General features: G+C 35.2%; 55 protein-coding genes and 1 tRNA gene (1 of these 56 running past the window's edge). 21 read left to right on the top strand and 35 right to left on the bottom strand.

Going from position 1 to position 57,671, the window contains the following annotated elements; all coding sequences use genetic code 11:
- Both NBX25_RS17850 and NBX25_RS17845 read left to right on the top strand, forming a co-directional pair.
- A protein-coding gene (locus NBX25_RS17850) for a phosphohydrolase (RefSeq protein WP_123855698.1) crosses the window boundary here: on the top strand, window positions 1-293 show its 3' portion. 154 nt of this gene lie to the left of the window's left edge; the window shows 293 of its 447 coding nt (coding positions 155-447); the start codon falls outside the window, past its left edge; its stop codon occupies window positions 291-293.
- Window positions 294-308: 15 nt separating this feature from the next.
- Complete coding sequence (locus NBX25_RS17845; RefSeq protein WP_250254691.1) at window positions 309-2,360, top strand: M48 family metallopeptidase; 2,052 nt, start codon at window positions 309-311, stop codon at window positions 2,358-2,360.
- On the opposite strand, the gene NBX25_RS17840 is transcribed toward NBX25_RS17845, so the two are convergent.
- Complete coding sequence (locus tag NBX25_RS17840; RefSeq protein ID WP_250254689.1) at window positions 2,357-3,073, bottom strand: DUF2490 domain-containing protein; 717 nt, start codon at window positions 3,071-3,073, stop codon at window positions 2,357-2,359. The two genes, NBX25_RS17845 and NBX25_RS17840, sit on opposite strands and share 4 nt — an antisense overlap.
- A gap of 71 nt (window positions 3,074-3,144) precedes the next feature.
- Complete coding sequence (locus tag NBX25_RS17835) at window positions 3,145-4,956, bottom strand: TonB-dependent receptor plug domain-containing protein (protein WP_250254687.1); 1,812 nt, start codon at window positions 4,954-4,956, stop codon at window positions 3,145-3,147.
- A gap of 639 nt (window positions 4,957-5,595) precedes the next feature.
- On the opposite strand from NBX25_RS17835, the gene uvrA reads away from it, so the two are divergent.
- Complete coding sequence (uvrA, locus tag NBX25_RS17830) at window positions 5,596-8,388, top strand: excinuclease ABC subunit UvrA (RefSeq protein WP_250254776.1); 2,793 nt, start codon at window positions 5,596-5,598, stop codon at window positions 8,386-8,388.
- 54 nt (window positions 8,389-8,442) lie between these two features.
- Here the strand turns inward: uvrA and NBX25_RS17825 are convergent, their stop codons facing one another.
- Window positions 8,443-9,078 (bottom strand): NAD(P)-dependent oxidoreductase, encoded by a 636-nt coding sequence (locus NBX25_RS17825; RefSeq protein ID WP_250254686.1) that lies wholly within the window; start codon window positions 9,076-9,078, stop codon window positions 8,443-8,445.
- A 316-nt stretch (window positions 9,079-9,394) separates the two neighbouring features.
- Here NBX25_RS17825 and NBX25_RS17820 point away from each other — a divergent pair, with 316 nt between their 5' ends.
- From NBX25_RS17820 to NBX25_RS17800, 5 genes are all read left to right on the top strand, one after another.
- The gene (locus NBX25_RS17820; protein ID WP_250254685.1) at window positions 9,395-9,628 is read left to right on the top strand and encodes a hypothetical protein; all 234 of its coding nucleotides are present in this window, start codon (window positions 9,395-9,397) and stop codon (window positions 9,626-9,628) included.
- A 137-nt stretch (window positions 9,629-9,765) separates the two neighbouring features.
- Window positions 9,766-10,539 carry an alpha/beta hydrolase family protein gene (locus NBX25_RS17815; RefSeq protein WP_250254684.1) on the top strand — a complete coding sequence of 258 codons (774 nt, stop codon included), beginning with the start codon at window positions 9,766-9,768 and terminating at the stop codon, window positions 10,537-10,539.
- 445 nt (window positions 10,540-10,984) lie between these two features.
- Window positions 10,985-11,059 (top strand) — tRNA-Arg (locus tag NBX25_RS17810).
- A gap of 249 nt (window positions 11,060-11,308) precedes the next feature.
- Complete coding sequence (locus NBX25_RS17805) at window positions 11,309-11,758, top strand: MarR family winged helix-turn-helix transcriptional regulator (RefSeq protein WP_250254683.1); 450 nt, start codon at window positions 11,309-11,311, stop codon at window positions 11,756-11,758.
- A 21-nt stretch (window positions 11,759-11,779) separates the two neighbouring features.
- Window positions 11,780-12,628, top strand: coding sequence for a universal stress protein (locus tag NBX25_RS17800; RefSeq protein ID WP_250254681.1), 849 nt, complete (start codon window positions 11,780-11,782; stop codon window positions 12,626-12,628).
- Between the two features lie 205 nt (window positions 12,629-12,833).
- On the opposite strand, the gene NBX25_RS17795 is transcribed toward NBX25_RS17800, so the two are convergent.
- The 3 genes from NBX25_RS17795 to NBX25_RS17785 all read right to left on the bottom strand — a co-directional run bounded on the left by NBX25_RS17795 (window position 12,834) and on the right by NBX25_RS17785 (window position 15,909).
- Complete coding sequence (locus NBX25_RS17795; RefSeq protein WP_250254680.1) at window positions 12,834-13,514, bottom strand: MarR family winged helix-turn-helix transcriptional regulator; 681 nt, start codon at window positions 13,512-13,514, stop codon at window positions 12,834-12,836.
- Between the two features lie 64 nt (window positions 13,515-13,578).
- Window positions 13,579-14,607, bottom strand: a complete 1,029-nt coding sequence (hemH, locus tag NBX25_RS17790) for a ferrochelatase (RefSeq protein WP_250254678.1) — start codon at window positions 14,605-14,607, stop codon at window positions 13,579-13,581.
- Between the two features lie 18 nt (window positions 14,608-14,625).
- A complete protein-coding gene (locus tag NBX25_RS17785) occupies window positions 14,626-15,909 on the bottom strand; it encodes a cryptochrome/photolyase family protein (protein ID WP_250254675.1) in 1,284 nt (427 codons plus the stop codon).
- Between the two features lie 227 nt (window positions 15,910-16,136).
- On the opposite strand from NBX25_RS17785, the gene NBX25_RS17780 reads away from it, so the two are divergent.
- Both NBX25_RS17780 and NBX25_RS17775 read left to right on the top strand, forming a co-directional pair.
- Entirely contained in the window at window positions 16,137-17,192 is a 1,056-nt protein-coding gene (locus NBX25_RS17780; protein WP_123907776.1) for a phage tail-like protein, read from the top strand.
- Between the two features lie 162 nt (window positions 17,193-17,354).
- On the top strand, window positions 17,355-17,588 hold the full coding sequence (locus NBX25_RS17775; protein ID WP_250254673.1) for a hypothetical protein: 234 nt from the start codon (window positions 17,355-17,357) through the stop codon (window positions 17,586-17,588).
- A 1-nt stretch (window position 17,589) separates the two neighbouring features.
- Here NBX25_RS17775 and NBX25_RS17770 read toward each other — a convergent pair whose 3' ends face one another.
- Window positions 17,590-18,420, bottom strand: a complete 831-nt coding sequence (locus tag NBX25_RS17770) for an AraC family transcriptional regulator (protein ID WP_250254671.1) — start codon at window positions 18,418-18,420, stop codon at window positions 17,590-17,592.
- 86 nt (window positions 18,421-18,506) lie between these two features.
- On the opposite strand from NBX25_RS17770, the gene NBX25_RS17765 reads away from it, so the two are divergent.
- Together NBX25_RS17765 and NBX25_RS17760 are read left to right on the top strand one after the other, a co-directional pair.
- Entirely contained in the window at window positions 18,507-19,463 is a 957-nt protein-coding gene (locus NBX25_RS17765) for an alpha/beta hydrolase (protein WP_250254670.1), read from the top strand.
- Window positions 19,460-20,041, top strand: coding sequence for an NAD(P)H-dependent oxidoreductase (locus NBX25_RS17760; RefSeq protein ID WP_250254668.1), 582 nt, complete (start codon window positions 19,460-19,462; stop codon window positions 20,039-20,041). Before NBX25_RS17765 ends, NBX25_RS17760 begins: the two co-directional genes overlap by 4 nt.
- 4 nt (window positions 20,042-20,045) lie before the next feature.
- Here the strand turns inward: NBX25_RS17760 and NBX25_RS17755 are convergent, their stop codons facing one another.
- The 4 genes from NBX25_RS17755 to NBX25_RS17740 all read right to left on the bottom strand — a co-directional run bounded on the left by NBX25_RS17755 (window position 20,046) and on the right by NBX25_RS17740 (window position 23,416).
- Window positions 20,046-21,002, bottom strand: coding sequence for a hypothetical protein (locus NBX25_RS17755; RefSeq protein ID WP_250254666.1), 957 nt, complete (start codon window positions 21,000-21,002; stop codon window positions 20,046-20,048).
- 177 nt (window positions 21,003-21,179) lie between these two features.
- The gene (locus tag NBX25_RS17750) at window positions 21,180-21,944 is read right to left on the bottom strand and encodes a hypothetical protein (protein WP_250254664.1); all 765 of its coding nucleotides are present in this window, start codon (window positions 21,942-21,944) and stop codon (window positions 21,180-21,182) included.
- Window positions 21,941-22,435 carry a MarR family winged helix-turn-helix transcriptional regulator gene (locus NBX25_RS17745; protein ID WP_250254660.1) on the bottom strand — a complete coding sequence of 165 codons (495 nt, stop codon included), beginning with the start codon at window positions 22,433-22,435 and terminating at the stop codon, window positions 21,941-21,943. The genes NBX25_RS17750 and NBX25_RS17745 overlap by 4 nt, the downstream gene beginning before the upstream one ends.
- Window positions 22,436-22,570: 135 nt before the next feature.
- The gene (locus NBX25_RS17740) at window positions 22,571-23,416 is read right to left on the bottom strand and encodes an AraC family transcriptional regulator (protein ID WP_250254658.1); all 846 of its coding nucleotides are present in this window, start codon (window positions 23,414-23,416) and stop codon (window positions 22,571-22,573) included.
- A 74-nt stretch (window positions 23,417-23,490) separates the two neighbouring features.
- Here NBX25_RS17740 and NBX25_RS17735 point away from each other — a divergent pair, with 74 nt between their 5' ends.
- Together NBX25_RS17735 and NBX25_RS17730 are read left to right on the top strand one after the other, a co-directional pair.
- Window positions 23,491-24,870 (top strand): MFS transporter, encoded by a 1,380-nt coding sequence (locus NBX25_RS17735; protein WP_250254656.1) that lies wholly within the window; start codon window positions 23,491-23,493, stop codon window positions 24,868-24,870.
- A gap of 40 nt (window positions 24,871-24,910) precedes the next feature.
- Window positions 24,911-25,300, top strand: coding sequence for a hypothetical protein (locus NBX25_RS17730; RefSeq protein WP_250254654.1), 390 nt, complete (start codon window positions 24,911-24,913; stop codon window positions 25,298-25,300).
- A 50-nt stretch (window positions 25,301-25,350) separates the two neighbouring features.
- Here the strand turns inward: NBX25_RS17730 and NBX25_RS17725 are convergent, their stop codons facing one another.
- Window positions 25,351-26,511, bottom strand: a complete 1,161-nt coding sequence (locus tag NBX25_RS17725) for an MFS transporter (RefSeq protein WP_250254652.1) — start codon at window positions 26,509-26,511, stop codon at window positions 25,351-25,353.
- Window positions 26,512-26,705: 194 nt separating this feature from the next.
- Between NBX25_RS17725 and NBX25_RS17720 the strand changes: the two genes are divergently transcribed.
- The 3 genes from NBX25_RS17720 to NBX25_RS17710 all read left to right on the top strand — a co-directional run bounded on the left by NBX25_RS17720 (window position 26,706) and on the right by NBX25_RS17710 (window position 28,556).
- Entirely contained in the window at window positions 26,706-27,551 is an 846-nt protein-coding gene (locus NBX25_RS17720; RefSeq protein WP_250254644.1) for a helix-turn-helix domain-containing protein, read from the top strand.
- Between the two features lie 91 nt (window positions 27,552-27,642).
- Window positions 27,643-28,077, top strand: a complete 435-nt coding sequence (locus NBX25_RS17715; RefSeq protein WP_250254642.1) for a type VI secretion system amidase effector protein Tae4 — start codon at window positions 27,643-27,645, stop codon at window positions 28,075-28,077.
- Between the two features lie 17 nt (window positions 28,078-28,094).
- On the top strand, window positions 28,095-28,556 hold the full coding sequence (locus NBX25_RS17710; protein WP_250254640.1) for a hypothetical protein: 462 nt from the start codon (window positions 28,095-28,097) through the stop codon (window positions 28,554-28,556).
- A gap of 284 nt (window positions 28,557-28,840) precedes the next feature.
- On the opposite strand, the gene NBX25_RS17705 is transcribed toward NBX25_RS17710, so the two are convergent.
- From NBX25_RS17705 to NBX25_RS17695, 3 genes are all read right to left on the bottom strand, one after another.
- Window positions 28,841-29,848 (bottom strand): T9SS type A sorting domain-containing protein, encoded by a 1,008-nt coding sequence (locus NBX25_RS17705; RefSeq protein ID WP_250254638.1) that lies wholly within the window; start codon window positions 29,846-29,848, stop codon window positions 28,841-28,843.
- A 159-nt stretch (window positions 29,849-30,007) separates the two neighbouring features.
- Window positions 30,008-30,922, bottom strand: coding sequence for a helix-turn-helix domain-containing protein (locus NBX25_RS17700; RefSeq protein WP_250254636.1), 915 nt, complete (start codon window positions 30,920-30,922; stop codon window positions 30,008-30,010).
- A gap of 51 nt (window positions 30,923-30,973) precedes the next feature.
- Window positions 30,974-31,771: an SDR family oxidoreductase gene (locus tag NBX25_RS17695; RefSeq protein WP_250254634.1), complete on the bottom strand. Its 798-nt coding sequence runs from the start codon at window positions 31,769-31,771 to the stop codon at window positions 30,974-30,976.
- Between the two features lie 212 nt (window positions 31,772-31,983).
- Here NBX25_RS17695 and NBX25_RS17690 point away from each other — a divergent pair, with 212 nt between their 5' ends.
- Window positions 31,984-35,322: a DEAD/DEAH box helicase gene (locus NBX25_RS17690; RefSeq protein ID WP_250254632.1), complete on the top strand. Its 3,339-nt coding sequence runs from the start codon at window positions 31,984-31,986 to the stop codon at window positions 35,320-35,322.
- A gap of 196 nt (window positions 35,323-35,518) precedes the next feature.
- On the opposite strand, the gene NBX25_RS17685 is transcribed toward NBX25_RS17690, so the two are convergent.
- The 7 genes from NBX25_RS17685 to NBX25_RS17655 all read right to left on the bottom strand — a co-directional run bounded on the left by NBX25_RS17685 (window position 35,519) and on the right by NBX25_RS17655 (window position 41,800).
- Window positions 35,519-36,823, bottom strand: coding sequence for a T9SS type A sorting domain-containing protein (locus NBX25_RS17685; RefSeq protein WP_250254630.1), 1,305 nt, complete (start codon window positions 36,821-36,823; stop codon window positions 35,519-35,521).
- A gap of 160 nt (window positions 36,824-36,983) precedes the next feature.
- Window positions 36,984-37,316 (bottom strand): hypothetical protein, encoded by a 333-nt coding sequence (locus tag NBX25_RS17680; protein ID WP_250254629.1) that lies wholly within the window; start codon window positions 37,314-37,316, stop codon window positions 36,984-36,986.
- Window positions 37,317-37,838: 522 nt separating this feature from the next.
- Complete coding sequence (locus tag NBX25_RS17675) at window positions 37,839-39,014, bottom strand: acetyl-CoA C-acyltransferase (protein WP_250254627.1); 1,176 nt, start codon at window positions 39,012-39,014, stop codon at window positions 37,839-37,841.
- Window positions 39,015-39,241: 227 nt separating this feature from the next.
- Window positions 39,242-39,742, bottom strand: a complete 501-nt coding sequence (locus NBX25_RS17670) for an endonuclease V (RefSeq protein ID WP_123855659.1) — start codon at window positions 39,740-39,742, stop codon at window positions 39,242-39,244.
- A 60-nt stretch (window positions 39,743-39,802) separates the two neighbouring features.
- The gene (locus NBX25_RS17665; RefSeq protein ID WP_123855658.1) at window positions 39,803-40,165 is read right to left on the bottom strand and encodes a VOC family protein; all 363 of its coding nucleotides are present in this window, start codon (window positions 40,163-40,165) and stop codon (window positions 39,803-39,805) included.
- Entirely contained in the window at window positions 40,162-40,608 is a 447-nt protein-coding gene (locus tag NBX25_RS17660; protein WP_250254625.1) for a GNAT family N-acetyltransferase, read from the bottom strand. The genes NBX25_RS17665 and NBX25_RS17660 overlap by 4 nt, the downstream gene beginning before the upstream one ends.
- Before the next feature lie 151 nt (window positions 40,609-40,759).
- Window positions 40,760-41,800: a M28 family metallopeptidase gene (locus NBX25_RS17655; protein ID WP_250254623.1), complete on the bottom strand. Its 1,041-nt coding sequence runs from the start codon at window positions 41,798-41,800 to the stop codon at window positions 40,760-40,762.
- 219 nt (window positions 41,801-42,019) lie between these two features.
- Here NBX25_RS17655 and NBX25_RS17650 point away from each other — a divergent pair, with 219 nt between their 5' ends.
- A complete protein-coding gene (locus NBX25_RS17650) occupies window positions 42,020-43,159 on the top strand; it encodes an aminotransferase class I/II-fold pyridoxal phosphate-dependent enzyme (protein WP_250254621.1) in 1,140 nt (379 codons plus the stop codon).
- A gap of 254 nt (window positions 43,160-43,413) precedes the next feature.
- On the opposite strand, the gene NBX25_RS17645 is transcribed toward NBX25_RS17650, so the two are convergent.
- From NBX25_RS17645 to NBX25_RS17590, 12 genes are all read right to left on the bottom strand, one after another.
- On the bottom strand, window positions 43,414-46,140 hold the full coding sequence (locus NBX25_RS17645; RefSeq protein WP_250254620.1) for a sodium-translocating pyrophosphatase: 2,727 nt from the start codon (window positions 46,138-46,140) through the stop codon (window positions 43,414-43,416).
- Between the two features lie 330 nt (window positions 46,141-46,470).
- Window positions 46,471-47,082 (bottom strand): inorganic pyrophosphatase, encoded by a 612-nt coding sequence (locus tag NBX25_RS17640; RefSeq protein WP_123907847.1) that lies wholly within the window; start codon window positions 47,080-47,082, stop codon window positions 46,471-46,473.
- Window positions 47,083-47,099: 17 nt separating this feature from the next.
- The gene (locus NBX25_RS17635) at window positions 47,100-47,612 is read right to left on the bottom strand and encodes a DUF7935 family protein (RefSeq protein ID WP_123907848.1); all 513 of its coding nucleotides are present in this window, start codon (window positions 47,610-47,612) and stop codon (window positions 47,100-47,102) included.
- A 36-nt stretch (window positions 47,613-47,648) separates the two neighbouring features.
- Window positions 47,649-48,581, bottom strand: a complete 933-nt coding sequence (locus tag NBX25_RS17630) for a phytanoyl-CoA dioxygenase family protein (protein WP_250254619.1) — start codon at window positions 48,579-48,581, stop codon at window positions 47,649-47,651.
- A 75-nt stretch (window positions 48,582-48,656) separates the two neighbouring features.
- Window positions 48,657-49,568, bottom strand: coding sequence for a hypothetical protein (locus NBX25_RS17625; protein ID WP_123907850.1), 912 nt, complete (start codon window positions 49,566-49,568; stop codon window positions 48,657-48,659).
- The gene (gene radC, locus NBX25_RS17620) at window positions 49,565-50,242 is read right to left on the bottom strand and encodes a RadC family protein (RefSeq protein WP_123855651.1); all 678 of its coding nucleotides are present in this window, start codon (window positions 50,240-50,242) and stop codon (window positions 49,565-49,567) included. The genes NBX25_RS17625 and radC overlap by 4 nt, the downstream gene beginning before the upstream one ends.
- 24 nt (window positions 50,243-50,266) lie before the next feature.
- On the bottom strand, window positions 50,267-50,845 hold the full coding sequence (locus tag NBX25_RS17615; protein ID WP_250254618.1) for a murein L,D-transpeptidase catalytic domain-containing protein: 579 nt from the start codon (window positions 50,843-50,845) through the stop codon (window positions 50,267-50,269).
- 14 nt (window positions 50,846-50,859) lie between these two features.
- Window positions 50,860-51,528 carry an ABC transporter ATP-binding protein gene (locus tag NBX25_RS17610; protein ID WP_123907853.1) on the bottom strand — a complete coding sequence of 223 codons (669 nt, stop codon included), beginning with the start codon at window positions 51,526-51,528 and terminating at the stop codon, window positions 50,860-50,862.
- Between the two features lie 100 nt (window positions 51,529-51,628).
- Window positions 51,629-52,150 (bottom strand): hypothetical protein, encoded by a 522-nt coding sequence (locus NBX25_RS17605; protein ID WP_250254617.1) that lies wholly within the window; start codon window positions 52,148-52,150, stop codon window positions 51,629-51,631.
- Window positions 52,151-52,327: 177 nt separating this feature from the next.
- Window positions 52,328-53,926 carry a dihydrolipoyl dehydrogenase family protein gene (locus tag NBX25_RS17600; RefSeq protein ID WP_250254616.1) on the bottom strand — a complete coding sequence of 533 codons (1,599 nt, stop codon included), beginning with the start codon at window positions 53,924-53,926 and terminating at the stop codon, window positions 52,328-52,330.
- A gap of 109 nt (window positions 53,927-54,035) precedes the next feature.
- A complete protein-coding gene (gene pdhA, locus NBX25_RS17595; RefSeq protein ID WP_123907856.1) occupies window positions 54,036-55,037 on the bottom strand; it encodes a pyruvate dehydrogenase (acetyl-transferring) E1 component subunit alpha in 1,002 nt (333 codons plus the stop codon).
- A 316-nt stretch (window positions 55,038-55,353) separates the two neighbouring features.
- The gene (locus NBX25_RS17590; RefSeq protein WP_250254615.1) at window positions 55,354-55,785 is read right to left on the bottom strand and encodes an NIPSNAP family protein; all 432 of its coding nucleotides are present in this window, start codon (window positions 55,783-55,785) and stop codon (window positions 55,354-55,356) included.
- Window positions 55,786-56,060: 275 nt separating this feature from the next.
- On the opposite strand from NBX25_RS17590, the gene NBX25_RS17585 reads away from it, so the two are divergent.
- Window positions 56,061-56,663, top strand: a complete 603-nt coding sequence (locus NBX25_RS17585) for a phosphatase PAP2 family protein (protein WP_250254613.1) — start codon at window positions 56,061-56,063, stop codon at window positions 56,661-56,663.
- Between the two features lie 8 nt (window positions 56,664-56,671).
- Window positions 56,672-57,160 carry a BlaI/MecI/CopY family transcriptional regulator gene (locus NBX25_RS17580; protein WP_250254611.1) on the top strand — a complete coding sequence of 163 codons (489 nt, stop codon included), beginning with the start codon at window positions 56,672-56,674 and terminating at the stop codon, window positions 57,158-57,160.
- Between the two features lie 32 nt (window positions 57,161-57,192).
- On the opposite strand, the gene rbp is transcribed toward NBX25_RS17580, so the two are convergent.
- Complete coding sequence (gene rbp / locus NBX25_RS17575; protein WP_502799781.1) at window positions 57,193-57,558, bottom strand: RNA-binding regulator; 366 nt, start codon at window positions 57,556-57,558, stop codon at window positions 57,193-57,195.
- Window positions 57,559-57,671: the final 113 nt, after the last annotated feature.

The raw sequence follows: 57,671 nt of genomic DNA, 5'->3' as shown, positions 1-57,671 counted from the left end.
ATGATGTTGTAGAAGATCATCCATTGGAATTCAGCCTTGATTATTTAAGAGCAGAAGGATTTCCCGAATACATTATTTTCGCCATCAGCTGCCTTACCAAATTCGATCCGGAAGAAGATTACGATGAATTCATTAAGAGAACAGAAAGATCCCTTCTTGCGGTTGCAGTAAAAATTAATGATCTTCGCGATAATATGGATCTTAGAAGAGTAAACCGCGAGCTTACTCCTAAAGACATTAAAAGATTTAATAAATATCTTAAAGCCTATCGTTATCTTATAGAGAAATACTAATTAAAAAACACACAAATGACTAATAACCTGCCCAAAATTTCACCTGCTTATCAATCTAAGCTGACTTCTGCTATTATATCAGTTTCAGTCTTTTTTCTGATGTATTTAATACTTATTCTAACTTCTCTCCTAATGGTTTTCCTATTAGGTTATGGTGCCATCCAGCTATTGAGTATTAAAGTTAATTATTTTACTATTTTTGGCGCAGTAGGATTATTTAGTATAGGTGTTTTTGTATTTATCTTTCTTATCCGATTTATTTTCAGAAAAAATAGTTACAGTACACGTCATCTGATAGAAGTAACACGCTCCCATCAGCCCGAACTTTTTAACATGATTGACGAAATTGTAAAGGAAACAAAAGTTCAGGCTCCCAAGAAAGTTTTTCTTTCACCGGAGGTAAATGCCAGTGTAAGCTATAATTCTATTTTCTGGAGTATGTTTCTTCCTGTAAAGAAAAACCTTACTATAGGCATGGGACTTATTAATTCAACAAGTGCCGGAGAATTGAGAACGGTTCTTGCTCATGAGTTTGGCCATTTTTCTCAAAGAAGTATGAAAGTAGGTGGTTATGTGAATCAGGCCGAAAAAATCATTTTTGAAACCGTTTACAATAATAAAGATTATGAAAATTTCATTATAGAGTTTTCAGGAGGCAATGTATTTTTTAAAATTTTCGGTCTCATCTCAGTGAGTTTTATCAATGCATTTCAATATATTCTTAAAAGTATTTCAAATTTTCTTTTTAAAAACCATGCTTCGCTTCAAAGAGAAATGGAATATCATGCCGATGCCATCTCAACGTTCATAACGAATCCTGAAGAGCAGATTTCATCGTTATTAAGATTAGAATTGAGTGATTTTGCTCTTACTTATACGCTCAATTTCTATATTGAGAACAATCAGAAATATCTTCCTAAAAATATTTATAGAAACCAGGTTTCTTTAATGAAAATTTTCAGTGAAAGAAATAATCATCCTTATGTAAACGGACTTCCACAAATAGATCTAGAAGATTTGACCCGATATAATAAATCCAGAATTGAGATTGAAGACCAATGGGCATCTCATCCCGATATTGCCAAAAGAGTAGAAAGGATCAAAAGGAACGAATCCCAAAACACAAGCAGAGATCACAGACCTGCCGGAGAAATAATAAAAGGCTATGAAAGTATATGCGAAACTTTAACTTCAAAGTATCTCACATTATTAAATATTAAAAATGTTGGAGAAGTTATTGATGACAAAACTTTTACAGCGCTTTATCTGGAAAACAATAATTATCAGCATCTGATTTCTCGTTTTAATGGATATTATGAAAGGCATAACCCTATTTTAGAAAATATTGAAGCTATTATTCCAGATTCCGGGCTTCAACATGGATATGATCTTTTCAGTGATAAAAAAGTTTCTCTTGTGTATGAAAAAGCAGGGATAGAGCAAGATCTTCAAACTTTAAAATATTTAGTTTCTCAACCAAAAGAAATAAAAACGTTCAGATATAACGGTACCTTACACAAAGCAAAAGAGGCTGGAAACATTATCCCACAACTTGAAAAAGAACTTACCCAGGTAGCTGCTGAGCTTCATACAAACGACAAATCTATTTTCCAGCATTATTATCATATATGCACTGATAAACAGCGAATGGATTTAATACGTCAATACAAAAAAATGTCAGCAATAGACAAGGAATTTGATGAATTTCAAGAAAGCCTTAATGAATTTATCGGATACTTACAGTTCATGACGATTACTTTACCTTTTGAAGAAATTCGTAAACACAGAGCAAAGCTTTTGAAGGCAGAAAAACCGTTTAAACAAAAAATCAGAAACCTTCTGGAAAATTCTGCTTACAAAGAATTCCTGACAGATGAAGAAAATAACCTTCTTCAGCAGTTTGTAAATACTGAATATATTTATTTCAATAATGACCGATATCTTCAGAATGAGGTAGATTCAGTATCCTTATTGATTGAAAAATATCAAGGTCTCTTAACTACTTATTACCTTAATACAAAACAGGATCTATTAAATTTACAGTCAGATTTAGACAGAGCCTCTTAGTCTGCCCCTGGGAAATCATATGTTTTCATCTCGTGATCTGTACCATCAATATTGATATTCAATGCCAGGTAGATGAAATGTAAATTCTTATTTCCTTTTGCTTCAAATTCACGTTGCCAAAGATATCCGCTCAAAATTCCAAAATAGTCATCAATCTGATAGCCAAAACCACCATACACCCTGTTTCTGGCAAAAGTGGGCTTCATTGGGGAAACCAGGAAGATTTCATCATAAGCATTGGCAAAAACAGTTCCTTTTTTGATCGTTTTAGAGTTTAAAGGAACACTTACATTCAGACGGTAACGATACCGCATTCTTTGGGATGTCTGATCCGTTTGTGGCTCATAAAACCAGCTTTTCTCAGCACGGAAACGGTTTTCAAACTTCACAATACCCTTTTTGATATCAATGATATCCTGAAGCCATACTCTGAATTCTTCCCTGCTTAATTTGTGGTCCTTATAATTGACATACCTTCCCAGTCCTACAAAAGGTTTATGATTCTTGGTAAGATTATACCCTAATCCCCCTTTTATTTCATAATAATCCGGGTAGGTATAATCTTCATTACCTCTTAATTGCCCTTCTCCGTAGATGAAAAATTTAGGATGAAACTTATAGGTTAGCGTTACTGCATTGAAGCTGGAAATATGTTCCTGAGCTTTGAATAAAGATAGACTAAGAAGTAGCCCTAAACCTAGAAAACGTTTCATAAAAAATTTTTGCAAATGTAATTTTTTTAACAATTTGTTAATATTAACTTTAATTAATATTGATTTAACACTTACTTCATGTTAATTGTATAAGAAAAGCCTATATGAAACCATCTTTGTGGCATTTCTACTCCAAATGCTTCCGTGTATTTTGTATTGGTAATATTATTCACTAGAACATATACCGAATAATCTTTTTTGCTAAAGCTTAATTTTTCATCCAACAGCTGATAGCTTCCCAGGTTCATCCTTTGATTGTACCTGTAAACCAATTCATTTGTGAAAGCACCTAGGAATTTTGTCTCCATTTTACCAATGAACTGATGTCTCAGATTATCCATAACGTATTTTGAAACGAATTCATTGGATTTCTGAAACTTACCATCAATATAAGTATATCCTGCCATCACCTTCAGCCAATCGTTCATTTTGTAGTTTACTTCGGCTTCTATTCCTTTGATTTTAATGTTTCCTACATTATCTGCAGCCCATGTTTTATCATTGATATCTTTTTTTACCCAATCAATAGAATTTTTTGAATCTCTTAAAAACCCGCTAATTTTGGCTAAAATCTTTTTATCCTGATATTGGTAACCTACCTCAGATGAAATACCATTTTCAGGCAACAAATTTGGGTTACCACGCTCTTGCGGACTTACATAATAAAGATCGGTAAAAGTAGGAATACGGTGTACTTTGGCAATGTTTCCATAGACTTTACTGTTAGGATTGAAATTATATCCTACATCCAATCCAGGATAGAAAAAATTACCCTCTTTAGAATAGTTTGCCCATGAGATTCCGGGACTGATGTTTAATTTTTTATCTAATAATGAGAAGTGATGTTCAAAGAAAATCTGGGAAACAAAACGGTTCGGATTTCCTAGATTACTGCTTACCAAGAACTCTTTTCTCAGCTCCACACCCACTCCTGTAGTTCCCAATCCCCATTGATAGCTGGAATTGACTTCACCTCCTACATTATTTCCAATGTGCATATTTCTGTAAAAAGAAGGGTCTTGTCTTTTGTAAAGGTACATATCCTGCCCTCTTCTCCAATATACATTAGAATTAATCTTTAATTTTCCAAAAGTCTGCTGATGGGCAACACTTACAATAGATGCCTGCATTTCTTCATACTGATCAATCGCAGTTTTGGAAGCATAAAATCCATTAGCTCCGAATTTCTTTTCAGAAAAACCGGCCTGAAGTCTCAGATCACCATTCTTAATATTCAGTTTTCCCTGATAGAATACATTTCTGATTTCATAATCCGTATTATACATATAGCCTTGAGATCCTGAAGAGTTAGCCTGCAGGGTATTGGAAAATTTTTCATTTCCCATCTGGGCATTAAAGCCTAATCTATAAGAACTATAATCTCCACCTTCTGCACTTATTTTAACCTTCTTTCCTACTCCCGGTTTGGTAATCACATTAATAACCCCGGCGTAAGCATTTTGCCCAAAACGTCTGGCAGCAGGGCCTTTGATGATCTCAATTTTTTCCACATCTTCAAGATCCACCGGAATGTTCATAGAATTGTGCCCTGTCTGTGAATCATTGATTCTGACTCCGTTCAATAATAATAAAACCTGCTCAAAGGAACTTCCACGGAAACTGATATCACTCTGAACTCCATTGGATCCTCTCCTTCTGATGTCCATCCCCGGAACCTGCTGAAGAATTTCATCAATACTTTTTGAAGGGGCATTGGCAATATCTTCTTTGGTGATTACAGTAATATTCTGATTGGCACTTTTATAAGGTGTAGAGATAAATTTCCCCTGAAATTCAATGTTTTCAATATCTGTAGTTTTTTCCTGAGCCTGTACCCAAAGCAGAGATCCAAGAAAAAAAACACTTCCTATCTTTTTGATCATAATCGTTTCCGTAGTTTCTTTTAACAAGGTTCAAAAGTAAGGGAGTTCAGGAAGACAGGCAAATGATACTTGTCATAAAAAAAGACGCGGCCTGAAATGCTGCGTCTATGTTCTTTGAGGGAGAGTTTCTATCTTTTTCTCATTAAATGTGTAACTAGATCTCTGAATAATTTTCTCATTCCTATATTACATATTTATGAATACAATTTTAAATAATTTTAAAATATAAAACAATACCCTGGCAAAAAAACGTGTTAAAAGATCAAAAACTGTTTAAAATTCAATAACAACAAAGGGCAAAAAGAAAATAATTCCACAAAAAACATTTTAAATCTTCTTTTTCTGAGTGTAATATTGTGGGATCATCATTCTCATTTTTTATTTTATATACAATTTTAGTAATAGGATAATCATGTAATTTTCGCTAAAAAATTCGTAATTTTGTGGGTCTTAATTTTACGGTGAGAAGATTCTTTTTCAACTCTATTTTGGGCAGCATTCTGCAAACATGTTGTCTCTGTCAGTTGAATAGAAAATAGTTTTGAAAGTTCAATTGATGACATCCTGGAATATTCCAGAAAACACCATTAAACTGGCAGTTTACAACACTGTACAGTTACTTTTATGAATAAACAAAATATGGCTAATACTACAGAAATAGACATAAAAAAACAGATTTTCGTTAAGAATGCCCATCTTAATAATCTGAAACATATAGACGTCCTGATCCCCAAAAACAAACTGATTGTTATTACCGGAGTATCAGGAAGTGGTAAATCATCTCTGGCTTTTGATACCATTTATGCAGAAGGACAGAGAAGGTATGTGGAAAGTTTAAGTTCTTATGCCCGTCAGTTCTTAGGAAAATTAGAAAAACCTAAAATTGATGATATTAAAGGACTTGCACCCTCCATCGCTATCCAGCAAAAAGTAATTTCATCCAATCCACGTTCTACTGTAGGAACCTCTACAGAGATCTATGATTATATGAAGCTTTTATTTGCCAGGATTGGAAAAACATTTTCTCCTGTTTCGGGGGAAGAAGTGAAAAAAGATTCGGTTTCTGATGTGGTTGACTTCATTAAGGCTTCTAAAAAAGATACTTCCTTTTTATTGACTGCTCCATTGGAATATGATGCTGATAATTTTAAGGAAACTTTAAATGTTTTAAAACTTGCCGGTTTTACAAGACTTGAAATCAACGGAAATCTGGCAGGAATTGAAGATCTTGAAAGCTTCGGATTTGCCCCGGAAAAAGGAATGAAGATCAATTTGGTAATCGACCGTTTTTCCTATGAAGAAGATGAAAGCTTTTTACAGCGATTGGCAGACTCTATTCAGATGGCTTTTTATGAAGGTCATGGCTACTGTTCTTTAAAAAATACAGACACCGAAAAGGTAAAAGAGTTCTCCAATAAATTTGAATTGGATGGAATGGAGTTTCTTGAACCCAATGTTCATTTCTTCAGCTTCAATAACCCATATGGAGCATGTCCGGCATGCGAAGGCTATGGAAAAGTAATTGGAATTGATGAAGATTTAGTGGTTCCTAATAAGACACTTTCCATCTATGAAGATGCTGTAGCCTGCTGGCGAGGAGAAACAATGAGTGAATGGAAAAAAGACTTTATCAAAAAGGCAGGAGACTTTCCTATTCATAAACCTTATCATCAATTGACCAAGGAGCAGAAAAATTTCCTTTGGAAAGGTGATGGTAAAAGTACTTTCCCATGTATTAACAATTTCTTCAAAATGCTTGAAGAAAACCTTTATAAAATCCAGTACCGTGTCATGCTTTCCCGTTACAGAGGAAAAACCCTTTGCCCAACTTGTGAAGGATTAAGATTGCGTGAAGAAACGAGCTGGGTAAAAGTAGACGGACACAACATTCAATCAATGATTGAGCTTCCGTTGGATGAACTCGTGCCATTAATTAACAGTCTAAAATTATCTGACCACGATAAAGAAGTTGCCAAACGGCTATTGTACGAAATCACAACCCGTCTGGAGTTTTTACTAAAAGTAGGGTTAGGATATTTAACCTTAAACAGAACCTCAAATACCCTTTCCGGAGGAGAAAGTCAAAGAATTAACCTGGCAACAAGCTTAGGAAGTTCTTTGGTAGGTTCCATCTATATATTGGATGAGCCTTCTATCGGATTACATTCCAAGGATACTGAAAACCTCATCGAAGTATTGAAAAATCTACGTGATTTAGGAAATACTGTCATTGTAGTGGAACACGATGAAGATGTGATGCATGCCGCCGATTATATCATTGATATTGGACCGGAGGCAGGTTATCTTGGTGGAGAGCTCGTATTTGCAGGAGATTATAAGGATCTGAAAAAGGCCAACACGCTTACCTCAGAATACCTTACAGGAAGACTCGAAATAGAAGTTCCGAAGAAACGCAGAAAAGCAAAAGAATGGATCCATATTAAAGGAGCCCGCCAGAATAACCTTAAAAATATTGATGTAGATGTTCCTTTGGAAAGTCTAACCGTTATTTCAGGTGTTTCCGGAAGTGGAAAATCTACTTTAATGAAGGAAATCCTTACCAACGACATTCAGATTCAGCTGGGAATGGGTGGTAAAAAAGGAGACTATGATTCTGTAGAGTTCCCCAAAAAGCTCATCAAAAATATTGAATTGATTGATCAGAATCCTATCGGAAAATCTTCAAGATCAAACCCGGTAACCTACCTGAAAGCGTATGATGACATCCGTGATCTTTTTGCTAAGCAGAAGGTTGCTAAAATGATGGGTTACAAACCGAAACACTTCTCTTTCAACGTAGATGGCGGAAGATGTGATGAATGTAAAGGTGAAGGAGTCATCAATGTTTCTATGCAGTTTATGGCTGATATTGAGCTTGAATGTGAAGTTTGTAAAGGAACACGATTCAAAAATGAGATCCTTGAAGTAAAATTCGATGAGAAAAATATTTCTGATATTCTTCATATGACGGTAGATGAAGCATTGGAATTCTTTAAAGATAATAATGAAGAAAAAATTGTAACCAAGCTGAGACCTTTACAGGAAGTTGGATTGGGCTATTTACAGTTGGGACAAAGCTCTTCTACCCTTTCCGGTGGTGAAGCACAACGTGTAAAACTGGCTTCATTCCTTGTGAAGGGAGTTACTACAGATAAAACTTTATTTATCTTTGATGAGCCTTCTACCGGGCTTCATTTCCATGATATCCAAAAGCTTTTGAAATCATTACAGGCACTGATTGAACTTGGACACTCAGTGATCGTTATTGAGCACCAGCCGGACATTATCAAATGTGCTGACTATATTATTGATATTGGCCCAGGAGCTGGAAAACATGGTGGAGAGGTAGTTTTTGCCGGAACCCCTGAGGACCTGGCGAAAAATAAGAAGTCTTATACTGCAAAATACATCAAGGAAAAACTTGAGAAATAAATATAGACAGAGAGCCGTTAAGCTCTCTGTTTTTTTATTATCCTAAAGGTCTATTTAAATATTATATAAAAATGGACTTTCCCTAATGTAATTAGAATCTTCAATCTGTGAAACCAAAAACTCCGCGAGATCGGCAGCACTGATATTTTCACCTTTACAATCGATCAGGCTTATTTCAGTATTACAACTTCTGTCTGTTATAGTAATCAGAGGTAAGCGTACCAAAGTCCAGTCTAGATCACTTTCTAAAAGCAGCTGGTATTCTTTCTGCTTATCTGAAGTGGTTTCAGGATAATTCTGATACATCCATTCGGTAGCCATTTTCACCCGGTCATTTTTTTGATCCGTTGAAGTATTCACGCTCAATCCAGTGGTTACGATATATCTTTTGATTCTATAATGATTCATTGTTCGGATGATATTTTTTGCAGCATCACTAAAGACAGACTTTTCTTCTTTGGGCTGCCCTAGTGTACTTATCACAATATTGCAGCCTTCGATTAATGAATGTACAGCCTCTTCATCCCTCACATCTCCTTTTACTATTTCAATCAGAGGATCTTGCATTTTGAAGTCTTCAGGCTTTCTCCATAAAAGCTTCATCGGATATCTTTTTTCAAGAAGGTTTTGTACCAGATATTTTCCGGATTTTCCGGTTCCACCAATAACGGCGATTGTATTTGTTTTCATAATGATCTTATTTTAAATATGATGGTTATGATCCAAACTATTTTAATCATGAGTAGTTTGTTTATTCATAACTAAGCTGGATTTAAATAATAAAGTATTGGGTTCAGTAATTCTGGACCTGTTATTTTCAAGCTTTAGAATAATGCTTGATATCGGATGATATTTAGAATAAGATTTTAATGAAATAAAGATACTCAATTTCCAGTTATCTCAAATAAAAATAAATTTATCTATTAATTCACAATCAATTAAATCACTTGTTTGAGTATTATATATTTCATAATTTTATGATTTAACAAATTAAAAATCAAATACTATGAAAAATTTAAAGAAATTAAAAAGGAATCATCTTGTATTGATAAGTGGCGGAGATGTTCCATATGCAGATTGTGATTTGGAAGGAAAGTGTCCTGCTGTTTCAGGTTCGTATTATTGCAGCGGAGGAATCTGCTATAGATCTTCAGGTGGAGGTAATCCTGATGATAACTGCCATGAGCCTAAACGCGACTGTATGCCATGGGAAACAGGGTGCGGTTGTGTATATTCTTAAAAATATTTATCAGATAAAATATAGAGCAGTTTTTACTGCTCTTTGTATGTTTTAAAATTTATATTCATAAAAAAGACTTCAAAACCATTCAATTATATCAGAAAAAATTCAGATTTTTGTGATTAAGCCATTCTATCATGAAATTTGGAAAAATAATATCTCCTCTACCTGTTCTCTTCCTTCTTATAAATTGTTCAGTAAAGAAAAGTATAAGTTCTGAAAATGAATATGAAGTGAAGCGGGATACACTCACTTTCTTAGACCCAAGCAGAAACCGTAAGATTCCTGTTGCTTATTATATTCCTAAAACTAAGAAAAAAATACCGAATCAGCAGGTGATTATCTTTAATCATGGATATGGTTTTAATAAAGGTGGTGATTATTTTGTATATTCTTATTTGACAGAAAAGTTGGCCTCAAAGGGGTATTTTACAGTAAGTATTCAACATGAACAAACTACAGATGCTCCCCTCCCAGTAGAAGGAAACCTACAAATCGTAAGAAGACCTTTCTGGCAAAATGGTTCCGACAATATATTATATGTATTGAATGAGCTTAAAAAAACAAATCCGGATCTGGATTATAAACACCTTACCTTGATCGGCCATTCTAATGGTGGTGATATGGTGGCTTTATTTGGAAATCAGCATCCTAATCTTGTGTATAAAATTATTGCGATGGATAATAGAAGAATGTTCCTTCCAAGAACAAGTATTCCTAAAATTTATTCATTGCGTTCCAATGATTATCCTGCTGATGAAGGAGTCTTACCTACGGAAGAAGAGCAGAAAAAATATCATATGACCATTCAGCCCACTTCCATCAACCATAGTCATATGGATAATAAAGGCAGTAATGAAGAGAAAAAAACATTGAATGATTTTGTTCTGAAATACCTGAATGAGCAGTAATAATAAGCATATCTTATAGTAATTTGTGGAATAACGTCAGACTTATCCACAACAAATTGTGGATAACTTGTTAATTTTAACATTAAATTCACATTTCGTATTAAAAATATCACTACATTTACTATGTAATAAACATCGAAGTGGAAACTTTATTTGCTTTTCTTACTACTCTTGAAATTGCAATTAAATTTGAAATAAAAATTTAAGCACAGCATTGTCGGCTGTGCTTTTTATTGTTGTCTAATTAAAAAAATGAGATGTATTATCTACTGAATCTGCCCCTAAAGGGCAGATTCTTTTATTATAAAGACTCCAACTACAAAAAGTATCACCCTCAATCTCGAAATTTAAAAAAAGAGTACAAATATTTGTGTAATCATGGTAAAAAAACTAACATATTGATTTGAAATACATACAATAATAATTTGTAATTTTATTTCCTTAAGGCCTCATAGTTCAATGGATAGAACAAAAGTTTCCTAAACTTTAGATCCAAGTTCGATTCTTGGTGGGGCTACCATGCAAGAATAAATTATTTACCTATCAATATTTTGAGAAAGCACTTCTCAGTTGTTATATAGGAACTGGGCGCATTATATGCCTGGACATTGGAAAAATACAGCTATTAATTTACAGTTACCTTTCCAAATTATAAAAAGCTGCTTATTACTATTTTACACTTAATTAGTTGAAATTAAAACTAATTTTCCGTACATTTGTTAGGGAGCATCAATCTGGAAACTGAGATTTCACCTTATTAAAAAAAGATATGTCTGAGAAACAAAATAACTTGTCCGAAATAGCCTTAGAACTAGGTTGGGCAATGACTGAAATGAAAAGTCGTTTACGGCAAAAAATTCAGGCCTGCGTTAACGAGTATGATCCGGATCTTTCCGTTGAACTGGTTGAAATTCTTGGACTTCTATCCCGTAATGATGGAATCAATCAACAAGAAATAGCCAACAAAGTAAGTAAAGATAAATCAAGCATCACCTATCTTATTAATGCCCTTGTAAAAAGAGAACTGGTAGAACGGGTTGCTTATAAAAATGACAGAAGAAACAAGAAGATCTTTCTTACTTCAAAAGGGAAAAAGCTTGTAGAAAAAGTGTATCCATGGGCACTGGAGCTGTATAAAAGAGCAGCAGGTGACCTTCATGAAGCCGAAATCAACAAAGCTCTTCTTTTAGTAAAAAAAATGACTGCTAATTTAGAATAATCAGGATTTAAAATAGATAACATGAGAACAATCCTTGTACCTATTGACTTTACACCAACTACAGAAAATGCTGTAAAAGTCGCCGCTGAGTGGGCAAAAAATTATAATTACCAAAACATTATTCTTTTAAAGATTGCCGGAGAATCTGAATTTGATTACCTGCATATTGCAGAAGGCCATTCATTCGTCAATGAAGAAAGTGTTAACAGCCTTTTAGAAAGAACAGAACTACGATTTGACCAGTTAAGTAAGATCGCTGCAGAGATTTCACCAGAGGTAAAAGTCTCCAGACTTTTAAGTGATTGGGCACTGACAAGAAGCATCAATGAGGTATTGAAAAATCAGCCGACAATCGAAATGATTATTTTGGGAAGTGATGATTCCACTTCTTCCCATGAAAGTTTTGTTTCCGATAATATTATCAGTATTGCAAGAACAAGCCCGGTTAAAACCTTGATTGTTCCTAATAGCTATCAATACAGCAGTATTAATAATATTGTGATTCCTTGTGATGTCAATGGAATTAAAAAACTTGAAAGACTGTTTCAGCACAAATCAATAATTCAGAAACAGGATGTACGTTTATCATTCCTGAATATCAATACTAAAGAAAAAACTGACCTCAATGCTGATAAAAAGAAAGAACTGGAAGACTATATTCGTCAGCATTTAACGGAAATTCCCAGCAGTATTTATTATTCTTATGATGAAAATGTGATCAATGGGATTTTGACTTTTACCACTTCCAACAATACTGATCTTATTATTGCTTTACCGGGCAGACATAGCTTCCTTTATTATATGGCGAACAGAAGTATTTCTGAAGGGCTTTATCAAAATACCCATTTACCTGTTTTGATTTTGAAATAAAACTTTGATTTAATATTAACATAGTAAATGTAAAAAATGGAGTCCGTCTCACAAATAGTGAACACGGACTCTTTTCTTTTTATTTTATCGACCTCTTTTTCAAATTTAGTAATTCTTAAACTATATAAAGAAGTCTATAGAATACCTTCGAGCAGGTCTCAGAATATTACTTTTTAAAATGAAATTCAGAGAGAAACTTCTGAGGTCATGCTTCTTTAAATGAATACTCATCATACACTGTATTGATAAGCTGATCTGAATCAATATTTCGAGAAAAAATAGGATAATGAAACCGATCCAGTTTATTAAGAAGATGTATCAGATTCATCTTTTCCTTGTGGCTAAGATTTCCTGCAACAATATGAGTAGCCTGACGGATTTTCTCCATTTGTTTTTCCAAAATCATCAGTCCTCTTTCGGAAATACGGATTAATTTACTGCGCTTGTCCAAATCAGAATCTGTCTGTTCAATAAATCCCTGACGTAACAGCCTTGCAATAATGAGCATCCCTACCGGTTTATCCTGAATATTTTTCTTGATCAGAGCCATTTTGGTCATCTCTCCGAAAGCTTTTAAATTGATTAAATAAATAAAGTCTTCCTGAGTTGAAAATTCAGAATCTGATATGGCGGACTTTGAGTAGGTTTTCGCATATCGGTTAAGATGAACAAGCAATGTACTTATGGCACTTTCCGGTGTTCTCCCATTCTCCTTCCCTTCCCAGTAAGGTTCTTCAGAATGATCTTCCTTCCCGGCATTCTCCTTATCAGAAATCCATGCTTTAAAGCCCTGAATAGTTCCCGGGTACAAATCAGGATAAGCATTGACTTCCGTTTCAAAATCCTGTAACAGGTCTATGAAGTCTTTAATAAGCGTATAATTCATTCGTTTCAAATAGTCTACAAAAATACCTAATTTCCTAAAAAATAATTACAATATGTACTCAAAACTATACTAAATAGAATTGATTAAGCTGCTCTTCACACAACTTTCTAATAACTTCAATCCAACGGTCTTCATCATTCAGGCAAGGAATATAGGTGAAGTTTTCACCACCTGCTTCCAGAAATGATTCTTTTCCTTCAACTGAAATTTCTTCCAATGTTTCAAGACAGTCTGAAACAAAGGCGGGACAAACAATAGCGAGGTTTTTAATGCCCTGACCGGGTATCGTTTCTAATGTATGATCTGTATAAGGTTCTATCCACTTATCTTTTCCTAACCTGGACTGAAAAGAAACAATTACTTTATCTTTTGGTAATCCAAGCTTTTTGATCACCTTTTCAGTGGTATTAAAACACTGGTGGCGATAGCAAAACGAGTGGCTGGGATGAGTGTCTTTATGGCAACAATCATTCATATTACATGTCTTTGTACGGTCTGTTTTGTAAATATGCCGTTCGGGAACCCCATGATAAGAAAATAATAAGGCATCGAAATTTTCAGGCAGTTTCTCAAGGATACTTTCCGTCAGACAATCGGTATACAGATCCCGGTTATAAAAAGGCTGGATATAATTGATTCTTACATTAGGAAATTTCTTTTTTCTGATTTCTTCGGCTTTTTCAATGACAGTTTCTGTAGTACTCATTGCGTATTGCGGATAAAGGGGAAATAGTACGATTTCTGTAATCCCTTTTTCAACAAGATTCCTGATCCCCTTTTCAATACTGGGTTCTGCATATCTCATTCCGATTTCAACCGGTATATCAACTACCTTTTGTAGCTTTTGCTGGATCTTTTTCGTTATAACAATGAGGGGTGATCCTTCGTCTGTCCATACCGTTTTATAAGCTTCCGCTGATTTTGCAGGTCTGGTTTTTAAAATAATTCCACGAACCAAAAGTGCCCGGAAAATCCATCGATAATCAATTACTTTTTCATCCATCAGGAATTCATCCAGATATTCTTTTACATCTTCTACCGCCGTTGATCTTGGAGAGCCAAGATTGATTAATAAAATTCCTTTTTTGCCCAATTTTCTTTATTTTATTTGTTATTCTGCCAGTGCCTCTTTATAAACAGTCAATGCTCGTTCTCTGGCTTTTGTATGATCTACAATAGGTTCTTCGATATACTCTTCAGGAAGCCACTTCCTAATATACTGAGTGTTTTTATCAAACTTTTTCGTCTGCTCATAGGGATTGAATATTCTGAAATAAGGTGCTGCATCGCATCCACATCCAGCTGCCCACTGCCAGTTACCGTTATTAGCTGCCAGATCATAGTCTAATAATTTTTCAGCAAAATAGGCTTCTCCCCACCGCCAATCAATGAGCAGATGCTTAGTAAGAAAACTTGCTGTAATCATTCTTACCCTGTTGTGCATAAATCCGGTTTCATTAAGTTCTCTCATTCCGGCATCCACAATTGGATATCCTGTTTTGCCTTCACACCATGCTTTAAATTCTTTTTCATCATTCCTCCAGGAAATATTCTCATATTTCTTTTTAAAACAATGGTGTACAACACTTGGGTAATGGTATAAAATCTGCATAAAAAATTCTCTCCAGATCAGTTCATTCAGCCAGACTTCATTATGTTTAACAGCATATTGCACACATTTTCTGATAGAGATGGTTCCAAATCGAAGGGCAATCCCAAGATGAGTAGTACGATCCATGGCAGGAAAATCTCTATAATCACCATAGGAATCTATAATATCTTTATCCAATTTAGGTTCTATCAACTCAAGATCCGTTTTCTCAAACCCAATTTCTTTCAATGAAATAATTTCTGAAAACCCTTCATCATTTGCAAAATGGTCCCAATTTGTTGTAACGGTTTCTATATCTTTCAAATTTTCTCTCCATTTCTTTGAATATGGAGTAAAAACAGTATACGGTGAAAAATCACTTTTCAGAATATTATTTTTTTCAAATATGACCTGATCTTTAAAATCTCTAAATTGTATATGATATTTTGATAACATATCAGCTACCTTTCGATCCCGCTGCATGGCTTGTGGTTCATAATCCCTGTTACAAAATATTGTATCAATAGTAAAATCTTCTGTTAATTTTTTAAAAATATCTATTGGAGTACCATAGTAAACATGAAGTCCACTGTTATGTTTTTTCAACTCTTTATGAATCTTTTGTAAAGCCTGATGAATATAATCTACCCTTCTGTCATACTTGTTCTGAAGCTGATTCAATATCTCTGTATCAAAAATAAAAATTGGAATAACCTTTAATCCAGCATTAAGGGCATGGTGAAGCCCCATATTATCTTCCAGTCTAAGGTCTCTTCTGAACCAAAAAATATTCACTCTATTCATGACCTATCTTTTTAAAATATAAATATTGGTTATTAAAATTAAAACACAAATATACTATTAAAAACAACATAAAGAATATTAATAAACTAAATATGGTTAAAATCAAAGGAAAGAATATCACATTCTAAAATTAATAAGAGGATAAAATACACAATACATAAGGTTGACTCTTGTATAGAATAGTTGACAAATATACCTTTGCATAAACGAATCTATGTGTTCCTTTTATGAAATTTTTCCTATTTACAACCCTCCATCTTTCTACCCTACTATTTGCTCAGGTGGGAATCAATACAGATCACCCAAAAGCAAGCCTTCATATTGAAAGCCCAGCCAACACTCCTGTCAAAGGTCTTATTATTCCCAGTATCACGTCTTTGGAAGCCTATACTATGCCTGTAACAGAAGAACACAACACCATGCTGGTATATATTAAAGATGGTAGTAAAAATACAGCGTCTGAGAAGATGAAATATGTTTATTATCCTGGATATTATTATTGGAATCAAAGTTCCTGGATGCCTTTATCTTCGGCATTGGTACAAACAAAAGGATCTATACAAAATGATGAGTACTCTTCTGCATTTCGGTTGTTAAAAAATATAAACAGTTCAAATTATGGTGCACTTGGAAACAATGCGGTTGATTTATCATATGCTTATACTTCTTCCAACAGAGGGGCAACGGGTATTAACAGTTTTGCTACCGGTATCATGAATACTTCTTCGGGAGAAAGGTCGGCTGTTTTTGGTGGTTTTAATACCACTTCGGGAAGCAACTCTATGTCATGGGGTGGCAACCTCATCAGTCAGATGGGAAATATAGCATCAGGAAGCAATTCTACAGCATGGGGATTACAAACACAGGCAATTGGTGTTTTATCAACAGCCTTCGGAAATAAAACAAGAGCCTACAGTGGATATGAAACCACCTTCGGTGCCTATAATACATCCTATATTCCAATCGCAGAAAAATATGACAACCAGTTTACTGAAGCGTATCAGAACAGCAACCGGCTTTTAGTAATAGGAAATGGAATTAATGGAACAGGCAATGACGCATTTACCCTATTAAAGAATGGAAAAGTTGGGATAGGCATCAATAATTTTGAGACAACAAACAGTGATTCAAAGGTACAGGTGAAAGGTTCCATTAAAATAAATGCCGAAAATTCAACATTAGGAACCAATACCTGTAATGCTAATAATCTTGGTAAAATTATTTTTGTAGAGGATAACTTCTATGGCTGCAAATCTACAGGATGGGTACTTTTAAATTCATAATATCAGGTACATTGTCATCGATACAATTTAAATACAACAATACCCAATAATATAACTTATAATGAATGGGTTACAAAAACTTATTCATGAACCTTCCAAAATATTAAAAACTTACACTAAGATTTCCGAACTTTGTCCGCAATTAAACGTATTGAATACCTCATGGAAGAATTTGAATTACCTGTAACCTATAAAGGAAAAAAAGAGCTTTTCAATGTAAAACTGGTAACATTCACCTATGGTTATAAATTCTATGTAGATGTGAATGGTAACGAGGTTGTTTTTGAACGCGATGATGAGGGCAATATGCGGGCTATGGTACAGGATACCTCATCAGAATCAAAGATAGAAAAAGGACTTATTGAGGCGATTATGGAAGTATTTAATGCGCTTTAATTTAAGCCACTTCAAGCCGGTATGCTTTAAGACTTTTTCCTTTATGTCTTTTGAAAAATTTATTGATGTGACTTTCATCTGCAAATCCGAACTCATCTGCAATTTCGTGAACCCTTTTATCACTGAAACGCAGCCTATGCTCTATCAGCCGGATTTTGTAGGAAGAAATGTACTGTTGAATAGACTCGTTACACTGTTTACGGAAGTAACTGCCAAGATAGGTTGAAGATAATCCAAACTCATTGGCAATGACCTCTACTTTCAGAAGTTTGGGCTGGCGTATATTTTCCTGAATATAATCCAGAATCTGAAGAATACGAACATCGGCATTGGATGAGATATTCTGTGGTTTGATCACTGCTATATTCCTTGCCGCAATCACAATAATAGCATTCACCAAATGACGGGTAAGGTCTTCATTATATATAGATTCATGTTGTATTGCCTGCTGTAGATTCTGAATGAGCAGACTCATCATTTTTTTATCCTCATTATTCACGAGTAATGAACCAGACAAGTGAGATGCATAATACAAAAGACACTCAATATGGTCTATACTTTTCCATTGATATTCTTTGATATAGTTTTCACCAAAACGAACTACCATAAATTCACAGATCCCATTGAGGTCAAATCCATGGCAATCATTGGGAGTAATTAAAAACAGATCTCCGGTAGAAAAGGCAATTTTATTTTCATTCACAATATGATCTCCAATACCGGAAATAACATACACCAGTTCAAAAAAATTGAATTGCCTGTCTTTTAATGGGCATTGATCTATTTTCTCATAAAAAACTTCAAGGGATTGGTATATATTTTCTCTTGTCATACGACAAAGATACCTAAATAAGCTTTAAATATACCTGTTTTCACCCATTTTATCAGTCTATTTTTGCGGTATAAAATTTATCTATAATGCAAGAAAAAATAGATCCGGAACTTTTGAAAGCCGTTATTCACAGTCCATTTAATCAAATTGATTATGAATATTTAATGGCCAGTCATCCGGCAAAGATCAGGGAAGAAGAAATGAAGATAATGATGCTGGAAGAATCATTGCCTATCCCTTTATCGCTTTCTGTAGAGAACATCCATATTCCTTCTTCGGAATCACAAAGAGACATCAGATTGAGAATTTACAGACCAAAGGGAAAGCAAAATTTACCGGTACTCCTCTATTTCCACGGCGGCGCTTTTATCTATGGGACTCCGGAACAATATGATTTTATCTTTTATCGATTGGCATTAGATATTGATATGATTATTGTGTCTGTGGACTATCGGCTAGCTCCCGAACATCCATTCCCAGCGGCTATGGAAGATGGATATGATGCTTTATTATGGGTATCTGAATCTGCTGATCACATTGGTGGAAACAAAAACGAAATAATGATTGGCGGAAGCAGTGCCGGAGCTACGATTGCCGCTTCAATAACTCATTGGGCAAGAGACAGGAAAGAAGTGAACATTAAACATCAATATTTATTGTATCCGCCAACGGACAACCTTTTGAAAACCTCATCAATGGAGGATTTAGCAAATGCACCTATGCAAACTAAAAACGCTGCTGAATGGATGTGGAAACATTATCTACAGCATAAAACGGAATATCCGCCTCAATACTCGGTTCCTTTACGGGAAAAGAATTTTAAAAATCTTCCTGATGCTACCATCATTGTATGCGAGCTGGACCCATTGAAAGATGAAGGTAAGAAATATGCAAAAAAATTACAGAATGCAGGAATTTCAGCTGATCTCCTGGAAATTGGAGGTGCTGTACATGCTTTTGATTTCTTTCCTTGTCAGCTATCTGAAGCTTTCTACAAACAACAGATCAAATTATTTAAGCATCTTTTAACTCAAAAATCATGAAAAAAATTGTCGTTATTAACGGGCATCCGAATCAAAACAGCTTTAATTCTGTCATTGCAGAATCTTATATCAATTCCGCTATAACTTCCGGTGCTGAGGTACGGTATATTGCCATTGGAAAACTTAATTTTAATCCTAACCTGCAATTTGGTTACCAACAAAGAATGGAACTGGAACCCGATCTTGTAAAAGCTCTGGAAGATATTCAATGGAGTGAGCATCAGGTATGGATACACCCTGTTTGGTGGTTAGGCATGCCTGCTGTAATGAAGGGGTTCTTTGACAGAGCATTTCTTCCGGGAATTGTTTTTAAAACGAACAAAAAAGGAAGCAGTGAAGGACTGTTAAATGCAAAATCTGCAAGAATCATCACAACTGCAGGAGATTTATCTCTCAAAGCATATAAAGAAGAATATCAGTCGAGCGGACTTATTCAACTAAAAAAAGGAATTCTGGAGTACTGTGGTATCTCTTCCATTCAAGATGATTTTATAGGCCCATTGTATGAACTAACTGAGAATGAAAGAAAAGAATGGCTAGACACAATCACACGATTTGCCGCCACGGATTCTTTATAAAATATTAATAGACTTCCAGGTCCTTCGTTCCTTTAGGACGATAGAGATAAAGGGTAATGTAAGTTGTTGTTACATTATCCTTTCCTTTTCTTTTAAAATGACCCCAAAGCGCTGATTTTTCATTATCAATCTTCTGCAAGCATACGATTTTGCCGCCTGCATAAAAGGTCATTTTGTAATCTTCTATTGGCTTTATATCAAAAGATGTAATATCAGTATTGGTTCTGAATACATAATCATTCCATCTATGTTTTATTTCATCAGGTAATAGATAAAACTGTTTAGCTACTCTTTTTTCTCTGTTATAATATAGAGTAGCTAATGCACTCCAGGAACCATTCCTGTAAATATCTCTTATCTTATTGTATTGAGCAACTACTTCCTGCTCAATAGCCTGTAATTTATCTTTATCATCAGTGAGTAAAACCTCCGCATTCTCAAGAGTTTCTATATGATAAGGAATATCAGCAAAGAAAGTAAATGAGTCTTCAAAAGATGGGCTATTTCCAAGCTTCTTTTTTGAAGTTGAATATTTTCTCACTTCGTTTTCTTCAGGATTTCCTGTCTGGTTTTTGAATGATTTTACAATCCTTAACTGTATTTCTGAATTAGGGGACAGCAATGATTCTAATACTTTCTGATCCGGGTTAAATCCTGGAGTCATTTTAATCGTGATCTTTTGGTTTCCTTTTTTAAAGATCCCTTCATTTAGCTGAAAATAAGAGCCTGCCAGGCCATTTCCTGAATCGTCATTATATTTTATTACAGGAATATCATTAATTAAAACTTCAAAAGAACAATTCTTGCTATGAATGTACGCTCCATAACGAGGTCCTTCATCAACATGCCTGTCTTTCTGAGTTATAGTAAGAATATTTTGATGAGATACAACAGATTCATTTCTTTTCTCGCCATACATTGATAAAGAAAATAGTAAACCTGATACAATATATTTTTTCATATTTTTTTGCTTTATCTCATATACAGCTTTTGCAATGAGATTTTTCACGATAATAAGTTCAATCGTTAAAATTAAGAATAATCATTTCCTTATTATGATAAAAATAAGATAATTTTTTGTCTGATATAGATATATCAGACAAAAATCTTACAGATAACACCACGACAAGATGTTATCTTATTCAAAAACTACATAATTTACCTTATCTACTCCGGTATTACCGGTTTTCTCATGATAAGCATATAATGTAAGTTCATAATTTCCCGGAGTATTGAGGGTATGGTTTCCTTCAAATAAATTCGTAGACACCCAAGACATGTCAATATTCTTAACAAATTTTCCGTCTTTTTTAAGAATTCCTTTTACTTCAATCTCATCAGAATTCCAGACTCCGCCCTTTTCAATCACGCATCCGCACATCATTACAATATTCGCCTGAAACACAAAAGGTTTGTCTTTAATGGTGTTTAATGCAATATACTGATGGGTTCTTGGCTTTAAAATATCAATAATATAGCCGGGAATTTCAAGAATAATTCCTTCTCCTAAAATATTTTTTCCCGGAATCAGCCATAATTCAGTACTTACCACAGCCTGTGCCTGTCTGTTATTTAAAGGGGAAATAACTTCTATGGTAACAAATGTAGGTTCATCCATATCAATGGTTGCTACAAACCCTCCTGTTTGATCGTCAGTAATGGAATGGCCTCTCGTTTTAGGTGTTTTCATTATCAGATCAGTATTTCCAGTGCTTCCGGTCGTTTTTCCTTCTGATAAAATTCGTTGATTTAGTTTATTTCGGACAATGATATGAGCGCCCCCCAATGAACTTCCGATAAATTTAGCATCCTTAGCTTTTGCTCTTATCATCACTTTAGTTTCGGTGGCAGAAATCACAAGGTTAGAAAAAAGTAATGCGGTAATGAGAAAAAATAGTTTCATGATTGTATTGTTTTTAAGTATTCCCGTTTGAAGCGATCGTGGAAAGATTCATCTTTTAATTCCTGATCTATAGTGTTGAGGTAAGAAAGAATAGATAAATCTTCTGATAATAATTTTAGAATGGCCTTTTCACAGCTGTCCCAAACGTGTTCCAATTTGGGCAGCATCTCCAGAGCTTTAGGAGATAATGAAATCATTTGTTTACGTTTATCTTCCTTATCTTTTTTAATCATCAGATACCCCTTTTCTGTCATTTTCTTTACAATAACTACTACAGAAGGATGAGAATATCCCAAGGGTTCTGCAATATCTGTAATGGAAATCTCTCCTTTCTTTTGCAACAACATAAAAACAAGATACCAGTTAGGCTCCACATCAATTCCAAACTCTTTGTAAAACTTTCTGACATCATGAGACATCCGGTCACTGATTCTTTTTAACCTACTGTCTAATGCTTTGTATCCTAATTCTTTAATAAAGTCAAAATCCATTTTAAAAATCTTTGATGTAAATATATAAAAATATATAGTCAACTATATAGTTCACTATGTTAATATTGCAAAAAATTTAAAATTTAATAAATCAACACCTTACAAAAGCAAAGAAATTGTTTTTAAGAGAGCCTTCTATTTATTCATCTTTCTATATTCACCGGGAGTAATACCTCTATACTTTTTAAAGAGCTTGGAAAGATGGCTCTCATCACTAAACTGTAGCTCATAAGCAATCTCACTTAGTCTTATACTGCTGTATTTCAAATAAGTTTCCACCAGTTTGAGTCGATAATCCAGTAAATAATCCTGATAGGAAATTCCAGTCTGTTGTTTAAAATATTCCCCGAAATAATTTCCGGAAATCCCAAAATGCTCTGCAATCGTTTGAATTCCGGTCTTTTCCCTATCCTTTATATGTTTTTGAATATAGGCAATGATCTTCATAATAGAAAAAGCCTTTCTATTCTCCTGCAAATCTGAAGTTTCGCTTTGAATGATATTTCTGGCTATAAGATTAAGCAGAATTGAAATGCAGTTACGAATGATGAGATAATCCTCTGCCTTGTTTCTGAATTCAAACGCAATTTGCTTAATCAATGTCTTCGCAAAATCTTCATCATTCGTATTACGGAATACACACCCGGCACGGGCATGATAGTTATTGCTGATATATTGCAACTTGTACAGGTTTTCACAACTTTCAATGCGATCTGCTTCAAGGCGGATCTTATCAATAAACTCAATGGGACACTCTATGGCAATTACCTCAGCATTTTCACTTTCAAAACGGTAAGATTCCTGTTGAGGAATAATAAAAAGCTTCCCTGCTGTAAAATCAATATAACGATCATCATACAGCAGATTTCCTTTTCCCTTTACAATATAAACAAATGAAAGAAAAGAGGTTGTCTTAAAAACAGTTTGTCCTTTTAGCTTTGTTTCTTTCACTTCAATCCCTTCAAGATGGAGTCCTTTCATCTGTACACACTATATTTTCCTCCAAAAGTACAATTTTACCAGAACACAAGGAGGTTATTTTTGCATAAAAAAATATGAACACTTATCCGAAACGATGGCAGGCCCTCCATTTCCTGATTGCCGGAGCTTTCCTTTCCCCACTGGATTATTTTATTGTGAATATGGCTTTACCTTCCATAAAAAATGCTTTTAAAGCCAGTGAGCACCAGCTTCAACTGGTTATCGCTATTTACGGACTTACTTATGGAGCCTTAGTAGTATGCGGTGGACGACTGGGTGATCTTTATGGACGCAAGAAGATTTTCACATGGGGATTGTATACTTTTTTATTGTCTTCTCTGGCGTGCGCTTTTTCTCCTACGGTCCTATGGCTGATTATCGCAAGATTATTTCAGGGCGTTGGAGCTTCACTACTTGCCCCGCAGGTTTTAGCCTCCATAAAAGTCCTCTTTAGCAGTAAAGAACAGCCTAAAGCAGTAAGTCTATTTAGTTCAGTATTTGGGCTGGCCTCTGTCATCGGGCAATTACTTGGAGGTCTATTGCTCAGCATGCATTGGGGAAGCTTTTCCTGGGAACTGGTATTTCTTGTGAATGTCCCTATCACCATCATTTGTATTATAGGCATTCATTTTACAATGGATAACAGCCACCAAGAACATAATTCAGGAATTGATTTTAAAGGTTCGTTATTGTTGATTCTTGCTCTGCTTATGTTGATATGTCCTCTTATTTTTGGACAGAAATATCAATGGGTATGGTGGATATTTGCCATTATGATATCAGGAATATCTTTATTAATTGCTTTTATCAGATATGAAATGTATCTATTAAAAAATAACCGGCCTATCCTTATAGATCCAACGCTTTTAAAGCATCAACCTTTTGCATTAAGTCTTGTAATTCTCTTTTTTTACAATTTTACCTCAGGATTATTTATCTGCTATCCCTATTATCTCCAGGAATTTTTTCATCAGAGTTCCCTACAAACGGGATTAGCTATAGTTCCTTACGGGGTTGCCTTTTTCCTTGGACCATTGATCGTATCCAAAATAAACTTTCCCACTTATACAATGATCTATATTGGTTTGGGATTATTAATGAGTGGGTTCATTCTCAGTGCAATGTGCTTCTATTTTCAGCAAAAACCTTCTTTTATGACCCATATTACCCTGTTTATAGCGGGATTAGGTCATGGGACTATTATGCCGGTTATGATGCGAACTGCTATTACCTTTACCACCAAAGAAAAAGCCGGACAAGCTTCAGGTTTGATAAGCATCGGAATACAGGTAGGCAGTGTAGTTGGAGGAGCTGTTATTGGAACCTTATTTTTTAATATGATTCAGATACTGGGATTTTCAAATGCTTTTGCAATAGCAATTTTTATGATCGGAGCTGTTCAAATCATAGGGATACTGATAAACGGCAAACTCCGTAAATATATTCATGCTTAATTTTCATCAACAACAAAATATATTATAAATTTTAAATCTTATGAATAACAAAGAAAAAATCAATGCAGAATTAAAAGACTTCTGTGAAAATATTGAAAAATGGTTTCAGGGAAATGAAGAGGATCAGGATGTTTTATTCAACAAAATTCTTGCAGGGTTCTCTCCCGAATTTAAAATGATTAATGGTGACGGAAATTCTGCAACCTTAGCCATGTTTTCAGAATGGCTTCCTACCGTTTTTGGAAAGTTCCCGGATCGTCGTGTACAGATTGAAAATATAGAAATTCACTGCTCTGAATATCATGGTCTGGCTACATACACTGAAATTCAGACAACAGAAGGAATCGCAAACATACGAAAAGCTTCAGCAGTTTTTTTGCTTAACCAAGAAAAAGCATTCTGGTTCAACCTTGTAGAAACCTGGATGTAAAAAGTAAACGGACTGTTTTTCCTAACAGTCCGTTTTATTTTTAATAATGATTACTTGTTATTTTTAAATACCTTCATTTTCCCGGCCATAATACTCAATAAAATTCCAAAGCAGGCAAAAAGTCCGAAAGAATATCTGAGGTCAAAACCTTCTGCAATATATCCAATTAATGGAGGTCCTATCAAAAAGCCTAAGAATGAAATACTGGATACAAATGATAAAGCAATACTTGGTGCTACCGTATTCACCTTTCCGATGGTACTATACACCGATGGTACACTTAAAGAAGCTCCAAGCCCGATAATCATGAATGCAATGATACCAATCCATAACTCTGGCAGGAAAACACTCAGGAAAAGTCCGATACTCATTAATATCCCACAGAACTGTAATACCATTCTTTTCCCCAATTTTTCAATGATCCTGTTTCCAATAAACCTTCCTAAAGTCATCATTAAAATAAAACTTGTATATCCCAATATAACAAGATTTTCCGGTGCCTTCACAATCGTTTGAAAGTAAACTCCACTCCAGTCAAACATAGCTCCTTCAATGGCCATACTTAAAAACCCAATAATTCCTAACCCAACCAACGTGGGATTTACAGATTTAAAAATGGACTGTGTTTGTGGTTCAGCTTTATGAATACTATTGGTAAGATTGTTTCTGCTATACATCCAGATCAGTGTGACAAGGATGAAAGTAAGAACAAAATGATGAAACGTTTCTACATGCAGATTAATGGCTAGCATTCCCAATAATGCTCCTATCAGCCCAGCAAAGCACCAGGCTCCATGATAAGAGGACAATAATGTCCTTTTGGTAATAGATTCTATTTCAATAGCCTGCGTATTGACCGCAATATTGCAAAGATTTCCTGTAACCCCAAAGAAAAACAGAACGGCAGCCAAAATCCAGTAAGATGGAGAAAGACCAATCAGTAAAAGAAAGCCCGGATATAATAAAAAACAACTTTTAATAATCCTGCTGCTTCCATATCTGCTGATTAATTTTCCGGATAACATCATTGTAGAAAGCTGACCTATCGGCATCAGAAGCAAAAGAGTTCCAAGCTGTGCTTCATTGATAGAAAGGGCATCTTTAATAATGGGAATCCGGCTGGCCCATGATGAGAACACAAGCCCATGAGCAAAGAAAAGTAAAAAACAGGCCGTAGGCATTTTCGCATTGAATAATTCTCTATCGTGCATTAAAACAGTGTTTGATTAAAATTTCCGTTTGCGAAGTTAGCAACACTTAGCGAATAAAATACATTCCATTTTTGATATTTTATATTCCATTTTAAACAAGCCTTTCAAAAAGAAAAATTAACTGCTTACCTTTGATCTCAGAAAACCCCACTGGTAAAATTATTAACCATTGTAAGGAGAAATCCAACTGTATCATGAGAGAGATCAAGCCCAATTTTGAAGGATTATGTATTGAAAAATACACGGTAAACAGCCTCTCTGAATTTCATGCCAAAGCAAGAAACCTCAATAAACTTTTACTTTGTTTCGTTTCAAACGGCATATTGGATCTTCAAGCCAATACACTTCCTTTTCACATACAGTCCCATTCTATCATCATGCTATTACCTGATACAGACCTTGGAGATATTTCCGGAAGTGATGATCTTGAATTATCCGTATTTTTTATTTCTCTGGATTTCATCAGTACTTATAGTTTCCTGACCGTTCTTCTGGCCAGTGATGAAATCAAATTCAATCCGGCTATAAAAGTTGAATCCCCGGCCAAAAAGCTCATTTGGTCTACTGTAAAATTAATTCAGGAGTACCATTCTAAAACCAAGGAAGAAAGTACCATAGAATCTGTACAGTATCTGCTCTACGCCCTTCTGGAACTGGTTTCAAAACTCTATTTGCCTGTCATTAAAAACAACAGTCTTTTACAAACCAGAAGCCAGGATATTATACATCATTTTTTTGAGCTCCTGGATCAACATGGACATCTGGAAAGAAGTGTATTATTTTATTCTGATCAATTGCATCTTTCCCCACAGTATTTAAGCAGTTTAATCAAAAAAGAAACTGGGAAGCCTATCAAGCAATGGATAAGCTATAGGGTGATAAAACAGGCTGAAGAGCTTCTCAAAACAACCTCATTTTCCATTAAAGAAATCAGCAATCAGTTACAGTTTGTAGACTCTTCCCTATTTTGCCGCTATTTCAGACGTTGTACAGGTATTACAGCCAATGCGTACAGGGAAAATTACAGGATTAAAAAATAAAACAGAGGTTGAAAATAAAAGGCTAGAATACATTATCAAAAAATTGATTCACTTTAAAAATATAATTCATATATTTATGTAAAACGCAAATATGAATCCAACATTATACTTTAACATTTGGAAAAACCATCCGGGCAAAGGTGTTTATCCATGTGATAGAAGTGAATTTCCAAATCAATGTGCTATACGCATGAGCATAGCTCTAAATACATCTGGTGTCAACTTATCTTCTTTTGCTGGTGCAAAGTGCTGGATGTCTCATTCAGATGGTTTTAGACACATTTTAAGAGCACAAGAACTAGCGAACTGGATCCATGCCCACCCTGAAATTTTCGGGCACAGAAAAATGTATGAAAGAAAAAATTACCCTCAATTAAATCATACTAATTTTTGGAAAAATAAAGGCATAATTTTTTTTAAAGATGGCTGGGGAGCAACAGATCATATTGATATTTGGAATGGTTCAGAATTAAAAGGAGGAGAAACTGTATATTTTTCTAGCGATTGGAAAGAATTATGGTTCTAGCAACTAACATAAAAGCTATGGGAAAATTTTTAATAATTGCAAGTGTATTAACGATGAGTGTTTCTTGTTCTAAAAAGAAAGATGTGCCAAAGTATTCTAACAGTTCTGAGAAAACAAACGAAAGTATCGTTACGGATACCACAGTAATTAACGGAACCTTAATAGAGCTTATTGATAAGAATGGAAAGACGGAAATAAATACTAACTCTAAAAAATATTTTCTTTCAGGAAAAATCATAGCCAATGCACCTTCTAAATTTATCCGAAGTCATGGAAAAGTGCTTTCATTTACCTATCCAAAAATAAACGTCGATAAAACGATAATAATACAGGGTAAAGGAGGTATTCAGGGCATTATATTCAAAAAGGACAGTATTATATGTGTAGAGTATATTACAACATCTTCACCTTACAATATCACAGAAGGAGCAGATGAAATATTATATTGGGACTTTGCTCATAGAACCTATAAAAGATAAGCTTTATTACCTATAGTATTACATACCTGCAAATAAAAATTCGTGCATTCGTGGCCATTCTTTTCTAAACTACAGTGAACTATATTGTGGACCAAACCAGTTTTATTATTTTGTAATTTAGAGCCCACAAGAAATGCTGCCTATTACAGTATTCTGGATGATGAATGGGAGGCCGCAAAACAGAAAATTGAGACACTTATCAGAGAAAAGGAATCTTCTGATAAATAAAAGATCAGACGTAAAATTCAAGTTCTTTTACGTCTGATTCCATATCAACAACTCATTTACTTTTTAATAATTTTCTTTGAAACAACAGTTCCATTCTTCAATTCTCCCTGAAGAATATAAATTCCTGTTGGAAGTTTTGAAACATCAATATTTCCGGAACTTCCCTTAGTTATAACAGTTTTACCTTCCAAAGAGCTCACTGTGATCTTTTTAAGGTCCTCTTTTGACGTTATTGTAATAAAATCTGTACTTGGGTTCGGATAGACAGAAATCTCTCTTTTTTTGCTATCCGGATCCACAGTTGACAGTACTGCAGTATCAAGATAAGATACCGATTTTGATACATTTGTAACCCCATTGAATACAAAAGTATTGATGGCAAAACTAAACACCATACCATTAGTCTGGCTTACCCATTGATAAGATTCGTTGGTATATGTGGCTGTAATAGGCGTTGGTGAACTGGCAATAGTCTGTGTGGCGGTTCTCATTCTTTTTATTCTCAACACATTAGAATAAGTTCCTCTTGGAGTAATTACAGTACCATAACCATCTACATTAACACTCACCTGCCCCGCTTCATTGGTATTTCCAATGGCGGCTGAAACACTGTTAAATTCATACGTATCATCAAACTGTTGAAGATAAGTAACCGGAAACTTATACTCAATCAAAGGATTGACATAGGTAACCGTAACATCTCCCAACGCTGGCCCTGAATAAGAGCCCAGCATGGTCGCCTCAGTATCCGTCATAGAACCAAAGTCGTGGCTGTCAACATTGGTCAGCGATGTAATTCTGTTTGCCCCTGGAAATCTGAAACAATTAGATTGGCCAGGGCATACTCTTGTAGTATAAGCAACAGGATTAGTTCCTGTATAAATCGAAAAATCCCAGGTAATATTTGCTCCCGCTGAACCTGCAGTAATAGAAGTTCCGCTTACATCTTCTGATTTTAAATTAATTGTACTGTTAATAGGGTCAACCCCAGCTCTGGTTATTGATGGCTGAGCATAGGATACTATTCCGACAACTAGGAATAAGATAAAGTTTAATTTTTTCATATTATGCTGATTTTAAGATTAGTTATACTTATATATTTCCCATCATAAAGATAAATAACTAAACTCTCATGACAATTAATGATCTATCTAAAGCCTTATTCCTTCTACCAATTGCACTAAAAAAAGAATGCCCAGCCATAGTGGCTGGGCATTGTATATCTAATTAAACAGCTGTCTGTAACCTAAAGGGGTTTGATCTGTTTTCTTTTTAAATAATTTATTGAAAGATTGTGGATGTTCAAATCCTAAAGCATACGCTACTTCCGATACTGAGAAATTAGTGCCTGTAAGATATTCCTTTGCTTTTTCAATCAACTTTCCATGAATATGCTGTTGTGCATTCTGTCCTGTAAGATTCCTTAACATATCGCTGAGATAATGAGGTGACAGATTGAGCTCCGAAGCTAAAAAATCCACTGTAGGAAGCCCGGTTGTCAATGTTTTCTGATCATTAAAATAATCCTCCAGCACTTTCTCCATTGTGCTCAACAAATCATTATTTACAGCTTTTCTTGTAATGAACTGTCTTTTATAAAAGCGATTGCTATAATTGAGGAGAACTTCAGTATAGGAAATAATCACATCCTGACTTACTTCATCAATGGCAGTATTCAGCTCATTTTTAATACTGTTCAAAAGTCCTTGCATAATCTTTTTTTCCTGATCAGACAAATGAAGGGCTTCATTTGTATCATAAGAAAAAAAGCCAAGTTTTTTTATATTTTGAGCTAAAGGATAGTTTCTGATAAAATCCGGGTGTATCAAAAGTGTATAGCCACAGTATTCTGCATTCTCTTCAGGAGAAAGAATCTGCCCCGGAGCTGTAAACATCATTCCGCCTTCATTAAAATCATAATATCCTTGTCCGTATCCCATTTTCCCGCTTGTAGAATATTTATAGGAAATTTTATAGAAATTAAACATAAAACTTCTTCCTGCCCAATCCTCTTTAAGGCTCATTTTTTCATTATCTATAAGACTTACTAATGGATGAAGCGGTCCCGGAAGCTGCAACAAACTGTGTAGCTCCGATATTGAGGAAATTTTTATTAAAGAATTTTCTTTCTTTTCCATGTTATAAAATTATCATTTTTTCATGAAGCGCCCTATAAAACTTATAGATAACTAACTAAACCGTCTTCCTAATTGATCTCTGAATGCTTCAGCACCTAATTCCAGACGTTGTGCATAAAAAGCCTTCGCATCCTCACCTGCAACATATCTTAACTGCTTTTTGCCATCTGTTGCAGCCTCATACACCACTTCAGCAATTTGTTCCGGTGTAGAAGCAGCTTCCATCATTCCTTCCATAACAGAATACAGAGAATTAATCATCTCTTCATAAGCAGGACCCGTTGCAGAATCCAGAGAGCGACTTACAAAATCAGTTTTAATACCTCCGGGCGAAACCGTTTTAATATCTATTCCGAACCTATTCAATTCAAAAGCCATGCTTTCGCTCCAGCCCTCCAATGCCCATTTTGTAGCATGATAAATTGAATTCAGAGGGAAAGCCATTAATCCTCCAATAGATGTCGTAGAAATAAACATTCCTTTCTTTTTCTCTCTAAAATAACCTGTGAACGCCTGAGTAACACGAATCGTACCTAATAAATTTGTATTCAGCTGCCTCACAATCTGATCATCACGCAAGGCTTCTAAAGGTCCTAAAAGACCATACCCTGCATTGTTAAAAACAACATCCACATCCCCCAATTCCAATGATTGATTGACAACCGCCTGTATTTGTTCCGGATCAGTAACATCCAATGGAAGTACCGTTACATTATCCAGAGAAATAAGATCTGAAGCCGCTTCAGGGTTTCTCATGGTAGCAATTACCTTCCATCCTTTCTGTTGAAATAATTGTGCAGTTGCTTTACCTAATCCTGTAGAAGCCCCTGTTATAAAAATTGTTTTCATTTTTTCTTGTTTAAAATTACAGGACAAAGTTCAGCATCATAAAAAAGATAAGAGTTGCCAAAACGGACGAAGCTGTAGCCAAAATGAATATATTCAATTTAGTAATCTGATACATTGTTAGACTGTTATATTAAAAATATTTTATAGGTCTGAAAGTTGTAAGAGCCCTTTCATTTTATCGTTTTTTTGTAAGTTTGCTCTGAGTAATTTTTATGGCAGAATATATTCTTGAAAACATCAATATCAGTACACTTTCCGTGTATGATTTACTAAAGCATACCTCAGAAAGTTCATTTATTGGAATCACTGACTTTCATGAAGTTTACCCTGTTGCCATCGAAAATAATACAGGAATCTTTACAAAGGATTCTTCACTTCAGGATTTTCCGATGGTTACTATAAGCCGTATAAATAATTCGTTGATTTGTAGCTGTACTTGTGATCATTCTAAAGCTCAGCTTTGTGCTCACCAGGCAGAAATCATCCATTGTATTCTGGAAGAAAAGAAATACCGCATTTTCTTTGATGAAATTCTACGTAAAAAGACCTTCCTATCTAAAGCCAAAGGCTATGGTTTAGAAAATGAACCGGATCTCGACCAATACTTTCAATTGAGATTAACAGAAGGGAAACTTGAAATTCTGCCGAAAATCAAGGAAATGCTTCCTATGGATGAGCAAATGTTCCAACGAGACCTTTTGCCCCAGCTCCCTTCTAAACTGGATGAGCTGGCAGCACAGGAAACAGGTAAAAAACAAATATTGGTCATCGGTAAACATCGTTACTACAATCATTTGGTATTTTCTCTCATGGAGGCTGAGACCACCCAAACCGGTAAGATTAAAAATCCTGTTAATGCCGTAGATGCCATGCAATTGATTTGGAAAGCGGAAAAGCCTTTGGACATAAAATTCTATACTGCTATTTCTTCTTTTCAGAACAACTACAATGAAGAGTATAATGCTGCGGAATGGGAAGCGTTAAAACTAATTGTAAAAAATCCTCTCGATCTGGAGGTATACTATCATGATCGGGAAATCGCAGAAACGGTCTCTGCAAAGTCCCTTACACCTGTTACACTTAACACTTTAAATACCGAGGTTCAACTCTCTGTATTTAAGAAAGATCCATTTTATGAAATTACCGGAAGCCTGCTATTAAATGATTCTTCCGTTCCTTTTAAAAATGTGATAATCAGAAATGAATATTTTGTATATAACAGCAACACATTCAGCCTTATAGACCACCCTGACATGCTTAGGATCATCAGGTTTTTCAAGGCAAATAACGAAATTTTGCTGATTCATTCTTCAAAATATGAGGAATTCATGCGGCAAACCCTCTCTAGTTTAGAAGAACATATTCATATCAATTACAGCTATATACAAAGCGCAACGAAAGTACAGCTTGAAGAAAAAAAATTCCAGATAGAAAGAGTCATTTATCTTCGTCAGCAGGAAAATTATATTGGAATTACCCCTGTCATGAAGTACGGTCAGGTAGAAGTTCCTGTATATTCCAGAAAGCAGATTTTTGATACCGATCAGAATGGAAATCCTTTCAAAATAGAACGAAATGATGCTTCGGAAGCCCGCTTTACCTCTTTGGTAATGCAGCAGCATCCTGATTTTGAAGAACAGATGGATGGCTATCAATATTTCTATCTGCACAGAGATAAATTTCTTGATGATAACTGGTTCTTGAATGCATTTGAAGCATGGCGAAATGAAGGCATTATCATTTTAGGCTTTAATGAACTGAAAAACAATAAGCTTAACCCCCATCGTGCCAAGATTAATATTCAGATTACGAGTGGGCTGGATTGGTTTAATGCAAAATTAAAAGTAGGTTTTGGACAGAAAGAAGCCACTTTAAAACAGCTTCACAGAACCATCCGTAATAAAAGTAAATTCGTCCAGCTGGATGATGGCAGTCTCGGGATTCTTCCTGAAGAATGGATGGACAAAATCGCCGCTTATTTTCAGGCTGGAGAAATTGATGAAGAGCTGCTAAAGATTCCGAAAATCAATTTTACTGAAATCTCTTCTCTTTTTGAAAAAGAGATATTGAGTACTGAAATTCAGGATGAAATAACGACTTATTCCACTCAGTTTTCACCCGGTAAGAATATTCCTCAGGTTAATATTCCTGTGGAATTAAATGCTGAATTAAGAGATTATCAGCATGAAGGATTAAACTGGCTTAATTTTCTTGATGACTTCAACTTCGGCGGATGTCTTGCCGATGATATGGGATTGGGAAAAACCCTTCAAGTCATTGCATTTATTCTTTCTCAAAGGGAAAAACGAGGACATACCACGAATCTGGTTGTAGTTCCTACCTCCCTGATTTTCAACTGGCAGGAAGAAGTCAGAAAGTTTGCCCCTTCCATAAAAGTTTTAGTTCATTATGGTCCGGATAGGCAAAAATCAACCACTCACCTATCTGATTATGAGATTATTCTAACCAGCTACGGAATGTTACTTTCCGATATCCGTTTTCTGAAAACTTTTAATTTCAATTATACTTTTCTTGATGAGTCACAGACCATTAAGAACCCTAATTCTGAAAGATATAAAGCAGCTCGCCTGCTTCAATCCAGGAACAGAATTGTACTTACCGGAACTCCTGTTGAAAACAGCACTTTCGATCTTTACAGCCAGCTTTCTTTTGCATGCCCTGGCTTATTGGGCAGCAAACATTATTTCAAAGATATTTACGCCATTCCTATTGATAAATTTGAGTACAGTAAACGGGCTATGGAGCTTCAGCAGAAGATAAAACCGTTTATTCTCCGCAGAACTAAGAAACAAGTAGCCAAAGAGCTTCCCGAGAAAACAGAGACTGTTATCTATTGTGAAATGAATATCGAACAACGCAGGATTTATGATGCTTATGAAAAAGAACTTCGTGAATTTATTGCGGCCAATGATGACGATGATCTCAATAAAAACAGCATGCACGTTCTTACAGGTCTTACAAGACTCAGACAGATCTGCAATTCTCCCGTATTGATTAAAGAAGGATACTCTGGAGAAAATGCCGTTAAAATTGAAATTCTGATGGAACAGATCCTTGGAAAATCGAAAGATCATAAAATCCTTGTTTTCTCTCAGTTTGTAGGAATGCTGGATTTATTGAAGCCTGAACTGGAGCGCCACGGAATTCCTTTCGAATATCTTACAGGCCAAACTAAGGACAGAGGCCAAAAAGTAGCTAACTTCCAGGAGAATGAAGAGATCAGGGTGTTTTTGATAAGTCTAAAAGCTGGTGGTGTGGGACTTAACCTTACCCAAGCTGATTATATTTACCTGATCGATCCATGGTGGAATCCGGCAACTGAAAACCAGGCTATCGACCGAAGTTATCGTATAGGACAGACTAAAAACGTCATTGCTGTCCGTATGATCTGTTCCAATACAGTGGAAGAAAAAATCCTTGTCCTTCAGAAAAAGAAAAAGCTATTGGCTCAGAACCTTCTTAAAACAGATGGAACAAAATTTCAGGGGCTTTCAAAACAGGATCTTCTGGATATTTTGGAACAGAAATAAGAATATATAAAGTATTAAAATACCTGAACCATTAAGATATTTAAGGCACTAAGAATAGTTAAGAAATAGCTGCAGCTATTTTCAAAAATACAAAAAACTCATTATCAATATGATGAAATATCTACAAAACAAAACCGACAGATATAATCTGCCGGTAAAAAACAAAAATTGATATGGATATGATTAGATATGTGTTTTACTTTTTAATTACCTTTTCAGTAATTACTTTTTTATCTTTTGTCTGTATTTTAATCAGATAAGTTCCTGGAATAAAGCTGTCCATATTCACCGTATCAGAGTTTCCTTCCGAAAGTTTTTGTCCTGATATGTTATAAACTTCATATTTTTCCAATTTTTCTTTCATTCTGATGGATACGTTTCCGGAGGTAGGATTTGGATATACTTTCACCTCAATAGACTTATCCTTAGAAACTTCTGTTGTGGAAAGGCTTTCCGGCTGTACATTGATCGTGTAATCTTCTGCCTGGCCAATAAACCAACCTGAAGGACATGGAAGATTCTCCAGCGTTCCCATCCATGAGCTTGATTCATACGCTTTTACCAGTCTGAAACGTGTATTTCCTAATAACGCATTAGCTGGAATAGTAATTGTTTCTGAAGTCACTCCTGATTCATGACCGGAAATTGGGTTTGAATTGTCCAGATATCCAAGATTAAACTTTTCATCGGCATCAAATTGATTATTATGATTAAAATCGATATAAGCATAGGCAGAAACTGTTACTTGTCCATGAGTTCCTCCTGTCACGGTTATGGGATAACCATTTCCACGGCTGACATTAAAAATGGTTCCCGTAAAATCTTCTATAACGGTTGAGTTTCCATCAACGGGGCTCTCATTTTCTACTCCTGCAAATTCTACCTTACCTATTTCACTTACAGTAAGGCTTGTTATGCCTTCAGATCCACAATATGGAAATGGAAAACTATTGCTATTTCCCTGAATATTTACTGTATAATCTTCAGTCTGGCCTGCTCTTAATCCGGAGTCACATGCAGAAGAGATAGAGTTTTGAGCACCCGGATCTGAATACGCCATTACATTTGTATTTTTAAGCACTCTCATTCTTTTACTACCCCCTGAGACAGTAGACGGAATCGTAATCGTATTATCAATAGTAAAAGCATTGGCCGGATTGGCTGCCTCCAGTCTGCCAATATAAAAGCTCTCTCCCGCATCATCAAAGCTACCATTCCCGTTAAAATCAATATAAACCATTACATCACTGGGAAAAGTACTTGACGGACCTTTTATTGATATTGGATATGCATTCCCAGCTACCAGATCAGTTGAAAAAGAAGTAAAATCTTCATATTCTTGTGTTGTGGATGAATTGGTAGATGAATTATTGTTGATACTCCCAAAGGTAACATTGCTTATCATATTACTTCCTGCACCATACTGAAAAGTAGGAGTGCAATACTGAGCGCTTACGAGCCCAAATAAAACGACAGCAGAAAGAGTAGTTATTTTTTTCATAGAATTCTTAATTTTTATGAGACAAATTTATATTTATTTAGAATCAATAAAAATAAGAATGTAATGATATTTATCAGTTTAAAGATATTTAATAGAAAAGCATTGATAAATAAACAATAAAATAAAAGTTAATTATATAATTATCAATGCTTTTGAATCATTATAGATTCCGAATGATTTCTCTGGCATTTTCCTTATGGTCTTCATATTTTTTCAGGTAAGCCTCTAATTTCTCATGAATTTCAGGATGATTAAGCTTTATTCTCCCCTCTCCTTGTCCCAATAAACTTACATATTCCTGATCAGTATAATTAATATACAAAGGCCATGAGGTTTCATTTTCGAACCCTTTTATTGCGATTGGTTTAGCAATTTCTAAAAAGGCATATTCTGCTGTATCTAATGTTTCTCTGGGTATTCTTATCTCCAAAAGCTTTTGCAGCCTTACAAGAGGTTTAAAAGCAGGAAACGGAGTCTTAAGAAGAAAAAACATAAGACTGAGTATTTCAAGTTCTGGAAGTGCTTCTAAAAATGTGAAATTTTCAATGGGTTGTTTCCAGTCTAAAGTTTCGCTAATGTGAAGGTATCTCAGAGTTTTAATTCCTTAAATCTTTCAAAGCTGGAAATTTTCAAGATGCAGTGCTTTCAGTTGAGGAAGATTTTGTAGCGGAGATAGCTCGAAAATGTTTTATTCTTAACCTCCAAATTCATTCATTGCTTGAACCTGTGCCTGGCTGGGATTATCCAGGTTTATTTCTTCAAGGTTAGGACATTCAAAAATCTGTTCCTAGTTTTCATGATGCTTACTTACCGTTACAACTTTAACCGTTTTATGATCAGAAATCATTTTATCAACAGAATAAGACGTTGTATGATGGGTTGGAATTATTTTCCAATAATGATCTATTTTTCCTATAATCCTTCATTTTCCTGTTTCATACTTAATATTTCCTGATGATGTAAATAATATTTTAAAAAACCCTTTAACAGATTTTTATTGTATAAAATTATTTATTTAATTTAAATTTTCAATAAGAATTGCTGAAGCTCCACCGCCACCATTACAGATCGCTGCAATACCATACCTTCCACCCTCCTGCCGTAATACATTCACCAAAGTGGCCATAATTCGTGCTCCTGAGGCTCCGATTGGATGTCCCATTGCCACAGCTCCCCCATATACATTAACCTTATCCAAATCATATCCCAGAATCTGCTGATTGGATAAAATTACAGAAGAATAAGCTTCATTGATTTCAAAATAATCAATATCAGACAGGCTAAGTCCTGCGTTTTTCAAAACTTTTTGAATGGCAACAGATGGAGAAGTGGTAAACCACTCCGGGGACTGAGCAGCATCAGCATACGCTATAATCTTAGCTAATGGCTTAAGATGATACTCTTGTACAGCCTCAGAGGAACCAAGTAATATTACGGCTGCACCATCATTGAGATTGCTTGAATTGGCAGCCGTGAGCATCCCGTCATTTTCAAAAACAGGTTTCAACAAGGATATTTTCTCGGGAATCAGTTTATCAATATCTTCATCTCTTTCTACGATTGTAATTCCTTTCTTTCCTTCAATGGTGATTTTAAATAATTCCGCTTTGAATTTATTTCCTGATGCTGCTTCCTGGGCTCTTTTATAAGAGCTTAGCGCATAGTCATCCAGTTGTTGTCTTGTTAATCCGTATTTTTTCACTCCTAGCTCTGCCGCACTTCCCATATGAAAGTTATGATACACATCCCACAAACCGTCTTTAATCAGACCATCTGTAAGCGCTGTATCACCTAATTTATGCCCTTTCCGAAGGTAATTATAATGAGGCACATTGCTCATACTTTCCATTCCGCCTGTCATGACAAGACTTTCTAAACCGAGTTGGATCTGTTGTGCTCCGATGATGGCGGCCTTCATTCCTGAAGCACATACTTTATTTACGGTAGTAGCATCTTTATCTACCGGAATTTTCGAAAAAATGGCTGCCTGTCTCGCAGGCGACTGTCCCACGCCTGCACTCAATACATTTCCCATATATATGCTGTCTATATTTTTTGGGGAAACTCCTACACTTTCATAAGTATGCTGTATAGCCATAGCCCCCAATTGTGGAGCTGTAAAACCAGATAAACTCCCCATAAAACCTCCGATAGGAGTTCTTTTTGCTGCAATGATAAATGCTTCTTTCATAGTGTTGTTTATTTTTTTAAAAATACCAATCGGTATATTTTAGATTAAAAAAATCTCCTCTTATTTTTAAACGAAAGGATATACAAATATATAAAAATATACCGATCAGTATATTAATCATCAGAAAAATTGATTGGCTTCAAATCTGTCATTCTGATTTTTATAGATTTTTCAATATTCTCAGAATGACAACAGTTTATTTTTAATATTTGAAATCACTCCATTTTTTATTCCCGGCTTAGCTGATCCAGCTTTTTCAGTAAGGTAGGAATCCTGTAAGGACCATGCATCTGTTCTACATCTTGCTTAACCTGATCTACATCTATTCCTTTCGCCGTCACAAAAAGGGGTGTTTTACTATCGCCACGAAGTACATTTCTTCTTTGGGAATCAGGTGTAGTAAATTCATTTTTGGCAATTCCGACAATCGGATGTTTTCCCTCTAATGCTTCATAAAGATGTCCTCCCAAACCTATTTTTCCTTCATTATCAAGGGTAACATAACCATCAACAATGATAATATCTTCTTCTTTTAGAACAATTTTATTCAATAAACTCAGAATGCACGGCAATTCTCTTTTGTAAAAAGCTCCGCTTTCATATTCTGAAGAGACAGGCGTTTGCTCTGTAAAAATCTCTACTTCCCTTTCGGATGTCCATTTTTCAAAGGCTATACATACGGTATTGGCATAGTCTTCATAGTAGTAAGTATCGAATGCGTAAATCATTTTTTCTTAAATTATACAGCCAAGATAGTTCTTTAGCAGCATTTATATTATTTTTCCTAATCAAAAGAACTCACCAAAATGCCATAAAATCCCTGATGGATCATGTACAAAACACTCTTTCCCCCAATCCATGGTTCTTATAGGGGTAAGTTTTACATTTTCATATGTATCTGTAAGTCCTAAAGTCAAAAGTTCTTTCCAGAATTCCTCTGTACTGGCAACCTCCATGAAGATCATGGTATTATCAACCCAATCTTTTGCATAATAATCCTGAAGATAGAACCCTATTTCTTCTCGTATAAAGAGTGATAACTTAGGTTCAAGGATCACTTCTTCAAATCCCAAATCTTTATAAAATTTTCGACTGGTCTCAAAGTTCTGCGCTCCGATAAAGGGTCTTATGGATTTCAATTGTGGTCTCATATTCTTTTATTTTTCCAGTTTTCGTAAGTCATTTCAAACTTGATCTCACTTTTTCCATGTATTCCAATCTCTCGCCAACCTAATTTTCTATAAAAATTTTCAGCTCTTGTCTGAGGCGAAGTTCCAAGCCAAACTTTGTCTTTTGTCTGTTCAAAATACCAGTCAAGCATTATGTTGTGAAGCTTTTTCCCAATTTTTTTGTTTTCAAAATCAGGATGTACAAATAATGCCCAGATGTTATTCTCTTTCAAATCAACAATCGAAAAGCCTACAACCTGCCCTTCTGCTTCGCCTACCCAGCCTTTCCCTCTTGACATAAAGAGTTCACAATCTCTATCGGTAACCAAACCGGGATCTGATAAGGTATTTTCCTTCACTGAATTTCTTATGACCTGAATTTGTGGAATATCTTCTGATCTGGCTTCACGGATTAATATATTCATAACTAAAAATAAATTGATTCTTGAATAGAACAAAGGTGCAAAAAACATGTTTACCAGATTAATTTAAAGAATAATATATACCCTTAAAAACCTGAATACATGAATCTTGCACCTCCGGATATAAGTTATAATCCAATTAAATCCTTTACCCTTATTTATGATCTACCACAATTCTGTCCGCTCTGTTAGCAATATCCCATGCGGTAGTAAAAACAAGTTGGGTTCTTTTTTCCAATAGTTTATAATCAATTTTGTCCGGTTTATCCGTTGGTTTGTGATAATCTTCATGGATTCCATCAAAGAAAAAGGCTACCGGAACGTTGTTTTTGGCAAAGTTATAGTGGTCTGAACGGTAATATAACTGCTGCGGATCATTAAGATCATCATATTTATAGTTCAGTTCCAAGTTATTGGTCTTTCTGTTAGCTTCTTCATTAATTACTTTAAGCTGGGAGCTCAACATATCCGAACCGATCACATATACATATTGTTTTCCTCTATTTTCCGGATCATCACGTCCAATCATATCAATGTTAAGGTCAACAACCGTATTAGCTAACGGGAAAACCGGATGATCTGTATAATATTCTGAACCAAATAAACCATGTTCTTCTCCGGTCACATGAAGAAACAAAATCGATCTTTTAGGACCATTCCCTGCTTTTTTAGCTTCCTGAAAAGCTTTAGCCATCTCCATTACAGCAACCGTTCCACTTCCGTCATCATCAGCTCCGTTATATACTACTCCATTTTTGGTTCCCACATGGTCATAATGGGCAGAAACCACTACAATTTCTTCTGGTTTTTCACCCCCTTCGATAAAAGCCAGGATATTTTCTGAGTCCGGAAGATTTCCACCTCCTCTTTTTTTCATAAAATCCGAAGGAACTTTCTGATAATAAGACCCTAGTGCTTTTGGAAAAGAGATTCCTAAATTTTTATAGTAATTAACAATATACTCTCCCGCTTTTTTCTGGCCTTTGCTTCCTGTATCCCTGCCTTCCATCTCGTCTGAAGCAATAACATAAAGGTTTTTCTTTAATTCATCTGCCTTAATCATCTTGTAGGCATTCGTAAACGCTTTATCTGATTTTTCAGAAACACGATGTGTAGATGTACCATCAGCAACCTGTGCCGTTCCGCAACTCGTCATCAAAGCAAGAGCCAATAACGGAATAAGTAGTTTTCTCATAAAGAATAAATTTCTTAAAAATAACAATTTTTATTGAATTTGAAACAACGAAAAAAGATCATATAGAGTTATCATCGGCTTTCAGGTGGATATAAGCCGTATTTAATTTCCCTTACTATATGAAATATTAAAAGAATAAACATCAACATTAACGCATTTAAAAACATATACTTTATATAATATCAATTTTTTATTACTTTTGATTAAAATACAAAATAGATGAAAGAAATTAACGGATTTACTCATTATTCCTTTTTTACAGAAATGTCTGAACTGGCAGTAAGACATGGAAGCTATGATCTTTCGTTGGGGCTGCCTGATTTTGATATTGATGAACGTTTGAAATTCTTTTTAAGAGAGGCAGCAAATCTTGATACTCATCATTATGAACCTCTTGCCGGAAATCCGGTATTAATCGAAAGCATCATTCGTTTCAACAGTAAACGGAAAAACAGTATTTCTTTAAAAATAAATGAAATCACCATTATACCCTGTGCAACCTTTGCTTTATATACTGCACTTAAATCTATTTTAAATCAAGGAGATGAAGTTATTATTATCCAGCCTTCTTATTATACATATTCACCTTCCGTTGTGATGAATGGCGGGATTCCTGTTTATTATGACCTGGATCAAGATCTTACAATTAATTGGGATCAGTTCAAATCCTGCATTTCCGAAAAAACCAAAGCAATAATTATTAACTCGCCACAAAACCCTACCGGAAAAATATGGCAACAAAATGACTGGAAACAATTATATGAATTGATAAGCAACCGGGAAATTTATTTAATTTCAGAAGAAATTTACGATACTTACTGTTATGATGAAGCAGCGCATTACAGTTCATTTATCCATCCTGAACTTAGGAACAGGACATTCTGTATTTTTTCATTTGGGAAAATGTTTCATACTTCAGGATGGAAAGTAAGCTATATGCTTGCTTCTGAAGAATTGACCGCTTTATTCAGGAATCATCAGCAATATATTTCCTATAGTGCCAATGCACCTGCTCAATACGCCATCGCCAGGTACCTGGAAGTATTTGACCCTTCAGAAAACAAAACAATAATGCAGAAAAAACGGGATATTTTTAATCGATTGATTAAAGAAACACCTTTGCAAATTGAACAAGAGGCTGAGGGTAGTGTTTTCCAGATTGTCAATTTCAGAAACGTTTCCAAAACGATGACAGATGTAGAGTTTTCAAAATGGCTTACCATCGATAAAAAGGTAGCCTGTCTCCCGCTTTCGGCCTTTTATAACTCCAAGCAGAATTCAGATTACATCCGGTTCAGTTTTGCTAAGAAAGACGAAGTGATTATTCAGGCATTGGAGCATCTTAGAAAAAATCTTTAATAATCACATAAGTAGTTTTTTAGGTTGGAAATAACAAAGGCACAAAAAGATTTAAACAGTATGCTTTTGTAAGACACAAGAAAATTAAAGATTCTCAATAAAGAACACTGCAGTTTTGCCACGAATACACGAATTAATTTTATCACAGATAAAGCCTCTGTGCCTTAAAAATCTGATTTCATTATGTAAATTCTTTGAGTTAACATACAAAAAAGCATCGCTTTTGCGATGCTTTACTATTATTTATATTGATCTTAAAGAGCCAGAACTCTTACATCAATTCTCCTGTTTTTAGCCTTACATTCTTCAGTATCATTGGCTTCACAAATAGGATGTTGTGAACCATACCCCTCAGCTTCTATCCTATCAGCTGAAATTCCCAACTCCAACAGCTTAAGTTTTGCGGTCTGAGCTCTCAGGTTAGATAACTTTTGATTACTTTCTTCATTACCACTATTGTCTGTGTATCCTCCTAATTTTATTTTCAGATCAGGATATGCATTTAAGATTTCAACAATATTATTCAGCTGTAATTCATAACCTGCTTTTAAATCACTTGATCCTGTTTCAAAATAAAGGTTTTCGATGGTATACCACTTATTAGGATCTAAAACAGATTTATCTTTTTGATTCACAGAATTATAAAACTGATACAACTGACTGGTTTCTCCTAATTCTATTGTTTTTCCGCCTTTCAGTTTTACTTTTTGCAGATTTCCGGTTTCATAGACAAAATCTCCACTTTCATTAAGATGCCCTTTTACTTCACCCGGAACAAAAGGAACTTTAAGTTCTGAAGACATTGCAGCAACTCCTGAAACTCCCATTAAGCTTTCTATTTTTGCCTTTCTGTTGGCTTCAATCTTATCCTTATGCAAGACCGCTAAAGTAGGGGCAATCACCAAAGAAACAATTGACATTAACTTAATCAGGATATTCATTGACGGCCCGGAAGTATCTTTAAACGGATCTCCTACTGTATCTCCTGTTACAGAAGCTTTATGAGGTTCTGAGCCTTTATAGTACGTCTGACCATTAATATCAACCCCTTTTTCAAATGATTTTTTGGCATTATCCCAGGCACCGCCAGCATTATTCTGGAACATCCCCATCAATACACCACATACAGTAGCTCCTGCAAGGAAACCTCCCAGTACTTCGGGACCAAAAATAAACCCGATCAGCAATGGTGAGATAATGGCAATAGCTCCTGGCAACATCATTTTTCGAATAGAAGCATCGGTAGAAATCGCAACACATTTTTCATATTCCGGCTGGGCTTTTCCTTCCAGAATTCCCGGGATTTCACGGAACTGTCTTCTTACTTCCTCCACCATGGCCATGGCAGCTTGTCCAACGGCAGTGATCGCTAATGAAGAGAATATAAACGGAATCATTCCACCAACAAAGAGACCTGCCAGAACATCCGCTCTGTAGATATCAATGCCGTCAATCCCTGCAATCCCAACAAAGGCTGCAAACAGAGCCAACGCCGTTAATGCTGCAGATGCAATGGCAAACCCTTTTCCTGTAGCAGCAGTTGTATTTCCTACAGCGTCCAGAATATCTGTTTTTTCACGGACTTCTTTTGGAAGCTCACTCATTTCAGCAATACCTCCTGCATTATCTGCAATTGGTCCAAATGCATCAATAGCAAGCTGCATCGCTGTAGTGGCCATCATTCCGGCAGCAGCAATGGCAACTCCATATAATCCGGCACATAAATAAGATCCGTAGATTCCACCTGCCAGTACAATAATCGGAAGTAATGTTGATTCCATTCCTACAGAAAGTCCCCCGATAATATTGGTTGCATGTCCGGTAGAAGATTGTCTCACAATACTGGAGACCGGTCTTTTCCCCATTGCGGTATAATATTCAGTAATAATACTCATTAAGGTTCCTACAACCAACCCTACCATTATTGCCCCGAATACTCCCATTTTGGTAAATTCATGCCCCCTTAGAATCATTTTTTCAGGAAGAACATAAGTTACCAGAAAATAAGATGCTATAGCTGTAATCACAATACTGCCCCAGTTTCCTAAATTCAATGCATTTTGTACGCTGGAAGTGGATGAACCTTCATTATCATTGATCTTTACAAATAAAGTTCCTATCATGGAAAAGATAATTCCTGTTCCCGCAATCAACATTGGTAACAAAATCGGTGCAAAACCTCCGAATGAGTCATCAGAAATGGTTTCTCTTCCCAAGACCATTGTTGCCAATACAGTAGCTACATAAGATCCAAAAAGGTCGGCACCCATTCCTGCAACATCTCCCACATTATCTCCCACATTGTCTGCAATAGTTGCCGGGTTCCTTGGATCATCCTCCGGAATTCCAGCTTCCACTTTTCCTACCAGGTCAGCTCCAACATCTGCCGCTTTTGTATAAATACCGCCACCTACTCTTGCAAAAAGAGCAATAGATTCAGCACCAAGGGAAAATCCTGTAAGAATTTCTATAGTGGTTTCCATTTCGTGGGAATCTACTGTGGCTTCCGGTGCAAAAATCTGTTTAATAATTAAAAATAAAGCTCCCAATCCTAACACGGCAAGTCCTGCCACTCCCATTCCCATCACAGAACCTCCTGTAAAAGAAACTTTAAGAGCTTTAGATAAGGAAGTTCTTGCTGCTTCTGCAGTTCTTACATTGGCTTTAGTCGCTATTTTCATTCCAATAAAACCTGCTGTCGCAGAAAAAATAGCCCCCACCACAAAAGCAAGCCCTATACTCCAGTGAGAATTGGCATTACTTGATCCCATTACTGCCAAAAGAATGGCCACAACGACGACAAAATAGGCTAAGACTTTATATTCAGCTTTTAAGAAAGCCATGGCACCATCAGCAATATGTCCGCTGATTGTTTTCATTTTTTCATTTCCTGCATTCTGTTTACTTACCCAGTTGCTCTGAAGAAATGTATACACCAAGGCTACGACACCAAAAATTGGCACTAACACAAATAGATCCATAGTTTAATATTTTTTTGGTAATAGAAAAATAAATATAATAAATAATTACCATCAAAGCATTAAAAAAATCATGGACTTATCATTGTCAACCAAAAGAATCTTAGATAAAGATGACAATTTCTTTAAAAATATGACAGATTGAAAATCAATATAAAAGCTGATAAAATGGGGATTGAAAGCTGTTTTCAATTTTTTAAATCATTAAGAGGAATTAAAACTTAAAGAGTATTAAGCCTAGCTTCATTTTAGGAGAAAACTTTATTTTTATTCCAAAAAAAAGGATAAACAGTTTCCTATTTATCCTTTTTGTATGATGTATATCAGAGAATCTTATCCCCCAAATTTATCTGCATAGTCTGTTTGAGAAGCTTTAATCACTTTTCTTGCATGCTCAGCACCGTAAACCTCTTGAATTCTGCATTTTGCAGGCTCATCCGGTAAGTTTTTATATGTTAGGAAGTAGTGCATCAATCTTTTTACTTCCGCTTCTGGCAACTCAGTAATATCTCTAAAGTGTCCAAAAGCATGGTCATTGATCATTACTGCTACAATTTTATCATCGGCTTCACCACCATCAATCATTTTAAAACCTCCGATTGGAATAGCTTCCATCAATAAACCTCCTGCGTGGATATTGTGAGAACTTAAAACACAAATATCAAGTGGATCATGATCTCCCATTGTCACATCAGTAGCTCCTGATTCTATAGCCAGTCTCATCACTTCTTTATCACAATATGTTCTTGGAACAAAACCATATAAAGCCGGGATGATATTAGAGAATTTCTGAGGCCTGTCTACTTTTAAATATCCTGTTTCTTTATCTACTTCATATTTAATAGTATCTGAAGGAACAATTTCCACAAATACGTTTACAACATTTGGCGCATCTTCTCCTGCAGAAATTCCGTGCCATGGATGTGCTTTAAAATTTGGAATCATTATTTATCTGTTATTTTTTAAGTTATTATTAAAATTTCTTTTCTTAAATCTTCAATTGTTTCAGCAACGTAATCATTGCTTTCCATATAGTTCATGATGAAGATGGTTTTGAACTCATCCAGTTGCACCTCTCCTTTCAAACCGTCATAAGTTTTATGAAGAAGGTCTATAATGGCATTTTTAGAGTCCACAATATTTTTCCAGGAGTTTTTCGTTACATAAAGCTGTTGGGAGGAATTGTATTCAAACTCTTCATTGATTGCTTTTTCTGTAAGGAAAATAAACTCATGAACCGCCAATCCCTTATCAAATCGCTGGATTATATTGGAAGGCTTTATTCTATCCAGAAACAAAGTCATTCTCTCATAAGAATGGGCTTTATTCTCCGAATTCGACTTCACGGTAAGTAATTTGAGTTCCTGGTTTTTAAGAGTAATATACGAGTGTACAAATTGTCTGAGCAAAACCAAAAAAGGAATTGCAATAATTAATGCAAATGCATAGGGTAAATATCCTGAAAGACTCGTCATAATTTTAGACTGCAAAATTACTAATATTTTCTGATATTACAGTTCAAATAATGCAGGTCTTTGTGTAACTTCATGGTAGCATACACTGTTTTCGTCAAAAAAGTGATATACAAGGCTTTTTCGGGTTCTGTTTTTATCAGTATGAGGCTCTCCGCCGTGCAGAATATTGGCATGCCAAATTAACATATCCCCTTTTTTCGCACGGAAAACTTCTTTTTTCAGCCCTAATTCTTTGACCTTGTTTTCCAAAAATTCTTCGTAAGCTTTATAGCTTTTCTTCCCTATTTTGAGAGCGGTACCTTCATTATCATAATCAGAATTCAGGAAATAAGGTAATTTATGACTTCCCGGAATATAATGTAATGCACCATTATGTTCATCCACATCTTCCAGAGCAATCCATACTCCTAAAAGTCCTCCCAATGGGAAAGTTGTCATGTGAATACTATCTGAATGGGTTTTCTGCTGGCTTCCGTTAATAAAATTGATACTTTGAAACAATTTGGCTTTACCGTCAAGCAAAACAGACAGAAACTCCAGCAAATTTTTATCGCTTCCTATATTTCTAATGATTTCAGAATGATGAATCGCAAACATAAGTTTGCCTCCATAATGGAATTTTAATGTTCCGTCTTTCATTAGCTTTTCAATCTCAATATTGATGTTTTCTGCAGTTTCCGGACTAATGAAATTTCTTAGGATCATGTATCCGTTATCATCATAACGAAGAGCACTTTCCTTATTTTCTTCTGATAAGCTTTTAAAAAAAGCAGTGGACAAAAGTTTATTTTCAGCAATACTCCTTTGTGTTTGAGGGAGATGAGCAAAATCTTTACTTGAAATACTTGAAAAATAGCTCTTGTTGACCCCGTACTTTTTATATAATGGGATATTATGCTTTAACTTACTTTTCTTAAAGAAATTATAAAGCATATAAGCTAATTTATAATGACGAATTTGCTGTAACATAACGGTTATTATAAGTGTTTTTAAAGGTACGGAATAATACTAACTTAGAACCAATCTAAACAATGCTTTTTATCATTAAAAAATCCGTCCTTTTAAAAGTAAAGATCCTAATTTTTTAAACAGGTCTTTTTTGGAAGATTCTATGACTGCATAAGGTTTCAACTCTGGACGGAATCCTCTAAAAAATTCTTCAATATTCGGAATATCTCCCCCTTCAAAATCAAAAATATGAGTCTCTATTGTCTCTTTAATCATCCGGTCAATCAGTACAGAAGCTCCGGAAAGTTTTACATATTCTTTATTACTGAAAGTTCCTAAAAGCGCAACCATATTACAATCCGAATAAGTGGCAATAGCATTGATAATTTCACCATGATAATAAAAAGCTAGAAAACTCAAATATTTGAAATGGTAAGAGGCTTTATAGATCTCCATAAAACCAGCCAGATCACTTTCTTTGCCAAGCCCTACGATATTGGATTCTATAAAAGGTTTTATATCATCATAAGAAACACTTTTTACTTCTGAATGATCCAATACTTCCTCATCCAGCCTTAGTTTCCGTTTTCTTTTGGGAGAATACCGGGCATATACTTTCTCATAAGCATCAGGATAGATCAAAAAATTTTTCTTTATTCTGAGTTTTGTACGAAGTTCATTACCATCATTAAATGGATACACTCTAATGAGATAATGGCTCTCCAGATAATCTAAAAACTGTTCATTCAGATTTACATTATCCTTATGAGAGAAAACGCCTAATTGCTGGCAAAGTTTTGGATTATGGACGATTTTCACTCCATATTTTCTCACAAAAGGGATTGGCATTACTGCTTCGTAATCATTATATACAAGTACTTCCCATTGTTTGGGTGCTGTAATGTCTAAAAAGTCTTTTGTTGCAGAGTATTTTCTTTGCTCAGAATTTTCTAAACATTGAGAATATTTTACAAAATCAATTTCATGGTATTTCAATCTTCTTATCATAATAATCCTGCGTCCGAAAAGCTAAAATATGAATTCTGTGTAATGATAATATGGTCTAAAAGCTGAATGCTTAATACATTTCCAGCTTCTTTTATTTTTTGGGTAATGTTAATATCTTCTTTGCTTGGCTTAAGGCTGCCTGAAGGATGATTATGAGCAATAATCACTCCTGTTGAAAAATGCTCAAGAGCTGTTTTAAATAGCACCCTGACATCTACGATAGATTGGCTGATTCCACCTTGTGTTAGCTGTGAAGTGTATATTACTTTGTTGCTGTTATTTAGAAAAATAGCCCAAAACTCTTCAGTTCTTAAATCTGACAAATGATTTTTCAGGATTGAATATGCATCATGACTGTTTCCGATCACTGAACGTTCCGGAATTTCTTGTCCCGCTCTCCTTCTCCCAATTTCCAAAGCTGTAATAATGGAAATGGCTTTAGCTTCTCCTATTCCTTTGAATTTCATCAGATCTTTAACGGAAAGCAAACTTAACTGATGCCAGCTATTGTTTACAGAGGCTAAAATCTTCCTGGCCAGTTCCAACACACTCTCTTCCCTATTCCCACTTCCCATGATAATGGCTAAGAGTTCAGAATCAGTAAGTGAATTCTTACCTTTTTGTAAGAACTTCTCCCGTGGTCTGTCGTCTTCTGCCAGAAATTTTAAGGACATATGGAATTAAGTATAAATTATAGATTAATAAAAAGCATATAAAATAATAGGCAGCTCCGACTTGTCAATGTATTTCGCAGTCTCTTTAAAAGCATTAACTGAAAGCATCGGGCAACCCAGGCTCAATGAGGTTGATCTTTCAGATTCAACATCTGGAACGCTGCTAAAAGAATGAAGAACAATTGCCCTCTGCATAGCGTTATCATTAGTTGGATCCAACCCTTTTAAACGATAAGCTTTTCCAAATTGTCCTACATAGCTTCCTCCAACGGCATATTTTCCAAGAGAAGACTGATAAGAACCTTCAATATTACTGAATTTCAAAGCATTTGATCCTGAGATTACAGATCCTGAACCATGCGCTACGATAGCTTTTTGTACTATTTTATTATTTTTCAGATCGTAAATGAAGTAGCGGTATTTTCCGGATGGAATTTTAAAGTTAATAAAAATTGCCAGATCCTGATTATAGCCTTTATCTTTAATGAAGTTTTTAATTTCTGAAATTCTGGATTGGGGAATTCCCAACACCTCTGCCTGCTGTGATTCAGCTTTTGAGCAGGAAACTAAAAGTATAAAAAGAAAAAGGAAATGTTTCATCATTGGTGTAAAAAAAGCTATTCTATAATCATTCCATCCTTCATGACAAGCTTACGGTCGGTAATTTCAGCCAGATTCGGGTTATGGGTTACAATCACAAAAGTTTGATTATACTTATCTCTAAGGTCAAAAAACAGTCTGTGAAGGTCGTCCGCATTTTTTGAATCCAGGTTTCCCGTAGGTTCATCAGCAAAGATAATTTTAGGTGAATTGATTAAAGCCCTTGCAACGGCTACCCTTTGCGCTTCTCCACCGGAAAGCTGATTGGGTTTATGATTCAGTCGTTGTTCAATTTTAAGATCCTCAAACAGGGCATAAGCTTTTTCAAGAGACTCCCTTTCGTTAGCTCCTGCAATTTTAGTAGGAAGCAAAACATTTTCTAAAGCAGTAAATTCAGGAAGCAGCTGATGAAACTGAAATACAAAACCAATATTCTGATTTCTGAATTTTGATAATTGCTTATCATTCATATTGATAAATGACTTACCAGCGATCTCAATTTCAGTATCATATTTTCCGGATTGAGTGGGATGATCCAACGTTCCTAAAATCTGCAGCAATGTTGATTTACCTGCTCCGGATTCTCCTACAATAGAAACCACTTCTCCTACTTTAATGTGAATATCAACTCCTTTCAGTACTTCTAAATTCCCATAAGATTTATGGATATTTCTTGCTTTAATCATGATTCAAAAATAGTAAATATAAATAGAACAAAACAATATTGTAACTATAAATATAATAAATACATCTACTACTAAAAGCCAATAATCAATGGAAGAATATTCAAAATAACCTTATTAACTTTTTTCCTGTAGTGTGTAGTATTTTCTTATACCGGTATTCTTTATCTATAGTATAAGATTTCCCTTCTAATCCATACGTAAGCTTAAGATTTAAAGTATAATCTGAATGATCACAATTGACATAAAAATATCTCGCAGCAGCGCTATGATGAATTATTTCATTGGAAGATTGTTTAAAGAGAATACCTTTGCTGCTCTGTAAATTCTCCACATCCACAGGAATTTCTTTTCCATCTGAACGAAGAGTTACTTTAATGTTATCAATAACAACAGCAGGCTCATCCTCTTTCTTACTGTCAGTAAATAAAAATGTATTAATCGTGTAATAAATATCACCGTCTTCACTTCTCAAACTCGGGCTTAAACTAAAAACATTATTTTCTGAAAAAATAGTATTTTCTCTGGGCTCCGATTCTAAAACATATTCAGAATCACTTGCCAAAAAGAATACACCTAATATAGCAAGCACAATTATAACACAAACAACCCCTATCTTATTCATCGTTTTTTGTTTTTGTAGATTCCGGAAAATTATTTCATAAATATAATGTTTTTTCATGAAGAGAATCATAATACAACGACGTTCCGCAGGCTTACTCCATATTTAGATTCTCTCTTTAAGTGCCCAAAAACAAAAAGCCTCCCAATTGGGAGGCTTTATTATTTTCAATTCAGAAAATTACAGTAACAAAGTTAATGGATTTTCTAAATATGTTCTTAAAGTTTGTAAGAATTGAGCACCTGTAGCACCGTCTACAACTCTGTGGTCACATGCTAATGAAAGTTTCATTGTGTTCCCTACTACAATCTGACCGTTCTTAACGATTGGCTTCTCAATGATTGCTCCTACTGAAAGGATCGCAGAGTTGGGTTGGTTGATGATACTTGTAAATGTCTCGATTCCGAACATTCCAAGGTTAGAAATAGAGAATGTAGATCCTTCCATTTCATTAGCCTTAAGACCTTTATTCTTAGCTCTTGAAGCCATATCTTTTACAGCTGCAGAAATCTGAGTGTAAGACATTTGATCCGTATTCTTCAATACAGGAACTACCAATCCGTCAGGAATAGCTACTGCCACTCCAACGTTAATATTTCCTCTGTGGATGATCTTATCACCTGCCCAGCTTGAATTTACCTGAGGGTGTTTTCTTAGAGCAATCGCAGTTGCTTTAATGATCATATCGTTGAATGAAATCTTCGTATCCGGAATAGAATTGATCTCTTTTCTAGCTTCAATGGCTTTATCCATGTTGATTTCAACCATCAGATAATAGTGAGGAGCAGAGAACTTACTTTCAGAAAGACGTTTTGCAATAATATTTCTTACCTGTGAGTTTGGAGTCTCTGTATCTTCTCCCTGAACGAAGTTTACAGCAACCTGCGCAGCAGCACTTGCAGCCGGAGCTGAAGCCGCTGATTTTGCAGCTGGCTGATAGTTTTCAATATCTTTTTTAACGATTCTTCCGTTTTCACCTGAACCTTGAACACTATTGATGTCAACTCCTTTATCCTGAGCCATTTTCTTAGCTAATGGAGAAATTGCCACTCTGTCAGAAGATGAAGTGTTAGCAGCCGGAGCAGCTTTTTCTTCAGTCTTAGCTTCTGCTTTTTGTTCAGCTGGTTTTTCTGATGCCGGAGCAGCAGCTTTAGGAGCTCCTACAGATGAAATATCAGTTCCTGCAGGGCCAATAATAGCTAATACAGTATCAACCGGAGAAGCACCTCCTTCTTCTACACCTTGCTTCAATAGTACTCCATTGAATTCAGATTCGAAATCCTGTACTGCTTTATCTGTTTCAATTTCAGCAAGAAGGTCACCTTCTTTTACTGTATCACCAACATTTTTGTGCCACTTAGCAACCTTACCTTCTGTCATTGTATCAGAAAGTCTTGGCATTGTAATCACTTCTACTCCTGCCGGAACTTCTGCTGAAGCAGTTTCCACAGTTTCTGCCTTAGGCTGTTCTTCTGATTTTGTTTCTTCAGAAGCTGCACTTGGAGCAGCAGCAGCACCTGTTAATCCTGAAATATCTTCTCCTTCATTACCGATAATTGCCAGAACAGAGTCTACAGCAGCTGCAGCACCTTCTTCTACACCAACGTATAAAAGGGTACCTTCTATTTCAGATTCGAAATCCTGAACTGCTTTGTCAGTTTCAATTTCAGCTAAAATATCTCCTTCCTTTACTTTATCTCCTACTTTTTTATGCCATTTCGCCACTTTACCTTCCGTCATAGTGTCGGAAAGGCGGGGCATCGTAATTACTTCTGCCATAATTTATTTTAATTTGAAAATTTAGCAATTTGAAAATCTGAAAATTAAAAAAGGATGTCGTATCATCTCATTCTCAAATTTTCAAATTGTCAAATTAACTCATTATCTTTTAGTTTTCTAATTTGTCTAAGAATGGATAATCTTCCTGAGCATACACATACTCATAGATTTTCTCAGCGTCTGGATATGGAGAATTTTCCATAAATTCGATGCACTCTTCAACAAAGTCTCTTGACTTGTTATCCATAGCTTCCAATTCAGCTTCTGTAGCCCATCCGTTTTCAAGAATTCTGTGTTTTACCAATTCAATTGGGTCATCATTCTTATGAATAGCTACTTCTTCTTTAGATCTGTAAGGCTCAGCATCAGACATAGAGTGTCCTCTGTAACGGTAAGTTCTTGCTTCAATAAATGTCGGCCCGTCTCCTCTTCTAGCTCTTTCAATAGCTTCGTAGGCAGCTTCGGCTACTTTTACAGGATCCATCGCATCTACAGCAAGACAAGGCATTTCATACCCTAATCCTAATTTATAGATATCTTCGTGATTCGCTGTTCTTTTTACAGAAGTTCCCATTGCATATTGGTTGTTTTCAACAACAAATACTACAGGAAGTTTCCAGTTCATCGCCATGTTGAATGTTTCATGTAATGAACCTTGTCTTGCAGCACCATCTCCGAAGAAACAGATATTCACCGCTTTTCTGTCGAAATATTTATCTGCAAAAGCAATACCTGCTCCCAAAGGAATTTGTCCTCCAACAATACCATGTCCTCCGTAGAAACGGTGCTCTTTACTGAAAATGTGCATAGATCCACCCATACCTCCGGATGTACCTGTAGCTTTACCACAAAGTTCAGCCATGATTCTCTTAGGATCTACTCCCATCGCCATTGGATGGATGTGACATCTGTAAGCAGTAATCATACTATCTTTTGTAAGATCCATTGCATGTGTAAATCCGGCAGGGATTGCTTCCTGGCCATTATACAAATGTAAAAATCCTCTGATCTTTTGTTTTAGGTAAAGAGAACGGCATTTGTCTTCAAACCTTCTCCACATTGTCATATCTTCATACCACTTCAGGTATACCTCTTTAGAAAATTCTTTCATGTGTTAGCTCTTGCTTTTTTATGATGAAATAGTTGAGCAAAATTATGAAAAAAACTTTGTTTTTATTGTATGCATAAGTAACTTTTCGTTTTTTCTGTAAAATCTACTTGCAGGCGGAATGGATTATTCTTAATTTTCGACCCTAAGAAACATTTTCAAAATAACATTCCGGATGTTATTTTCTTATTGAAATATATAAGAAATCAGCCTGCCAGTATAGTTTCCCTGAAACAACTGGTAAAACTGGGATCAAAAAAAAATCACATTTTACTCTCCTAATTCTTTCATCTTTAATTATTGTTAATATCTCTTTTGGTTATTTCAAGAGCGTCTTTTCCGGTGAAAATTCTGTAATTTTCAAGGTTCTGTCTTCAATATTATTGACAAAATCACCATGAAGCTTTGCAGTCTGCATCTTAATATCTTTCCATTCTTTATCTGCCATAAAAGCCTGCCATGCAATTTTCATAGTATTTTCATCTGTCCATTCAAGCAGGTAAACAAATTCTGTTTTCCCTTCAAATTCAGACTCCCAAATGGATACGATATTGAATCCATATTTTTTCATGATTCTCAAGGCGTGGTCTCTAAACCGATCTAAAAAAACTTGCTTGTTCTCCTTCGGAATTTCATAGATTCTCAATTGATGAACAGGAGTTTTTGTGGAAGAAAATTCTTTTGAAGAATAATTTTGTCCAAAGATCAGACTCTCTGAAAGAAGCAGAAAAAATACAAGTAATTGTTTCATATATATAGAGATTAATGTTAGTTTATTAATTTACATGTAAGCCTTTCTTACCTTTACGATTTCAGAAATATTCAATGAAAATTATTTTTTTCTTCTTTAAAACAGAAGTTATTAAAGTTAAATATTTTCAAAAAGAAACAAAAGAAATATCTCATATCTTAAAGATCATTAACGCTTACCACTATTTTCAACATCTTGCAATCTATCTATAGAATCAGCCAACCCTCATTTGTTTTTTGGGCTTATAATCTTATATTTGACTTTTAAACTTAAATATGGAAGAAAAAAAATCTTCGCTTCTCTACAAAGTCTCAAAAGTTATCTCAGATTTCTTCAATCCATTGGTTTCTCTGATTATCTTTTTTGTGTATATGAGCATCAGGGAGTACACATTTAAGGAATCCCTGCTTTATTTTCTGCCTATACTATTAATGATTATTGTTCCAGTCATTATATGGCTAATATGGAATGTAAAAACAGGAAGATATACTAATATGGATGTTTCCAACCGGATACAGAGAAAGACACTCTATGTATTTATTGCAGCCTGTATTGTTATTTACCTTGTTTTTAATTATATCAAAAATGGATATATTGATCTGGTGACCCTTTTTATTTTAATTTTGCTTTTTGCCCTTCAGATCAGCAATTTTTTCATTAAAAGTTCAATGCATACTGCATTTAATGTATTTGTAGCTGCATTATTTTTCACTTTAAACTGGAAAATGGGCCTTATATGGCTTGGGATTGCCTGCTTGGTGGGTCTTACCAGAGTTATTTTAAAAAGACATACGGTAAAAGAAGTATTTATGGGAGCTGGAATAGCTTTTATGGTATCTTTTATTTACCTTTATTGCAATATACAATTTCAACATTAGAAGAATATATGAAAATCAATCATCTTACTGCCGCAGAAGAAAACTTTATGAAGCTGTTTTGGAAAATGGAATCTTTCTATCTGAAGGACGTTATGGAGCAGCATCCGGAACCTAAACCACACCAAAACACGGTTTCCACATATTTGAAAATATTGGTTGAAAAGGGATATCTATCTACGGAAAAAGAAGGGAGGATCTTCAAGTACACGGTAATTGTTCCGTTTGAAGAATACAGAAAATTCCTGCTAAAAGAACTCACACACAACTTTTTCAATGATTCCGGAAAAGAAATTCTTGAATTTTTGTTTAGTGAAAAATTGCTTACACAGAATGATCTTAAAGGCTATTTTGATCTTAAAATTGAAATCAAGCCTGCGAAAATTGAAGAACCAAAATTTGAAGTCGCTGAAGAGATATTAAACCCGAAGAAAGAGAAAAAGGTAAAAATCAGCAAAGAGAAAGAAAAAGACAAAAAGAAGAAGAAAAAGAAATCATAAAAAAAGCGGCTTAAAAAGCCGCTTCATATTTTTTACCAACGATTTCCGCCGCCGTTACCGCCACGGTTGTTACCACCGTAACCTCCGCCACCATTTCCACGATTGTTACCACCGTAACCTCCGCCTCTGTTGTTGTCGAAGCTTCTTCTTGGCTTCTCTTCTCTTGGCTTAGCTTCAGATACGTTTAATGTTTTTCCGTTGAATTCTTTTTGATTAAGAGCTTCAATAGCCTGCTGTCCTTCTTCATCACCCATTTCAATGAAACCAAAACCTCTTGAACGGCCAGTTTCTCTGTCTGTTACGATTTTAGCTGATGATACATCACCAAATTCTGCAAATAGATCGTGCAACTCATACTCTTTAGTTGCGTAATTGATGTTTGAAACAAAAATGATGATCTTAGTAAATTTGAATGTACGGTAATAGATGTTGCTAAAAAAGGAGTATCCAATGCAAGTGTTGCAGCAAGACCTAACGCTGACGACGCAAAATTAAGAACATTCAGATTAGC

The sequence above is a fragment of the Chryseobacterium sp. Marseille-Q3244 genome, from assembly GCF_940807095.1.
Lineage (GTDB): Bacteria > Bacteroidota > Bacteroidia > Flavobacteriales > Weeksellaceae > Chryseobacterium.
Note: the sequence above shows the minus strand (reverse complement) of the source record. Positions and strands in the feature narration are given on the sequence as shown.

What these genes read in the sequence shown, in the direction of transcription:
- NBX25_RS17845 (WP_250254691.1), top strand. Translation starts at nt 309, where the DNA reads ATGACTAATAACCTGCCCAAAATTTCACCTGCTTATCAATCTAAGCTG.
- NBX25_RS17840 (WP_250254689.1), bottom strand. Translation starts at nt 3,073, where the DNA reads ATGAAACGTTTTCTAGGTTTAGGGCTACTTCTTAGTCTATCTTTATTC.
- NBX25_RS17835 (WP_250254687.1), bottom strand. Translation starts at nt 4,956, where the DNA reads ATGATCAAAAAGATAGGAAGTGTTTTTTTTCTTGGATCTCTGCTTTGG.
- uvrA (WP_250254776.1), top strand. Translation starts at nt 5,596, where the DNA reads ATGGCTAATACTACAGAAATAGACATAAAAAAACAGATTTTCGTTAAG.
- NBX25_RS17825 (WP_250254686.1), bottom strand. Translation starts at nt 9,078, where the DNA reads ATGAAAACAAATACAATCGCCGTTATTGGTGGAACCGGAAAATCCGGA.
- NBX25_RS17820 (WP_250254685.1), top strand. Translation starts at nt 9,395, where the DNA reads ATGAAAAATTTAAAGAAATTAAAAAGGAATCATCTTGTATTGATAAGT.
- NBX25_RS17815 (WP_250254684.1), top strand. Translation starts at nt 9,766, where the DNA reads ATGAAATTTGGAAAAATAATATCTCCTCTACCTGTTCTCTTCCTTCTT.
- NBX25_RS17805 (WP_250254683.1), top strand. Translation starts at nt 11,309, where the DNA reads ATGTCTGAGAAACAAAATAACTTGTCCGAAATAGCCTTAGAACTAGGT.
- NBX25_RS17800 (WP_250254681.1), top strand. Translation starts at nt 11,780, where the DNA reads ATGAGAACAATCCTTGTACCTATTGACTTTACACCAACTACAGAAAAT.
- NBX25_RS17795 (WP_250254680.1), bottom strand. Translation starts at nt 13,514, where the DNA reads ATGAATTATACGCTTATTAAAGACTTCATAGACCTGTTACAGGATTTT.
- NBX25_RS17785 (WP_250254675.1), bottom strand. Translation starts at nt 15,909, where the DNA reads ATGAATAGAGTGAATATTTTTTGGTTCAGAAGAGACCTTAGACTGGAA.
- NBX25_RS17780 (WP_123907776.1), top strand. Translation starts at nt 16,137, where the DNA reads ATGAAATTTTTCCTATTTACAACCCTCCATCTTTCTACCCTACTATTT.
- NBX25_RS17775 (WP_250254673.1), top strand. Translation starts at nt 17,355, where the DNA reads ATGGAAGAATTTGAATTACCTGTAACCTATAAAGGAAAAAAAGAGCTT.
- NBX25_RS17770 (WP_250254671.1), bottom strand. Translation starts at nt 18,420, where the DNA reads ATGACAAGAGAAAATATATACCAATCCCTTGAAGTTTTTTATGAGAAA.
- NBX25_RS17765 (WP_250254670.1), top strand. Translation starts at nt 18,507, where the DNA reads ATGCAAGAAAAAATAGATCCGGAACTTTTGAAAGCCGTTATTCACAGT.
- NBX25_RS17760 (WP_250254668.1), top strand. Translation starts at nt 19,460, where the DNA reads ATGAAAAAAATTGTCGTTATTAACGGGCATCCGAATCAAAACAGCTTT.
- NBX25_RS17755 (WP_250254666.1), bottom strand. Translation starts at nt 21,002, where the DNA reads ATGAAAAAATATATTGTATCAGGTTTACTATTTTCTTTATCAATGTAT.
- NBX25_RS17750 (WP_250254664.1), bottom strand. Translation starts at nt 21,944, where the DNA reads ATGAAACTATTTTTTCTCATTACCGCATTACTTTTTTCTAACCTTGTG.
- NBX25_RS17745 (WP_250254660.1), bottom strand. Translation starts at nt 22,435, where the DNA reads ATGGATTTTGACTTTATTAAAGAATTAGGATACAAAGCATTAGACAGT.
- NBX25_RS17740 (WP_250254658.1), bottom strand. Translation starts at nt 23,416, where the DNA reads ATGAAAGGACTCCATCTTGAAGGGATTGAAGTGAAAGAAACAAAGCTA.
- NBX25_RS17735 (WP_250254656.1), top strand. Translation starts at nt 23,491, where the DNA reads ATGAACACTTATCCGAAACGATGGCAGGCCCTCCATTTCCTGATTGCC.
- NBX25_RS17730 (WP_250254654.1), top strand. Translation starts at nt 24,911, where the DNA reads ATGAATAACAAAGAAAAAATCAATGCAGAATTAAAAGACTTCTGTGAA.
- NBX25_RS17725 (WP_250254652.1), bottom strand. Translation starts at nt 26,511, where the DNA reads ATGCACGATAGAGAATTATTCAATGCGAAAATGCCTACGGCCTGTTTT.
- NBX25_RS17720 (WP_250254644.1), top strand. Translation starts at nt 26,706, where the DNA reads ATGAGAGAGATCAAGCCCAATTTTGAAGGATTATGTATTGAAAAATAC.
- NBX25_RS17715 (WP_250254642.1), top strand. Translation starts at nt 27,643, where the DNA reads ATGAATCCAACATTATACTTTAACATTTGGAAAAACCATCCGGGCAAA.
- NBX25_RS17710 (WP_250254640.1), top strand. Translation starts at nt 28,095, where the DNA reads ATGGGAAAATTTTTAATAATTGCAAGTGTATTAACGATGAGTGTTTCT.
- NBX25_RS17705 (WP_250254638.1), bottom strand. Translation starts at nt 29,848, where the DNA reads ATGAAAAAATTAAACTTTATCTTATTCCTAGTTGTCGGAATAGTATCC.
- NBX25_RS17700 (WP_250254636.1), bottom strand. Translation starts at nt 30,922, where the DNA reads ATGGAAAAGAAAGAAAATTCTTTAATAAAAATTTCCTCAATATCGGAG.
- NBX25_RS17695 (WP_250254634.1), bottom strand. Translation starts at nt 31,771, where the DNA reads ATGAAAACAATTTTTATAACAGGGGCTTCTACAGGATTAGGTAAAGCA.
- NBX25_RS17690 (WP_250254632.1), top strand. Translation starts at nt 31,984, where the DNA reads ATGGCAGAATATATTCTTGAAAACATCAATATCAGTACACTTTCCGTG.
- NBX25_RS17685 (WP_250254630.1), bottom strand. Translation starts at nt 36,823, where the DNA reads ATGAAAAAAATAACTACTCTTTCTGCTGTCGTTTTATTTGGGCTCGTA.
- NBX25_RS17680 (WP_250254629.1), bottom strand. Translation starts at nt 37,316, where the DNA reads ATGTTTTTTCTTCTTAAGACTCCGTTTCCTGCTTTTAAACCTCTTGTA.
- NBX25_RS17675 (WP_250254627.1), bottom strand. Translation starts at nt 39,014, where the DNA reads ATGAAAGAAGCATTTATCATTGCAGCAAAAAGAACTCCTATCGGAGGT.
- NBX25_RS17670 (WP_123855659.1), bottom strand. Translation starts at nt 39,742, where the DNA reads ATGATTTACGCATTCGATACTTACTACTATGAAGACTATGCCAATACC.
- NBX25_RS17665 (WP_123855658.1), bottom strand. Translation starts at nt 40,165, where the DNA reads ATGAGACCACAATTGAAATCCATAAGACCCTTTATCGGAGCGCAGAAC.
- NBX25_RS17660 (WP_250254625.1), bottom strand. Translation starts at nt 40,608, where the DNA reads ATGAATATATTAATCCGTGAAGCCAGATCAGAAGATATTCCACAAATT.
- NBX25_RS17655 (WP_250254623.1), bottom strand. Translation starts at nt 41,800, where the DNA reads ATGAGAAAACTACTTATTCCGTTATTGGCTCTTGCTTTGATGACGAGT.
- NBX25_RS17650 (WP_250254621.1), top strand. Translation starts at nt 42,020, where the DNA reads ATGAAAGAAATTAACGGATTTACTCATTATTCCTTTTTTACAGAAATG.
- NBX25_RS17645 (WP_250254620.1), bottom strand. Translation starts at nt 46,140, where the DNA reads ATGGATCTATTTGTGTTAGTGCCAATTTTTGGTGTCGTAGCCTTGGTG.
- NBX25_RS17640 (WP_123907847.1), bottom strand. Translation starts at nt 47,082, where the DNA reads ATGATTCCAAATTTTAAAGCACATCCATGGCACGGAATTTCTGCAGGA.
- NBX25_RS17635 (WP_123907848.1), bottom strand. Translation starts at nt 47,612, where the DNA reads ATGACGAGTCTTTCAGGATATTTACCCTATGCATTTGCATTAATTATT.
- NBX25_RS17630 (WP_250254619.1), bottom strand. Translation starts at nt 48,581, where the DNA reads ATGTTACAGCAAATTCGTCATTATAAATTAGCTTATATGCTTTATAAT.
- NBX25_RS17625 (WP_123907850.1), bottom strand. Translation starts at nt 49,568, where the DNA reads ATGATAAGAAGATTGAAATACCATGAAATTGATTTTGTAAAATATTCT.
- radC (WP_123855651.1), bottom strand. Translation starts at nt 50,242, where the DNA reads ATGTCCTTAAAATTTCTGGCAGAAGACGACAGACCACGGGAGAAGTTC.
- NBX25_RS17615 (WP_250254618.1), bottom strand. Translation starts at nt 50,845, where the DNA reads ATGATGAAACATTTCCTTTTTCTTTTTATACTTTTAGTTTCCTGCTCA.
- NBX25_RS17610 (WP_123907853.1), bottom strand. Translation starts at nt 51,528, where the DNA reads ATGATTAAAGCAAGAAATATCCATAAATCTTATGGGAATTTAGAAGTA.
- NBX25_RS17605 (WP_250254617.1), bottom strand. Translation starts at nt 52,150, where the DNA reads ATGAATAAGATAGGGGTTGTTTGTGTTATAATTGTGCTTGCTATATTA.
- NBX25_RS17600 (WP_250254616.1), bottom strand. Translation starts at nt 53,926, where the DNA reads ATGGCAGAAGTAATTACGATGCCCCGCCTTTCCGACACTATGACGGAA.
- pdhA (WP_123907856.1), bottom strand. Translation starts at nt 55,037, where the DNA reads ATGAAAGAATTTTCTAAAGAGGTATACCTGAAGTGGTATGAAGATATG.
- NBX25_RS17590 (WP_250254615.1), bottom strand. Translation starts at nt 55,785, where the DNA reads ATGAAACAATTACTTGTATTTTTTCTGCTTCTTTCAGAGAGTCTGATC.
- NBX25_RS17585 (WP_250254613.1), top strand. Translation starts at nt 56,061, where the DNA reads ATGGAAGAAAAAAAATCTTCGCTTCTCTACAAAGTCTCAAAAGTTATC.
- NBX25_RS17580 (WP_250254611.1), top strand. Translation starts at nt 56,672, where the DNA reads ATGAAAATCAATCATCTTACTGCCGCAGAAGAAAACTTTATGAAGCTG.